The organism is Arthrobacter sp. 7Tela_A1 (assembly GCF_049311065.1).
Lineage (GTDB): Bacteria > Actinomycetota > Actinomycetes > Actinomycetales > Micrococcaceae > Arthrobacter_B.
Window position 1 is genome coordinate 57,318 of the sequence record NZ_JAXIOO010000007.1, and the last position, 55,763, is coordinate 113,080.

The following is a 55,763-nucleotide window of genomic DNA, read 5'->3' on the forward strand; positions in this document are numbered from 1 at the left end:
CAGGTCGCCCGGGCTTTCGGCCGATCCGGCGAGCAGGCCGCCGAGCATCACGGTGTCCGCGCCGGCAACAATGGCCTTGCCGATGTCGCCCGAGTGCTGCAGGCCGCCGTCGGCAATGACGGGAACGCCCGCGGGGATGGCAGCCTTGGCTGCTTCATAAATGGCCGTAATCTGCGGAACGCCGACGCCGGCGACCACGCGGGTGGTGCAGATGGATCCCGGTCCCACGCCGACCTTGATGGCGTCAGCGCCGGCATCAATCAGGGCCTGGGCACCTTCGCGGGTCGCTGCCTGGCCGCCGATGACATCCACATGCGCTGCTGCGGGATCCTTCTTCAGGCGGGCAATCATTTCCAGCACACCGGCGCTGTGGCCGTTGGCGGTGTCCACCACGAGGACGTCGACGCCGGCCTCCACCAGCGCCATGGCGCGCTCGTACCCGTCGCCGAAGAAGCCGACGGCGGCACCGACGCGGAGCCTGCCCTCGTCGTCCTTGGTTGCGAGCGGATACTGTTCGGCCTTGTCGAAGTCCTTGACCGTGATCAGGCCCTGGAGTCGTCCGGCGTCGTCCACCAGCGGCAGCTTCTCGATCCGGTTCTTGCCCAGGAGCTCAACCGTCTCCTCCGGGGTGATGCCCACCCGGCCGGTGATCAGCGGCATCCGGGTCATGACTTCCCCGACCTTGCGGGAGGGATACTCGGACTTCGGGATGAAACGGGTATCACGGTTGGTCACGATGCCCAGGAGCTTGTTGTCCGGGTCCACGACGGGAAGGCCCGACACCCGGAAATGCGCGCAGAGGTCGTCCAGCTCCTGCAGCGTGGCGTCCGGGTCAATGGTGACCGGATTGGTGATCATGCCCGATTCGCTGCGCTTGACCCGGTCCACGTGCTCGGCCTGGTCCGCGATGGAGAGGTTGCGGTGGATGACGCCCAGCCCGCCGTGGCGGGCCATGGCGATCGCCATGCGCGATTCGGTCACGGTATCCATGGCTGCGGAGAGCAGCGGGGTCTGTACCGTGATGCGCTTGGTGAGCCGGGAACTGGTGTCCGCTTCGGACGGGATGACGTCCGTGGGACCGGGCAGCAGGAGGACGTCATCATAGGTCAGGCCGACGAAGCCAAACGGATCGTGTTCTGGGGACTGCTGGCTCAAGTGCGCGCCTCTTTCAGGACCGGGGAGTTGTGGGGGCCGGGCATCGCGGCCGCGTTTATCCAATCGTAGAACGAAACGGACCCGGTTCCGTATTCCGGACGGTACCTGGTGCAGCTAAATCGATGCTGGAACCGTGACGCCTTCCCACCCGGTGGCGTCGAGGATCCGCTGGGCCAGTTCCGGAGAGACGGTCTCCATGTAGGTGCGGTTGAGGTGGTCGTGGTCCTTGTAGACGATCACGTTGCCGATGATGCCCGGGCAGGAGTCCTCGAAACAGAACTGGTCGCTCATATCCAGGACGTGGACGCCTGGAATCCGTTCCTGGAGTCCGTCCAAGGGGGAAACCTCTGCCAGCAGCTGGCTGCGCGGGACGTGGCAGGCCTCGACGGAGAGGTCATTTGCCTCCAGGCACTTGAACATGTCGAATTCGAAGCGCGGATTGTCCCGCATGGCCAGCACGGCGATCCCGGCTTCAGCGAAGGCCCGCACACCGTCGTCGTAGCCTCCGGCCAGATGTTCGGCGGGACTGGATTCCTCCGTGACGGAGGCGACGGTGAACACGGCGTCCGGCATCAGGCCCAGTGTGTATTCGCCTGCCGCCTCGTTGAATGCATTGCATTCCTCGGAGCGTTCCGGGTCTTCCGCTCCGTAGCGGCAGCCCATCTTCAGGACGGTGACCACGTGCCAGTCGTTGGCCAGTGCGACGGGCCGCAGTGCTGCCGTCCACTGCATGGCGTGGGAATCGCCGAGCACGACGATTCTCTTTTGGGCACCGTCCGCGCTGCCGATCTGCTTGCAGGACTTTTCCAGGACGCTTCCTTCGGCCGGAGCGAAGTCCTCGTCGCACGCTTGATCGAGCTTCGCCCATTCCTGGTCCATCTCGGAGGCTGAGGGTTTCACCAGGGCGGTCGTCGAGGCAGCGGTCTGGAAATCAGGGTCAAGTGAGAGGGCACCGGGGTTGTCGGCAATGCTCTGCAGCCGGACGGCCTGCGCATCAGAGGCGACCTTGGCCTGCCACCCGGCCAGCGGCGCTGCGACCAGGGCGAAAGAGGCCGCGAGCACCAGTGCGGATCGCCACGATGCGGCTTCCGGCCAGGACCAGCCGCGCAGCGGGGTTTCCACCAGTTTGGTCGTGAGTACTGCCAGGAGCAGCGAAACGGCAATCACTGCGGCGCCGTCGACGATTCCGGCGTTTTCCTGGCCGGAGGCGATGAGCCAGAAGACCAGGACGGGCCAGTGCCAGAGGTACAGGGCATAGGAGTTGTCTCCCAATGTCACCAGCGGCTTCGCCGCAAGCCAGCGGTCCACTCCCCGCCTGCTGCCGGTGTCGCCCGCAGCAATCACCATGGCGGCTGCCAGGGTGGGCCACAGGGCCAGGTATCCGGGGAACTGCTGCTGCACCTGCAGGATGATGCCGCAGCTGAGCATGGCTGCCACGCCGGTCCAGCCGATCAGGATGCGAATCCTGCGGCCAAGGCGCAGATAGGGCAGCGCCAGTGCCAGGAGGGTTCCCAGCGCGAATTCCCAGAGCCGGGTCCGAGTATCGAAATAGGCATAGGCCTGGTTCGCGCCGGTCTGCCAGATGGAGAACGCGAGCGAGGCAGCGAAGATGATCCCGAAGATCCCGGTCAGCACGGTCCGGTAGCGGATCCGGGCAAGCCGGGCCACCGGAAGCGCGGCAGCGAAAAGGAGCGGCCACAGCAGGAAGACCTGGCCCTGGATGGAGAGGGACCAGAAGTGCTGGAGCGGGCTGGCGCCGCTGTGGTCCGCGGCCAGGTAATCGACGGCGTTGTTCGCCAGGGTCCAATTCTGCACGTAGAAAAGGGAGGACCAGGACTCGGTGATGAGGTCCTGCCGGTAACTGGCGGGCAGCAGGAACGCAGTGGCCGCGAGGACGGCGAGGAGCACGACGACGACGGCCGGCAGCAGCCGCTTGAACAGGTGCAGCCAGTAGCGGCCCAGGGCCAGGGCTTTGCCTGCTTCGGCTTTGCGGACAAAGGAACCGGTGAGCAGGAAGGCGGAGATGAGGAGGAAGACGTCCACGCCGCCGGAGACCCTGCCAAGCCACACGTGGTAGACGACAACCAGTATCACCGCCAGGGCGCGCAGACCCTGGACTTCGGGACGGTAGCGGCGTTCACCTGTTAGGGAGGCGGGGGGAACTGACGGTTTTTCGGAGCGCGAAGCGGCAGCGTGCTGCTCGGTTGCTGACACTTGCGGGTGTCCTTTCAGATGGCAAATACCGCAAGAGTTTACCTGTCCCTGCGCCCGCCCTTTGAATAACCCGCCTCGGCGCGCCCGGGCCGGCACACGCAAAAGGGCCCCTCCGGGGCGGAAGTCCGCGCCTGGAGGGGCCCAATTGATCAGCCCAAATTAGTGCTGGTGACCGTGGTCATCATTTTCTTCGGAGGGCTTCTCCACAACCAGCGCCTCGGTGGTGAGGACCAGTGCGGCGATTGATGCTGCGTTGCGCAGGGCCGAACGCGTGACCTTGACCGGGTCGATAATGCCGGCTTCGATCAGGTTGCCGTATTCGCCGGTTGCAGCGTTGAAGCCGTGGTTGACTTCGAGCTCGCTGACCTTGGAGACAACGACCATGCCTTCGGCACCGGCGTTCTCGGCGATCCAGCGCAGCGGCTGGGCCAGCGCCCGGCGAACCAGGCCAACGGCCGTGGCGGCGTCGCCGTCGAGCTTCGCGACCTCGGAATCGGTATCCAGGGCACGGGCAGCGTGGACCAGCGCGGAACCGCCGCCGGCCACGATGCCTTCTTCCAGGGCAGCACGCGTGGAGGACACAGCGTCCTCGATACGGTGCTTCTTTTCCTTGAGCTCAACCTCGGTGGCTGCGCCAACCTTGATCACGCCGATGCCGCCGGAGAGCTTGGCCAGGCGTTCCTGCAGCTTTTCACGGTCCCAGTCGGAATCGGTGCGCTCGATCTCGGCACGGATCTGTGCCACGCGGTCGGCGACGTCGGCTTCGGAACCGCTGCCGTCGACGATCGTGGTGTTGTCCTTGGTGACGGTGATGCGGCGGGCGGAGCCCAGCACCTCCAGGCCAACCTGGTCCAGCTTCAGGCCGAGGTCCGGGGACACAACCTGGGCGCCGGTGAGCGTGGCGATGTCCTGCATCATGGCCTTGCGGCGGTCACCGAAGCCCGGAGCCTTCACTGCGACGACGTTCAGGGTGCCGCGGATCTTATTGACCACCAGGGTGGACAGCGCTTCGCCGTCAACGTCTTCGGCAATGATGAACAGCGGCTTGGAGGCCTGCAGTGCCTTTTCCAGCAGCGGCAGGAACTCTGCAACCGAGGAGATCTTGCCGGAGTTGATCAGGATGAGGGCGTCTTCGAGGACGGCTTCCTGGCGCTCCGGGTCAGTCACGAAGTACGGCGAGAGGTAGCCCTTGTCGAACTGCATGCCTTCGGTGATGACCAGTTCGGTGGACGTCGAGGAAGATTCCTCGATGGTGATGACGCCGTCCTTGCCGACCTTATCGAAGGCTTCGGCGAGGAGCTGGCCGACTTCTTCGTTCTGCGCGGAGATCGCTGCCACGTGGGCAACCTGGTTGCCTTCAACTTCCTTGGCGTTCTCCAGCAGGCGGGCCGCAACGGCTTCGACTGCGGTTTCGATGCCGTGCTTCAGGGCACCGGGTGCGGCGCCTGCTGCCACGTTGCGCAGGCCTTCCTTGACCAGCGCCTGGGCCAGCACCGTTGCGGTGGTGGTGCCGTCACCGGCGACGTCGTTGGTCTTGGTGGCAACTTCCTTGGCCAGCTGCGCGCCAAGGTTCTCGTACGGATCGTCGAGCTCGACCTCGCGGGCGATGGTGACGCCGTCGTTGGTGATGGTGGGGGCGCCCCAGGTCTTGGCGAGCACCACGTTGCGGCCGCGCGGGCCGAGGGTGACCTTGACGGTGTTGGCGAGCTTGTCGACACCGGCTTCCAGTGAACGACGGGCGGAGTCGTTGAACTCCAACTGCTTTGCCATGTGTGTGTCCTTTCCGACAACAACTACATCTACAAAAGAAGACCCCGGCCGAATCTGGCCGGGGTCTTCAAAGACTTACTTGACGACGATGGCCAGCACGTCGCGTGCGGAGAGCACCAGGTATTCCTGGCCGCCCTGCTTGACCTCGGTTCCGCCGTACTTCGAGTAGATGACGACGTCGCCCTCGGCGACATCGATCGGCACACGGTTGCCGTTGTCGTCAACGCGGCCGGGGCCGACTGCTACGACTTCGCCCTCCTGGGGCTTTTCCTTAGCGGTGTCCGGGATAACCAGGCCGGAAGCCGTGGTCTGCTCAGCTTCGAGCGGGCGAACAACGATGCGATCCTCAAGGGGCTTAATAGAGACCGACACTCGGGCTCTCCTTTGCTTAGTTACTAACGGGTTTGTGGACCGTCGGTAGGCGCTTGCCGTCGTCGCGGGTGCCGGTGAACGCTTCCCTCAGGAATTAGCACCCTCACGTGGGGAGTGCTAAGTCAGACTTTATGCAACGGTTAGCACTCGGTCAAGGTGAGTGCCAACAAAGTTCCACCAGACGCCTTGGCCCCCCGTGGCGCCGGAGTGTCTCTGTTACGGATTCGGTCTTCTCGCCCGGCAGCTCAAGTTGCTTAGCCTTGCCTAACAAGATAACTTTCAAGGGCGCGCAAAAATTAGCCAACAATTTTGTGTCCTAATGGCGGAGGCATCCGGCATGCGGCGCATCCTTCGAGAGAAATACTGGAGCACCACTCGTGAAGACGACCCTGAAGTCCCGGCTGCTGGCCGGAACCGCCCTCGTGTCCCTGCTTGCCGTGAGCGCGTGCGGCCAGGAGACCGAAGCCGCTGCTGATCCTGCCGCCACGGAAGCCGGCACGGTCACCGTCGAGCACACACAGGGGACCACCGACGTTCCGGTCAACCCCGAGACTGTCTACACCTTCGACCTTGGCGCGCTGGACACACTCGATGCCCTGGGCATTGAAGTCGACGGCGTACCGGCCGCGAACTTCCCCGAGTCCCTCTCCAAGTACGGCTCCGATGACTACGCCAAGATCGGCAGCATGAAGGAACCGGACTTCGAAGCCATCAGCGCCGGGGCCCCGGACCTGATCATCATGTCCGGCCGCACCGCAGACTCCTACGAAGAGTTCTCCAAGATCGCCCCCACGATCAACCTCAGCACCGACGCTGCGGATCCGTGGAACTCCTTCGTCTCCAACACCGAAATCATCGGCGAAATCTTCGGCAAGGAAGCCGAGGTCGAGGAGAAGCTCGCCGCACTCGATGCCAAGGTCGACGAAACCAAGGCAACCGCTGCCGACGCCGGCAACGGCCTGATCATCATGACCAGCGGCGGCGAAATGACCGCTTACGGCGAGGGCTCGCGCTTCGGCCTGATCCACGACGTCCTCGGTGTTGCCACTGCTGCTGACATCAAGTCCGAGGCCCAGCACGGCGAATCCGTCTCCTTCGAATATGTCGCCGAGATCAACCCGGACAACCTGTTCGTCATCGACCGCGACGTCGCAGTCGGCAACGCCGGCGAAGTTGCCTCCGCTGTGCTGGACAACGAGCTTGTCATGGGCACCAAGGCTGCCCAGAACGACCGCATCACCATGCTCGACTCCTCGAGCTGGTACCTGGTGGGCTACGGCCTGAACAACGTTGATGCCATGGTCAGCGCTGTCCAGGACGGCATCTCCTAACCGTCCCCTTACCTGCTAGATCCTCACTGGCCGGGACCGCCTTCGGGCGGCCCCGGCCAGTGAGGGAGACGGAACCTTCATGACAACACAGATCAGCTCCGACGCTCCGGCAGCCGCCGGAGCCGCTGCCGTATCCGGACCACGACGCCGGGTCCCCGGTCCGGCAGCCATGCTGGTCCTTGGCGGCGCCGCCGTCCTGGTGCTCGCCGTCGTCAGCATGTTCGTGGGAGTCAGCGATGTCTCCCTGTCCTCGCTGCTCGCCGGCGACGAACACGCCTGGAATATCTTCTGGGTCAGCCGGGTGCCGCGGACCCTGAGCATCATCCTCGCCGGCATGGCGCTCAGCGTGGCCGGTCTGATCATGCAGCTGATGGCTCGGAACAAGTTCGTGGAGCCGTCCACCGTCGGCACCATCGAATCTGCGTCCCTGGGCATCCTGGTGGTAACCGTCCTCATCCCCGGCGCCTCGCTGTTCATGAAGATGTCCACTGCAACACTCTTCGCCGTGGCCGGAACAGCCCTGTTCCTGCTCATCCTGCGCCGCATCCCGCTGCGCAACACCCTGATCGTTCCCCTTGTGGGCATCATGCTCGGCGGTGTGATTGCCGCCGTCACTACTTTCTTCGCCTACCGGTTCGACCTGCTGCAGACCCTGAATTCGTGGATGACCGGAGACTTCTCCGGGGTGCTGCGCGGACGCTATGAACTGCTGTGGATCGTCGGCGCGCTGACCTTGATCGGGTTTCTGGCCGCAGACCGGTTCACCGTTGCCGGCATGGGCCAGGAGTTCACCACCAACCTCGGCCTGAACTACAACCGCGTCATGACCCTTGGCCTGATCATCGTGTCCCTGATCAGCGCCGTCGTAGTGGTCAGTGTCGGTTCCGTGCCGTTCCTGGGACTCATCGTCCCGAACCTTGTGTCGCTCCTGGTCGGCGACAACGTCCGCCGCGCCATCCCCTGGGTGGCGATCTTCGGTGCCGGCTTTGTGCTGGCCTGCGACATCATCGGCCGAACGATCCGCTACCCCTATGAAATCCCGGTGGGCGTGATTGTCGCTGCCGTGGGCAGCGTCCTGTTCCTCTACCTGCTCCTTCGAAAGCGCTCCGCCCGTGCCTAGCTCCCCCACCAGCGTCCTGCCCTCGGCAATGACAGTGCAGCGCCGCCGTCCGGTGCGAAACCTCTCCCCCACGTTCTGGATCATCGCCCTCTCTGTTGTGGCCGCAGCTCTCGTTGCCATTTTCATGACCATCGAGCTGCGTGGAAACATCGGCTATGTCCTGCCGCGCCGCGCCATCAAGGTGGGCTCCATGATCCTGGTTGCCTACGCCGTCGGGGTTTCCACTGTGCTGTTCCAGACCGTGACCGCCAACCGGATCCTCACTCCGTCGATCATGGGCTTCGATGCCCTGTACGTGCTGATCCAGACCGTCCTGGTCTTCACCTTCGGCGGCGGACTGGTGCTCTCCATGTCCGAGCCGCTGCGCTACGGAATGGAAGTCGCCCTGATGGTGGGCTTCTCCTTCCTGCTCTACCGCTGGCTCTTTACCGGCGGGGGCAAGTCCCTGCATCTGATGCTGCTGGTGGGAATCGTGCTCGGCACCATGTTCCGTGGCATGTCCTCGCTGCTGCAGCGGCTGATCGAGCCGAGCGAGTTCATCATCCTGCAGGACCTGTTCTTCGCGTCCTTTAACAATGTCGACGGCGCACTGCTCGGCTATTCGCTGATTGCCGTGGCCATCGTCAGCGTTCCGGCCTGGCGGATGCGGCACTCCCTCGATGTGATGTCCCTGGGCCGGGATACCTCCATCAACCTGGGCGTGAACCACAAGCGGTCGGTAACCGGCGTCCTGGTGATCTGCTCGGTCCTGGTTGCCGTCTCCACCGCACTGGTTGGCCCGGTTACCTTCTTCGGGCTGCTGGTGGCATCACTCGCCTACCAGTTGTGCTCCCACTTCTCCCACAAAGCCGTGGTTCCCATCGCCGTCCTGCTGGGCATTATTGCCCTGGTGGGCGGCCAGCTGGTCCTCGAACGCATCTTTGCCTTCGACACCGCGCTGAGCATCGTCATTGAATTCGTTGGCGGAATCGTCTTCCTGATTCTGCTCCTGAAAGGCTCCCTCAAATGATCCAGGTAACCGGCGTCACCAAGACCTACGGTTCCACTGCAGTAGTGGACGGGGTGAGCTGCCACATCAAGGAAGGCGGCGTCACCTCAATCATCGGCCCCAACGGAGCCGGCAAGTCTACGCTGCTCTCCATCATCAGCCGCCTGCTGAAGGCCGACGCCGGTTCGGTCACGGTGGACGGGCTGGACGTCTCTGCCGCGCCGGGCAAGTCTCTGGCCCGCAAGATGGCGATCCTTCGGCAGGACAACCACCTGACCGTCCGGCTCACCGTCCGCGACCTGGTCGGCTTCGGCCGCTACCCGCACAACGGCGGGCGTCCGACGGCGGTGTGCCGGGACAAGATCGAGCAGGCCATGGCGTTCCTCGATCTCACCGAGCTGTCCGACCGCTTCGTTGACGAGCTTTCCGGCGGCCAGCGCCAGCGTGCGTTCATCGCCATGGTGCTGGCACAGGACACTGATTACCTGCTGCTGGATGAGCCGCTCAACAACCTTGATATGAAGCACTCCGTGGAGATGATGCGGCTGCTCCGCCGGCTCACCGATGAGCTGGGCAAGACCGTCGTCCTGGTCATCCACGACATCAACTTCGCGTCCTGCTACTCGGACGACATCATTGCCATGGCGGAAGGCAAGCTGCTCCATCAGGGGCCGCCGTCAGCGATCATGCAGCCTGAGGTCCTGAAGGACATCTACGAGATCGATATCCGGATCGAGGAGATCGAGGGCAACCGGATCGGCGTGTACTTCGCCTAGCCCGGCCTAGGGGTACGCGGCCCAGACTTTTCCGTCCGGAGCCTTGCCGTCTGCCGGCCGATGGTCGAAGCCAGGCAGTTCCGGGATCCAGAGCAGAGTCCCTTCAACCGTCGCATGGATGAACCGCACGAGTGTGTCCCAGACAACGGCTGAAGAGACCGGCTCCAGCATCACCGAGTCGTTCCCTTCAGCCGGTCCCAGACGGTACTGGCCGGCAGATCCCGCGTTCACGAAACCGAACCAGCCACCCGTCTCCTCATCGAGGATCTCCCAGTCAGTCCAGGGTTGTTCCCACATGCGCCGGGCAGCCTCACCCAGGCCATCCGGAGCGCTTGCCTGCGCGGATTTCGTTCTGGCCACGTACTGGTCCTTCGTCAGGACCACGGGCTCGTGCGGAACGCTCCATGCCGGTGAGAAGCCCAGCCAGTCCGCTATGGCCTTAGGGACGGCATTTGCCTGGAGCAGCTGAACGGACAGGTCATCCGGACCCGGTACCCGGGCGGATGGAGTGGAGAAGCGTGAAGGTCCCGCTGTCAGCCTGCCGATGCCGCCGCCTATCCATACCTGGAGAACGGCGCCGCCGTGCGCGTCGCCCGCTGTGACGCTGAAGGCTGCGTCCGGGCTGCGCAGCGGTGCAACGAACGCAGTGCCTGCCGGTGTCAGGGAGCCACCTGCGGCGAGGAAACCTGCGTCCCGAAGCGCGGCGAACTCCGGGCCTTTGCGCTGGAACATTCCCAGCCGGTTCCGCTTTGCCATGCTGTCCATCAGTTCCAGGGCGGGGATGGGCAGGAGGAGTGCCGGTTCCTGGTAGGGCTGGGCTGCAGCCAGCCTGGCCAGATCCTCGCGGTCCTCTCCCGCCAACCGGCTTGCTGCTTCATCCAGGCGCGGTTCCGTGGGCGCGATGGTGTCCATCAGGCTGCGTTCCTGATCTTCCGCAGCGTTGGCTCCGGGATCGATCCGAAGATCCATAACCATCTGCTCGAACAGCAGCTTCATTCCAGCGAGCTGGTCAACGCTGTAGCTTGCCGTTGCCTCGACTACCCGGTTACCTGCGATCCACAGCCAGCGGTCCACGCAGACCGGATGCTGCTCCACCTGATGAACGAAGCGCTGCCTGCGGCCGGTTACCGGGCCGTCGGGGGCGTTCATTGTCCACATCTCGTGGGCAATGATGCGGACCTGCTGTGCCGTCTGCATGGTCGAAGCCAGTGCCGCGGTTGCGTACCGGACCAGCGAGATCCCGTTTGCAGGTGCCCAGCGCAGTACCATGTTGGGCCGAAAGATCCCGGAGGGGACCGGCGGATGTGCGACGACGATCGTGTCTGCTGTTCGCTGTTCCAGTTCCCATCCATCCGGGCAGGGAACCCGGAAACCGTGCAGCCCTTCGTAGCTGAAGCCGGCCGCCTTGGTCACTTTTTCAGCCTCCCGTTCGAGTCGTAAAAGTCCTTTACAAACCGGTCTTCTCCGCGGGCCTCGAGTTTGTCTCCCTCTTTCATCCACTTGGGCTGGAGGAACTTGGGCATCCAGAACCAGCCCATGAGCCCGAGGCCGAGGCATCCGAGAAGAAGAGCACTGTAGGGCATGATCAGTGCATCGATGCCGGTTTCGTTCACGAAATGCTGCGGGGCCATGAGGAGGAGCCAGGCCCCTAAAAAGGTGGTGGCCAGTGACGGTTTCCCCGGCATGAAACTATCCAGGATCAGCAGGCCGACAAACTTCTTTGTATAAAGCAATACGCCGCCCACGAACGGGACGATCCCCAGAAGAAACAGGATCGCGGAGAGCGCCCACTGGTTGGTTCCAGATTCCATATTGGGCATCGCTGCTCATCCCCACTGCGCTGTCTGCATGGTCGAAGCCAGTGTCGCGGTTGCATATGGCCCGGCGATATCCCGTTCGCAGGTGCCCAGCGCAGGACCATGTTGGGCCGAAAGATCCCGGGGGATACGGGCGGATGCGCGACGGCGGGCATCTTCCCCGGAGCTCTCGACGATCGCCCAGCCATCCGGGCGGGGGAACTGGATACCGGGTGCGCGTTCGTAGCTGAAGCCGGCAGCATTAGTCATTGCTTCTTTTCCCCGTTCGAATTGTAAAAGTCCTTCACAAACCGGTCTTCCCCGCGGGCCTCCAGTTTGTCTCCCTCTTTCATCCACCGCGGCTGAAGGAACTTCGGCATCCAGAAACATCCCAAAAGGCCGATGGCGAGGCACCCGAGAAGAAGAGCGCTATAAGGCATGATCAGGGCGTCAATCCCGGTTTGATTCACGAAGTGCTGCGGGGCCATGAAGAGGAGCCATGCCCCAAGATATGTGCATGCCACTGACGGCTTGCCAGGCATAAACCTGTCCAGGATCAGGAGACCCACAAACTTTTTTGTGTAAAGGAGGAGGCCTCCAGTAAACAGAATGAGCCCAAAGGGCAACATGAACGCAAAGAACACCCAATAGTTAGTTTCAGATTCCATGCTGCGCCTCGCCTTGCTTTTTATTGCCGATGCCAGGGGGCTTCGTTATGCACTCAAGCTTTCTCATACTCCGCATTCGTATTCCATTCCAGTAAGTGGTCAACCGCCAAAGAGTTTGTCCCACCCCTTCGCGAAACTGTCTACGGCATCCATGACACCGTCAGCTGCTACGTCTTTCAACGTGCGGCCGCCCAAGGAATCAAATTCTATTGAGGTAACCGCTGAAATGCCGATACCGATGAAGGCCCCAACTACGGTGCCAACCGGACCCCCGATTGCGGTACCGATGAGAGCACCGGCGCCAGCTGCACCGATGTCAATACCCGCCTTGGTGCCACCCTTTACCCCGCCCTCGAGGTTTGCCCGTCCGTTGAGTTCATCCCGGCTCCATCCCGGGTTCGCGTGCAGCAGTTCGTTGTAGGCGTCCTCCCGCTCACCGGCAATCGTGAATCCCGCTGTAACAACTGTGAATACACCGCCACCGATCTTGATCCCTTTCGCTGCCGTGCCAAGGTCTTTAAACCTGTCCGGCGGGACCCAGTTCGATGGATTCGCATTTACCCGGTTGCGGTACCAGCCAGAGTGGTTATAGAGGCCCCTGAATACATCAGGCCGAAGATCGAAACCGAAGACGGTAGTGAGTTTCCATTCCCCGTCAGTGATCCACCGTCCCCTGGCCATATGCCGTATACGCTCCTCCACCGTTAGGTATCGGCGGTACACCGGGACGGGTGTCGGTACTTTGGTAACAGTTTGGCGAGCAGTGGTGGCGCTTATCGTTGTCGCTGCTGTTCCGTAGAGAACCGCCGCGGGGATACTCGTGGCGGCGTCCAGGAACCAACCGTCACCTCGAAAAGCGGACCGCAGTTTTGCATCGGTTTCCTCTTCCAGGGCACGGTATTGGGCGGCCAGTGCCGATATCTCGGCAGGCAGGAGAAGATCCGCCGTGGCTGCCGGAGGCGGAGTGTAAGCCTGGTCAGCAGTGCACTTCGCCACCAGGTCGACGGCAGCGCGAATCTCCGCCGCTTTGACCCGCGCGATGAGTGAGCTCCGTCTGGATTCCAGGGCGCGAATGCTGTTGGCAAATTCTGTCAAAGCACTGCACACTGCGCCGGCTGAGTCCTCCAGCATCCGGGCATTAGGCATAACGTTCTCCAATGCGGCCAGAATCTCGGCGGCACCGTCTCCGGAGTAGTGCGACCGGAGTTGCTGCCAGGTGTTTTGAGCCTGCTCGACACTTTGGAGGTATGCCTCCCCGGCCTTTTTCACAACAGGTGCGGCATTCCCGACTGCATCGGGCGAACACCAGCCGAAGAGTATGGATGTGTCGATGGACATCAGAGGCGCCCGTCCAATTCAGGTTCCGCCAGGATCCCGGCCTGCACTTCAGCGAGACGGTTCCTCGCTGAATCAGCCATCTCCCGGTCTGCTGACGCAATGATGGACACTGCCTCCCGGACGCCTTCGACTGCGTTGAGAATTCGGGTTTCCGCTGCCTGTATCTGCCGGCTCATTGTGCCCTGCCACAGCTCTGCGAGCGCTTGGCCGACGATCCCGGATCCACCGATGCAGGCCAGTTCAGCTTCCTCCGTACCTTCGCGGAGGGCCATGAGGGCCTCGGATCGACCCTCCGCCTCCTCTATTTGGGCAAGGACGTTTGCGCACCCTTCCGGATTGACGTCGTAGCCGTACAGTGGCATGCGCATCACCTCCCCCTTGCAGCTAGTCACAGCGCGTATGTCTATACGCTCGCCCTCATCCGGCGACCGCGCTGTTCTCCTTTCGGGCGAGTGTACGTGCTACCGGGCCGCTAGGATTTGGCTGCGCTCAGCCTGTGGATAGCCTCCTCGAGTACCTCGGGCGCACAGCCAAAATTCAATCGGGCACAGCCTGCCCCGTCCGTCCCGAACTTGAGGCCTGGTTCAAGTGCCACACGTGCCTTTTCGAGGGCGGTTGCCGCTGGGTCGTCTCCCCAGCCCAGCGCGCGCAGGTCAAGCCAAGCCAGATAGCTGGCATCGGGGAAGCGGTACCCCACTCCGGGCAGCTCCGCGGACAGCAGTTCTCCGAGCAGTTCCCGGTTGGCTGCCAGGACGGCCAGCACGCCGTCGAGCCACTCCTCGCCCTCGGCATACGCGGCGGCCGTGCCGTGCAGGCCAAGGATTGAGGTCCGGAAGCCTACTTCCTCCGGCATTTCATCCAGCAGCAGCCGGGTCTCGGGGGCCGAAGCAATCATCAGGGCGCACTTTGACCCGGCGATGTTCCACCCCTTACTGGCCGCCGTGACGCACACACCGTGGGCGCGGGCATCGTCGGAGACGGACAGGAAGGGGGTGAAGGTCTCCGGGGAATAGACCAGCGGCGCATGGATTTCGTCGCTGACCACCGTAACGCCGTACCTGGCTGCCAGACGGGCGACGGCGCCGAGCGTTTCCTTCGGGTGCACCAGGCCCAGCGGGTTGTGCGGGTTGCACAGCAGCAGCGCCCGGGCACCAGCGGCGAACGCCGCCTCAAGCCCGTTCAGGTCCAAGAACCACCCGGCGTCGTCCTGGAGCAGCGGCACCTCGCGGACCTTGCCGCCCGCCTCCACGGGAAGATCGAAGAACGGCGGATAAACCGGCGGGGTTATGACCACCTCATCCCCCGCGGTTATGACCTGCCGGAGGGTTTCCACGATGGCCACGCTGACGTCGGTGGTGGTCCGTACGTCCTCCGGGTCCACTTCCCAGTTCCAGCGGCGCTCCGCGAAGCCGGCGAACGCCGGCCCCACCGGACCGGGTCCGGCTACGTAGCCAACGTCGGACGCTTCGATCCGTTTGATCATCGCGCGGGCTACGGGCGGGGCCAGCGGGAAGTCCATTTCCGCTACGAACATCGGCAGCACGTCACCGGGGTAGGTGCGCCATTTGGCACTGGTACGCCGGCGCAGAACATCGAGGGAATCAACAGCCATCTCAGTCATTGCCCCAAGATACCCGGTATCCGTGCCTTGGCCTCCGCACCCTCGGCGGGTCCGCCGTTCACCGGGGCCGCCGCTTACCGCGGGTCGAATGCTCCCTGGGCTGCGGCAAGGATGAAATTGACCAGGGTGTCCCAAACCGCCGACACCGGCTCAGGTTCAAGGGCCACGCCGCCGCTCCGCGGATCTGCGGTTGCGAGGAATGGGCCGGCGTCCCCTGCCGTGACCCAGCCCAGCTTCCTGCCGCTGTGCACGTGCTCAATGTTCCAGCCCACCCAGGGCTGGGCCCACATCCGTGCTTCGGCTTCGCCCAGTCCCTCGGGAGCCTCGACGGCGGAGCCGGCATTGAGCCGGCGCTCGAACAGTTCACCGGACAGTCGCAGCGGGTACTGACCCACGGTCCAGGACGGAACCAGGGGAAGCCATTTTGCAAGAAAGACGGGCAGCGCTGCAGCGTCGATATTCAGCAGCTCGCAGCTCCCCTGCGGAATGGCCGTGGACTTCAGTGCAGAAGCAGCGGGGCCGGCGGCGACCAGTGCCGAGCCGCCTCCCAACCAGGCATCCATCCCGGTGGAGCCGTCGGGGCCGACGGCGCTGGCCGTGAACTGTGCCTGCAGCCCGCGCAGCGGCTGCACCAGTTCCCGTCCCGCCGGGGTCAGCCGGCGGCCGTCCAGGATCCCCTGTGCCTGCAATTCGGCCACGGGTTCCCTGGCGCCGGCTGCGTCGAACCTTCCCAGCGCATCCCGGTTTGCCATTGACAGCAGCAGGCTGAGGCTTTCCGGGCCGCTGATCTGTCCGCTCACCCGGTGGAGCTGTTCGGCCCGCAGCGGCGCCAGATCCTCAGCCGGTGTCTGCAGCAGCCGGGAAGCTGCCTGGTCGAGCCTCGGCTCGGCACCGGCCGGACCGGCAGGGATTCCTGCTGCCGCCGGGGCTGCGCGGCGCATCTGGAAGACCATGTCTTCGAACAGCGGGCGCATTCCGGTGTGCTGTTCGAGCGCATAGCTTGCTGTGGCTTCCAGCGAACCGCCGGTATCGCTGAAAAGCCAGCGGTCCACACACACAACCTGTCCCTCTGCCACCCTCACGAAGCGCTGCTGGCGGCCTTCAACCATGGGACCCTGGGGGTCAAGCTGCTGATGCCACAGCTCACTGGAGATGATGTGGGTTCCTGGAAGGACCAGTGTGCCCGCGAGCGCAGCCGTGGAGAGCCGGGGCAGCGAAACAGAGTCTGATTCGCTTCTCCTCAGGACAAGGTTGGGACGGAAGTGTCCTTCCGGGACGGGCGGATGGGCCAGCACAACGCTGTCCGCCGGAGCGTCCAGCTGTTCCCAGTCAGGAGGCCGGGATACCAGGAGCCCGGCGGCTACTTCGGATGTGAGTCCCCCGTTCACGGCTGCTGTCCGTCTGACGGACGCTGGCCCTGCCCTTGAAGGAAACGTTTGGCGAAAAGGTCTTCGCCCCTGGCCTGCAGTTCTGCGTCACGGCGCATCCAGCGGGGCCGGAGGAACATTGGATACCAGAACGTGCCAACCAGGCCAGCGGCCAGCAAGGCAAAACTCAAGATTCCCAGAAGGCCCTTCGCAGTGCTGTCAGGGACGAACGCCGCGAACGGAATCGTCATCATCCACGCGCCCAGCCATGTCATTGCAAGCGCAAGCTGGCCGGAAAACAGATCGTTGAGGGCCAGGAGCCGAAGCCACCGCTTCAAATGCACCATGAGGCCGCAGAGGAACAAAAACAGCCCCAGCCCCCACAGGAGTCCGAAGAACACCCAATCGTTCACCCTGGAACACCCTTCTTTGCGTCCTTCGTCTGTGAGGCGGAATCAGCCCGCAGCTGACCCACATTAGCGCGGGACGTCACTTTCCCCACAACTTGTCCCATACCTCACCGGCAGCTTCAAAGCCTCCGGAAACGGCGTCTTTGGCAGAGTCATACAAGTCAACCGTGAATTCGGAGGCCTTGTCTTTGAAACTGTTGCCGTCGCTGCCTGCGTCAGTAAGCCATGAAATCCCCATGCCAACACCGAACCCGATCACGGTGCCAACGGGACCGCCAATGACGGTACCGATGGCTGCACCGGCCGCGCCGGCTCCGAGGTCGATACCGACGGATGTGGCGGTTTGTACAGCCGCCATCTCATTGGCTCGGAATTCCCGGTCGGCGTCACTCATTTCCGGGTTTTCGCGCAGCAGTTGGTTGTGGTTCTCAGCCCTGTTGTCCGCGAACGTAAGGCCGGCCATCGCCGTCGTAAGGACAGCGCCGCCAACCTTGATCCCTTTCAGGGAGCCGGGGGTCTCCGTCCAGCTGGGCTTCTGCGCGTCCGGAACGTGCCAGCGGTCAGGCCGGGCGTCCACCCGTGTCCGGTACCACTCGGAGCGGTTATACATGTTCCGGCTCACCTCTGGGCGCCATTCACGCACCGTCCGGTAAACCTCCTGGGTAAACCACTGGCGCCGGGTGATGCCGGCATCCGGGTGCAGGGGAGAATGAACAGAAATCCACTGGTCGCCTTCCCGCAGCCAGCGGTAACCCAGTTGTTCCGGACCGGTGAGCTGGTCATAGGAGCCAAGTAGCGGAGTGAAGCGCCGTTCCAGGACCGGCATCGGCACCTCGCGTGCGTTGACAACCGTGACGCGCTGGAAGGTGTGCACTCCCATGACGTTGTCGGCCGCAGCGGCAACGAGACCCACGTTGGGTCCGGCCAAGGCTCCAACCAAGCCGGGATTATGCCCCGTGACGTTGTTCAGCGCGGCGGCACACGTTTCTTCCGCCTCTTGATAGCTGCGGGCAAGCCTGTCGATTTCCGTCTGGAGCAACAGCCTCTGGATGTCCTGGATACTGCCGTCCGGATCTTCCGGGGTACAGGCTGGAGGCCCAAATGCGGCAACCCGTGCCAGCAGGTCCTTGCGCAGGATGTTCAGCGCGGCAACTTGGTCCGCGAAGTCGGTGAGGGCAGACGCAGCCTGTGTACTTGCTGATTCCACCAGCTCCGAGTGCGGAGTGATGTTCCTGAAGACAGCGAGGATGTCCTCCCGTTCAGGTGCCTCATAGCAGCCTGAGATCCCGGCCCACGCCGTTTCCTGGTTTTCGACGGCCTCCCGGAATGCCCCGCCGGCAGTTCGGAGGGCATCCGCGCCCGTTCGGGTAGCCTCGGCATCCACCCAGTTCTGCAGCCCTGAGACGTCCAGCATCAGAAGCTCTTCACATCGTCGAGTTCAATGGAGGGCGCTTCCACCGCAGCGCGGCGGGCGTCCTCTGCCATCTCCAAGTCGCCGGCGACATAGGCGCTGACTGCTTGTCCCACGCCGCTCACCGCGTTGCTGGTCCGGGTTTGGGCGGCTTCACAGTGGAGATGGAGGGTATCGTTCCAAAGATCCATCAGCGCAGCCGCGATGGCGGGGCTCGACATGGTCCCCAGAACCTGGTCGATTGCCCCGCTGAGCTGGGTGTGCGCGGTTTCAGGGCCGGGATCTGTCCCGACTCGGTTCAGGATTCCACGGCACGCTTCTACTGATATGTCATAACCGGGCAGAGCCAATTTTCCCCCATAGTTCAACGCGGACCCTCAAACTGTAGAGGAAACGGCTGCGGACGCGCGATGGGGAGAACTCCCCACGCTCCGGGCCCGCGGTGGCCGCCTAACCCGCACTGCGCGCGAAGAACTAGGCTTGTATCCATGCCCGACACTTCCCTTGCCCACGTCCTGACCCCCGAAGGCTGGGCCCTGCTCAACTCCCTCGGCCCGTATCTGGAGTCCGAGTCCCTGAAGCTGAACACCGACCTGCGCAAGGCCGGGCACTCCCCCGAGCTCGTTGCCGCCGTCCTCACCCAGGCAAAGCTGCGGATGAAGGCCCGGGCCAAGTTCGGTCCCTTTGCCGAGCACATGCTGTTCACCCCCGCGGGCCTGGAGCAGGCCACCCGCCTCAACGTGGCTGCCCTCCATGCCCAGCGCTACCAGGAAGCGGGCCTGGAAAAGGTCGCCGACCTGGGCTGCGGAATCGGCGCAGATTCCCTGGCCCTGGCTACGCTGGACCGCCGGGTCACCGCCGTCGAGCTCGATGAGATCACTGCCGCCGTGGCCACCATCAACCTCATGCCCTGGCCGGAAGCCACGGTGGTCCAGGGCGACGCTGAGAGCTTCGATCTGGCCGGGTTCGACGGCGTCTGGCTGGATCCCGCGCGGCGGACGACGTCGTCGTCGGGCACCTCCCGCATCTTCGACCCGGAAGCCTTCTCCCCTCCGCTGTCCTTCGTGGAGTCGCTGGCCGACGCCGGGATGCCGGTCGGCGTGAAACTCGGCCCGGGGATTCCGCATGAGTCGGTTCCGGCCGGCTGCGAGGTCCAGTGGGTGTCCGTGGGCGGCGACGTCATCGAGGCAACGCTCTGGTTCAACGAGCTGCGCCGTCCCGGGATCCGCCGTGCGGCGCTGGTGATTGGCCCGGCCGGTGCCGCAGAGCTGACCTCGCACGAGGACTATGTTCCCGGTGCCCAGGATGTGCGCACCGGTCCGGCTGAAGGCTACCTGTATGAGCCCGACGGCGCGGTCATCCGCGCGGGTCTGGTGGCCGACGTCGCGCGTTCCCTGGGCGGACACCTGCTGGATCCGCAGATCGCCTACATCGCGGCTCCGGAGCTGCTGGAGACTCCGTTCGCCCGTGCCTATCGGATCCTGGAAGTCCGCCCCTATAACGTCAAGGCGCTCAAGGCCTGGGTCCGCGCCAACGGTATCGGAGTGCTGGACATCAAGAAGCGCGGCATGTCCGTGACGCCGGAGGAACTGCGCAAGCAACTGCTCACCGGCTCGGGCAAAGGCCCGAACAAAGCCACCCTGGTCCTCACCCGGATCGGCGAGGACCGTGTGGCGATCGTCGTCGAGCCTGTTGCGTCCGCCGTGGAAAGCTAGCGGCTGAGCCTAGCTGCGGGAGAACTCGCTGGCTTCGCGGACCTGCTCGGGCGTGGGACGCACTCCGGTGTAGAGCACGAACTGCTCCTCGGCCTGGATGGCGATGACTTCGGCTCCCGTGATGACCTTTTTGCCGGCTGCCCGTGCTGCGCGGATGAGCGGAGTCTCGGAGGGAAGCGCGACGACGTCGAACACCGTCTGTGCGGCCGCGATGGTTTCGTCCGCGAAGGACTGCACGTCCTCTTCGGTTCCCGCCATGCCGAGAGGTGTGACGTTGATGAGCAGGTCCGCGGTGGCCGTTCCCGGTTCGGCCCGCCAGTCGAAGTCGTACAGGTCGGCCAGGGCGCGGCCGGTGCCCTCGTTGCGGGCCACAATGCACACGTCGCTGAATCCTGCATCACGGAGGGCTGCAGCCACTGCCTTCGCCATCCCGCCGGAACCGCGCAGCAGCACTGAGCTGGTCGAGGGGACCTCGTGGTCTGCCAGCAGCCGGGCGATCGCCAGGTAATCGGTGTTGTAGGCGGTGAGGACGCCGTCGTCGTTCACGATGGTGTTCACGGAATCGATGGCCGCCGCGGAGGGGTCCATTCGGTCCACCAGGGCAATGACGTCCTCTTTGTAGGGCATGGACACTGCAGCGCCGCGGATCGGCAGGCCCCGCACCCCGGCAATGGCCTGGGCCAGGTCCGCGGGCGCGAAGGCCTTGTAGACGTAGTTCAGGCCCAGCTGCTCATAGAGGTAGTTGTGGAAGCGGGTGCCAATATTACTGGGACGGGCCGCCAGCGAGATGCAGAGGGTCATGTCTTTGTTCAGGATGGGCATTGTCCCATTATCGCCGGGCTGCTCCCTGGGTGGGCTTTTGCACCGTGACTCACCAGCGATGACGCCGGGCTACGATTGAACTGGCTCTTATAACGCAAAGGCGCGCAGATGGAGGCAACATTTCGACATACAGCAGGAGACATATTGGACATTGAGTTTGCAGCTTCCCCGCAGTCGACCCTTGGGGTCGAGTGGGAACTGGCCCTGGTCGACCGGGAAACCGGTGAGCTGCTCTCTGTGGCCGACGAGGTCCTTCGGGCGGTCAACGCCGCGGACCCGGAGCTTAGTGCGGATGAGGAACACCCGCATATCAAGCAGGAGCTCCTGGAAAACACGGTGGAGCTCGTCACCGGCATCTGCGCCACCGTGGCCGAGGCAAAGGCGGATCTGGCGCGTTCCATGGCCGCCGTGCGGCGGGTCACCGATGAGATGGGCGTTGAGCTGTTCTGTGCCGGCACCCATCCGTTTGCTGTTCCGCGTTCCCAGCCCGTGACGGATAAGGAACGGTACGCCAAGCTGATCGACCGCACGCAGTGGTGGGGCCAGCAGATGCTGATCTACGGCGTCCACGTCCATGTGGGCCTGGATTCCCGGGACAAGGTCCTGCCGGTTCTGGACGGACTGGTCAACTACTTCCCGCACTTCCAGGCGCTCTCCGCCTCCTCACCGTTCTGGTGCGGGGATGACACCGGCTACGCCTCGCAGCGTGCGCTGATGTTCCAGCAGCTGCCCACGGCCGGTCTGCCGTTCCAGTTCCGTTCGTGGAGTGAGTACGAGTCCTATGTGCAGGACATGTTCACCACAGGGGTGATCGATTCGATCAGCGAAATCCGCTGGGACATCCGCCCGGTCCCCGCGCTCGGGACTATTGAGCTGCGGGTCTGCGACGGGCTTGCTACCGCTACCGACATTGGTGCCATTGCTGCCCTGACCCAGTGCCTGGTGGATGAGTTTTCCACCATCCTGGACAACGGCGGGACGATCCCCACCATGCCGCCGTGGCATGTGCAGGAGAACAAATGGCGTGCTGCCCGGTACGGGCTCGATGCCATCATCATCCTCGACGCTGCCGGAAACGAGAAGCTGGTCACCGAGCATCTCCTCGAGGACGTCCTGCCGCGTCTGGCTCCTGTTGCCGAGAAGCTTGGCTGCGGTGCGGAACTGGCCGACGTCGCCGGCATCATCGAACGCGGTGCCGGATACCAGCGCCAGCGCAGGGTCGCTGAGGCGAACGGCGGGGACCTCCGTGCCGTAGTGCTCGACGGCGTCCGGCAGCTCCGCGGCGAAGCGTAAGCTTCCGCGCTCCGGCGCTCCGGCGCTCCGGGCAGGAACCTACGCAGCCAGGTGGATGCTCGTCACCGGCTGTGAGGGATCCGGCGTGAAATCGACGCCTGACGGTTCCCCGCCTGCCATCACCACCTGCGCTCCCAGCGCGGCGACCATGGCCCCGTTGTCAGTGCACAGGCTGATTGGCGGAACGCGCAGGCTGATGCCCGCGGCAGCGCAGCGTTCGGCTGTCAGTTCGCGCAGCCGTGAGTTGGCGGCTACTCCCCCGCCGAGCAGCAGGTTCGTGATGCCGTGCTCAGTGCACGCGAGCACCGCCTTGGACGTGATCACATCCACCACGGCCTCCTGGAAGGACGCCGCAATGTCCGCCACCGGGGGCTCCTGGCCGAGTGACTCGTACTGCTCCACGCTGCGGGCCACGGCGGTCTTCAGCCCGGAGAACGACCAGTCGTAGCGGTGCGGTCCGGGTGCCTCCGGCGAACCCATGTATTTGGCCTGACTGAGTCCACGCGGGAACCTGATGGCCTGGGGGTTGCCTTCGCGGGCCAGCCGGTCGATGGCCGGGCCGCCGGGATAACCAAGGCCCAGGATCCGGGCCACCTTGTCGTAGGCCTCTCCGGCGGCGTCGTCGATGGTGGAGCCCAGCAGTTCAACGTCCGTGGTCAGCGAGCCGACCCGCAGGATTTCGGTGTGCCCGCCGGAGACCAGCAAAGCTCCGAGGTTCTGCGGGAGTGCGCCGCCGTCGAGCACGCCAACGCCTACATGCGCCACCAAGTGGTTGATCGCGTACAGCGGCTTGCCGGTGGCAACCGCCAGTGCCTTCGCCGCACAGACTCCAACCATCAAGGCGCCGGCCAGCCCGGGGCCGGAGGTCACGGCAATGGCATCGACGTCGTCGAGCGTTACTCCCGCCTCGTCCAGGGCCTGGCGCAGGGTAGGAACAAAAGCGTCCAGATGGGCGCGGGAGGCGATCTCCGGGATCACGCCGCCAAACCGCACGTGCTCCTCCATGGAGGAGGAAACGGCGTTGGTCAGCAGGGTGTTGCCGCGGACGATTCCTACGCCGGTTTCGTCGCAGGAAGACTCGATACCGAGCACCAGGGGGTCGGTGCGGTTCATGTTTATTTGTCCTTCACAGGGTCTTGGCCGCCGTGCGGCGAGCCGTTCCAGGCGGAAAGTTCCAGGCGCATGATCAGCGCATCGGCGCCGTCGCGGTAGTAGCGCGGACGTACATGGATCTGTTCGAAGCCGAACCACCGGTACAGCCGCTGTGCCCGGGGATTATCTGCCCGGACTTCCAGCAGCACGTCGGCCGCGCCGCGGGTTTTCGCTTCGTCCAGGAGCGCGGTCAGCAGCCGGGAACCGATTCCGCTTCCCTCACAGGCTGCATCGACGGCAATGGTCTGCACGTCCGCGATCGGCAGCACGCACATCAGGCCCGCATAGCCAATGACCGTCCCGTCCGGGGCTTCGGCTACGTAGTAGGAACGGGTGTCTTCCTGGCCAAGTTCGTCGTAGAACATCTGGGTAGGCCAGGCATCCACCGGGAACATGGCCTGTTCGAGGGCGTCAACGGCCGGGATATCGGCCTCGGTCATGACGCGGATACTGACGGCCGGGACACTCACAGGGCACGCTTCCGCGGCCCGGGAACCTTGGCATCGGATTCGCGGAGGTAGAGCGGCGAGCTGTCCAGCAGGCCGAGCCCGCGGACCAGGCGCACGACGGCGGTGCGGCCCAGCGCCTGGGCCGTCGGCTGGGCTGCGGCAAAGTCTTGTACACCCTTGAGGCTGTCCGGGTAGAGGCCTGCTCCGGCACCGTAGACCGGCAGCTGCGGAACCTCCCCAGGGGAGGAAACGTGCGGGCCGGCCAGGAGCTCGGGGGTCCCGCCGGTGCTGCGGTAATGCGCCCAGTAGACCTCTTTCCGGCGGGCATCCGTGGCAACGATGAACTCGTCCACGCCGGCCCGCCAGGCGTGGAGGGCAGCATCGACGGCAATGGCATCCAGGCTCATCACTCCGTGCAGCGGTTTGTTCCAGGCGAAGGCAAGGGTTCGCGCAGTCGCAATGCCGGAGCGCAGCCCGGTGAACGGACCGGGACCGGTACCAACCACCAGGGCGTCAATGTCTTCCCCCGTGACGCCGGCCTCCTGCAGGAGCCGCGCGATGCCCGGAGCGAGGACCTCCGCGTGGGAACGGGTGTCTTCGGTGGCGAAGGCTGCGAGAATTCCGCCCTCACCGTTCAGGAGTGCCGCACTGGCGATTGCGGAGGTGTCGATGGCGAGGATAAGCACGATTCCTATTTTACGCAGCCCGGCCGGCGAGCCGGTTCGCGAGGCACCGCGGCCGTCCTGGGCGGACCAGGGCAGCTCCGCTGCGCAGCAGCTGCCATGTCCCGGCCGAGCCTGCCTGGATACCGGTCGGCAGGGTGCCGGTCCCGCCGACCTGCTGCCAGATGAACCAGTCCTGGTCCCACATGTGCCGGACGACTTCGCCGGCCCCTTCCGGAGCAGGCACCTCCGCGGGGGACCCGCCGGCCACCCCCGGATTCGTGGGTGTACTGGATCCAGCGGCCGTCACGCTGCGCCTTCCGTGACCTTTTCCGCCATTTTGACCCAACGCGGAAGCATGAACCTCGGCAGCCAGACCAAGCTCACCAGGAAGGTCCAAATACCGCCGAGTGTGAGCACCAGCAGGACTCCGAGAAGCGGCTTGGCGAGTGAATCGGGGTCGACCTCCCACAGCAGCACCGCAGTCAGGAGCCCGATTCCTCCATACAGCATGCCCAGGGCCGGATAGGCCCGTACCCGGGGCACAAGGCCGGGTTGTCCCAGCCAGGTCCTCCATCGGCCTGTGTACGCACGCCAGCCCATGGCAAGCCCCGCCAGGCCCAAAATCAGCCCCAGAATGAATGCCATAGACCCTTGGCCTTCTTTTCCGATCGTCTCTCCGACTCCGCTGCCGACGGTGCCACCCACGATACCGCCCACCACCGCGCCGGCAGCTGTCCCGACCACTGGCACCCAGCTGCCGACCAGCCCTCCCACAACGGCGCCGGCTTTCGCACCACCCCACGCACCGACGGCGCCCGTAGCCAGGGACGCGCCTCCCACGATCGCCGCGTTCTCCGTGACCGACAGGGCACGCTGCCCGGGTCGAAGGCGGTGTAGGCAAGTTCCGCCTCGGGGCACGGTAGATCCCGCTAAGCCCCTGCCACACCTCACCGCACGCCGAAGCTGTTTCGGAGGCGGCTTTTCCGGCCGCGGCCAGCTGCTCCGCCTGCTGTTCCAGTTCCGCTGCGTCAGCGAAATCCGGCAGCGAGGAAAAATCCACCGCGTTCACTGGGCCCCCGCAGCGTTCCGCTGGGCACGAGCAGCCATCTGCAGGATCTGCCCATCGTGCGGTCCGGCTGGCTTAGCCGAGCTGTTCCGGAGGAGCTGCCCAGCGCGGACCGATGCCGGCTATGCGGACAATTCGTTCCTCGTCGTCGTCTTCCGAGGAGAAGTCCGTCACCAGTTCCGTGTCCGGACTGCCCGTGGCACGGAGCAGCGTCACCTCGAGCCGGCTTTCGGAGAGATGCTCCACCATTCCGGCACCCCACTCCACCACCGTGACGGAAGTGTCCATGGTGTTCTCCAGGTCTATGTCGTCGATCTCCGCCGGCGATGCCAGGCGGTAGGCATCGACGTGCACCAGGTCCGGCCCGGAGCCCTGCGATGGATGAATCCTCACGAGCACGAAGGTAGGAGAAATGATCCCGGGGCGGACGCCGAGCCCCTCGCCCAGGCCCTGGGTAAAGGTGGTCTTTCCCGCCCCGAGCTCTCCGGACAGCAGCAGCAGGTCGCCCGCGCGCAGGGAGGTACCCAGCGCCCGGGCCAGTTCCTGGGTCTGGCCTGCGCCGGCAGTCCGGTACTCGCGCTCCCAGTGCCGGCCGCCGGCGCATTCACGGGTCACGGCAGCACCGCAGCGGAACCGGCTTCGAGCGCATCAGCTGCGGTGCCGGCGTCGGTATCGATGTAACTGCGGGTGACCCTGCCGCTGATCCGGGTGATGATCTCGTAGTTGATTGATCCTGCGGCCTGCGCCCATTCCTCAACTCCCGGAGCGCCTTCGCCGCCAAAGAGGATTGCTTCCTTGCCGATGAACGACGCCGGGGTACCGGCAATGCCGGTGCGGCCCAGGTCGATCACCATCTGGTCCATGGCGATGCGCCCCACAACGGGGAACACTTCGCCGTCCACCATGACCGGACCGCCGGTCGCGATCCGCGGAATACCGTCGGCATAGCCCAGCGGCACCAGGGCCAGGGTGGTGGGCTCCGCCGTCTGGTAATGCAGCCCGTAGGAGACGCCCTGCCCGGCAGGCACGGCCTTGCAGTTGGCAATGGTGGTCTTGAGCGTCATGGCAGGCCGAAGCCCCAGCTCAGCCGCGCTCTGGCCGGCAAACGGAGACAACCCGTACATTCCCAGGCCCACGCGGACCAGGTCGAAATGCGAGTCCGGGCGGGACAGCACAGCGGGAGTATTGGCGATGTGCCGGACTTCGTGGTCCACTCCCGCGTCTTCAGCTACGGCCACGGCGTCGCGGAACTTCTGCAGCTGGACATCAGTTTCCTCGCGATGCGGTTCGTCTGCCACCGCCAGATGGGAGAAGATGCCGACCACGCGGAGCAGGCCGTCTTCCTGGTAGGCCAGCGCCCGTCCTACGAACGTTTCCCAAAGGTCCTCGGGACAGCCGTTCCGTCCGAGTCCGGTATCGATCTTCAGGTGGACCCGCGCGGGGACCTCCAGTTCACGCGCCGCTGCCACTACGGCTTCAAGTTCCCAGCCGGAAACTCCAATGTCGATATTCGCTGCAACTGCAGCGGCGAAGTCGCTGTCCGCTGTGTGCAGCCATGCCAGCAGGGGCGCGGAAACGCCGCCGGTCCGCAGCGCCAGCGCTTCGGAAATATGTGCGACGCCGAGCCAGCCCGCACCTGCTTCCAAGGCAGCCCGCGCGATGTCCAGGGCACCGTGTCCGTAGGCATCCGCTTTCACGACGGCCATGAGGCGGGCAGGCCTGGCGATCTCGGCGAGATGACGGACGTTGTGCCTGATTGCGGCAAGATCAACGACGGCGCTGCGCTCCGCCGGAGGTACTGCTTCGAGGTAATTCACGGATCCATTGTTTCATTGACGGCACCGGTGCGGATCACTGGGTGCCTTCTGTGAGGTCCTTATGCATGATGTGCAGGCCCGTCAGGCCCTGCACCGGGTGCTTGAACGCGCGCGGGACCGTGCCCAGGATCCGGAAGCCGAGGGACTGCCAGAGGGCCACGGCCCGGACGTTGGTTTCCACCACGGCATTGAACTGCATGGCCAGGTACCCTTGCGCAGCCGCCTCGGCCAGGACATGGGCAGCCAGCATCCGGGCGATGCCGCGCCCGGATGCTTCCTGAGCCGTCATGAACGAAGCGTTGGCAACGTGGTTTCCCCCGCCGCCGCGGTTCGGATGCAGCTGCGCGGTCCCCAAAACCCGGTCCCCGTCCACCGCCACGCAGACGCGGGCCGGGACAGGCTCGAACCAGAGTTCCCGCGCACCCCCGCTGTCCATCTGCCTGTCCCAGCAGTAGGTCTCCCCGGCACGCACAATCGGTTCCATCAGTGCCCAGATGCCGGGCCAGTCGCTTTCCACCGCCTCGCGGATGGACACACGTCCTGCCGGCGAAGATGCTCCGGTCCCGCTCCGCTCCGTTGGCGGTCCAGTCGGTACAGCCTCAGCCATGATGTCTCAGGCGTCCAGTGCTGCGGCCCAGAGATTGATGCCGGCGTCCTGCGCGTATGTGTCGATCTCCGCCAGTTCCCCGTCCGTGAAGGACAGGTTCTGTACCGCGGCGAGGCTGTCTTCGAGCTGCCGCACGCTGGAGGCCCCCACCAGTGCGGAGGTGACGGCACTTCCGTTCTTCTGCGGGCGCAGCACCCAGGCGATCGCCATCTGTGCCAGCGTCTGGTTCCGGGATTCGGCAATGCTGTTCAGCCCGCGGATCCGTTCCAGGTTTTCTTCCGACAGCTGGGAGGGGTCCAGGGACTTGCCCGCTGCGGCACGCGACTGCTCGGGAACGCCGTTCAGGTACTTGTTCGTGAGCAATCCCTGCGCCAGCGGCGAGAAGGCGATGGAACCTGCGCCGGCTTCCGCCAGTGCCTGGAACAAGTTGGGATCGCCCTGCTCCACCCAGCGGTTGAGCATGGAATATGAAGGCTGATGGATCAGCAGCGGGGTGCCCAGGTCCTGCAGGATGCGTGCCGCTTCCAGGGTCTTCTCGGGCGAGTAGGACGAAATGCCGGCATACAGTGCCCGCCCGGACCGGACCGCCGTGTCCAGGGCGCCCATCGTCTCTTCCAGCGGCGTGTGCGGATCGGGACGATGGCTGTAGAAAATGTCCACGTAGTCCAGGCCCATCCGGTTCAGCGACTGGTCCAGGCTGGAGAGCAGATACTTTCGGGAGCCCCAGTTTCCGTAGGGACCGGGCCACATGTCGTAGCCCGCCTTGCTGGAGATCACCAGTTCATCGCGGAAGGGACGGAAATCGTCCCGAAGGTGGCGGCCGAAGTTGGTTTCCGCTGAACCATATGGCGGCCCGTAGTTGTTGGCGAGGTCAAAATGCGTAACGCCCAGGTCGAAGGCGCGGCGGAGGATGGCCCGCTGCGTCTCAAAGTCCCTGTCGTCGCCGAAATTGTGCCACAGGCCCAGCGAGACGGCGGGCAGCTGCAGTCCGCTGCGGCCTACTCGCCGATAGGGCATGGAATCGTAGCGGTCATCCGCGGGGGTGTAAGTCATGGGTCCATCCTGTCACCGGTGCCGGGGCTAATCGAAAACACTGCCGGGTGTCCCGGGCCTAGGCGCCCGACACGATGGCTGCCCCGTATCCGGGGAGCTCGATCGCGCCGTCGGCCATGAGCGACGGTGCCGTCTCCAGCACGACTGTTACGGGACCTTCCACGGGAAGCGGCATTTCCCTCGGCGAATCGGCGAAGTTCAACGCCACCACGACGTTCCCCCGCCGAATAGTGAGCCAGCGGGAAACTTCATCGAAATCCACCTCGATTTTGCGGAAATCCGGTTCGCTCAACTCGGGCATGGTTCGCCGAAGATGCAGCAGCTCCCGGTAGAGCTGCAGCAGGAACGGGTGGCGGCCGACGGCGATTTCCGACCAGTCCAGCTTGGAGTTCTCGAAGGTCTGCGGATCCTGGGGGTCAGGCACCTGCGCCGGATCCCATCCCATGCGGGCGAACTCCAGCATCCGGCCTTCTGCTGTTGCCTTGCCCAGTTCCTCCTCGGGATGCGATGTGAAGAACTGCCAGGGTGTCGAGGCACCGAATTCCTCGCCCATGAAAATCATCGGGGTACAGGAGGACGCGAGGTTCAGCACGGCGGCGAGCGCCAGCTGCTCATATCCCAGTCCTGCCGTCAGCCGGTCCCCCGCAGCCCGGTTGCCAATCTGGTCGTGGTTCTGTGTTGCCACCACCAGCTGCCGGGCGTTGTGCACCGACTTTTCCAGCGGACGCCCGTGGCGGCGTTCCCGGAAGGAAGAGTAGGACCCGTCGTGGAAAAATCCGTGCTGCAATACCTTCGCCAGCGCACCAAGGGAATCGAAATCTGCGTAATAGCCGTCTGTCTCACCGGTCAGGTTGGTGTGTGCGGCATGGTGGAAATCATCGGACCACTGCGCTGCCAGCCCGTAGCCGTTCAAACTCCGCGGGGTGATGACCCGGGGGTTGTTCATGTCCGATTCGGCAATGAGGAACAGTGATCCGCCAAGTTCCGCAGAGAGGTTGTCAGTCAGGGCAGCCATCTCTTCAAGGATGTGGAGGGCGCGTTCGTCCCGGAGCGCATGCACGGCATCCAGCCGCAACCCGTCCACGTGGTAGTCACGGAACCACATCTCCAGGTTGTCCAGGATGTACTGGCGCACCTGGTCAGACTGCGGCCCGTCCAGGTTGACGGCGTCACCCCACCCCGTGGCGGCGGCCTCGTTCAGGTACGGTCCGAAGAGGTTCAGATAGTTGCCGCTGGGACCGAGGTGGTTGTACACAACATCCTGGATCACCCCCAGGCCGCGGGCATGGGCCTGGTCAACGAACCGCTGATAGGCCTCCGGTCCCCCGTAGGTCTCCTGCACGGCGTACCAGAGCACTCCGTCATAGCCCCAGTTGTGGTGACCGTTGAAGGCGTTGACCGGCATGAGCTCCACATACTGCACTCCGAGCTCGGCCAGGTAGTCAAGCCGCTGCGCCGCTGCATCCAGCGTGCCTTCAGGGGTAAACGTGCCGATGTGGAGCTCATAGATGGCTCCGCCGGTCAGCCCCGGGGATGCCCAGTCCTGGTCTGTCCAGGGAAACACCTCCGGGTCGAAGGTGCGGGAAAGCCCGTGGACCCCGGCGGGCTGCCGGCGGGAACGCGGATCCGGCACGGCGTGGACGGCGTCGTCGATCAGGTACCCGTAGTCCGCTTCGCCCGGCACGGGCTCAGGGGCATGCCACCATCCTTGTTCACCCCGCACCATCTGCTGCTCCAGGCCATTTGCCAGCAACCGCATGTTGTTGGCTTTCGGTGCCCATACGTCAAATGCAGTGCTCATGCGTCCTCCTCGCGGACCAGCAGCGCCACGGGGTACTGCGCGAATAATTCTGCAGCTTCTACGGCCGTCCCTGTGAAGGCAGCGCCGCTCAGTGCATCCCGGTAGGTTCCGGACGGAAGCTGGACCGTGGTGTCCTGCCAGCCCCCGGCGCGTTCGAGTCCGAGGGGAAGCCTGGTCACCGCGGTGAGTACACCCCCGCGGTCGAATCCAAAGAAGTGACCGGCGGCCGCGCCCGTGGCTACCAGTGCCGAATACCCGGTGAAAAGCGCGGGTTTGTCCCGGCGCAGCCGCAGGGCCTCCCTGGTCACCAGGATTTTTGCTGCCCCGGATTCGTCTATTCCGGGAAGCTCTCCTGCCCCGGGCTGGTCCGATGCCGCCGCCTGATCGGAAACAGCGGACAGGAGGGCCCTGCGTGCCTCGAAATCAACGGGCCGCCGGTTATCCGGGTCCACGAGGGAGTGGTCCCACAGCTCGGTCCCCTGATACACGTCGGGGACACCGGGCATCGTGAGCTGGACCAGTTTCGCACCCAGCGCATTGGAGTAACCGGCACGGCGGATCCGGTCAACGACCGATTCCAGGACCGCGTTGGCCCTCGGATGGTCATAGGCTCCGTCAACCAGGGCATGGAGCTGCTTCTCGAAAGCCTCATCGGGCGCCGTCCAGGTGGTGCTGTCTCCCGCTTCGCGCGCTGCCTTTTCAGCGTAGGCATGGGCCCGGCTGCGCTCCAGCGGCCAGGTTCCGACGAGCGCCTGCCACACCAGTTCGGCCAGGGGGCGGTCCTCAAGCGGCAGCAGCTCCGCCAGTTCGGCGACGGCTTCGGTCCACTCCTGAGGCATCTCCGTCAGTACGCTGATCCGGGCCCGGGTATCCTCGCTGCGCTTCGTGTCATGGGTGCTCAGCGTCGTCATGGCAGCGGAGGCCTCCTGCTGGCGGAGCATCATTCCCAAATGCAGGTCGTGCGGTTCCATCGCGAACACCGAGGGATCCGCTCCCACTTCATTGAGTGAGGTTAAACGGGTGTAGCGGTAGAACGCGGTGTCCTCTACGCCCTTGGCCATCACCATCCCGGAGGTTTGCTGGAACCGCACCGCCAGCTCACCGAGACCGTCCTGGCTGTCACCGGCCTGTCCCCGCAGCAGTGGCAGCAGGACCTCAATGGCGGGTTCCAGGTCGGGGCGTCGCACCCGTGCATTCAGCGCCGCTTCGTCCAGATAGCCAGCGCCCTCGGGAAGGTAGCTGCGGTAGACCGGGAAACAGGCCAGCAGCTCCGCGATGGCGTCCGTTGCGGTTTCCGCGTCCAGGCCGGAGCCGGGCGGGAGCAACCGTACGAGCCGCTGCACTTCAGAATGCAGGAGCCCGTCCGCGACTGCACGCTTGGTGTCGTGGATCATGTGCCGGTAGGGCTCGGCGTCGGACGCGTCCGTCAGCGCAGCAGCGGCCTCCGGATCGACGAACAACCGATCCACCTCGGCGAGCGCGTCGTACCCGGTGGTTCCTGCCGTGTACCAGGAGGCGGGCAGCTTTTCTCCCGGTTCCAGGATTTTCTCCACGAGCACGTAGGCTCCGCCGGTGAGTTCCCGGAGCTGTTCCAGGTAACCGGCCGGGTCAGCAAGCCCGTCGGGATGGTCGATGCGCAGGCCGTCGGCCAGTCCTTCCTGGAACCAGCGGCGGATTTCGGCGTGCGATTCCTCGAACACCCACGGAACCTCGACCCTTACCCCGGCCAGGGTATTAACCCCGAAGAACCGCCGGTAATTGAGCTCGTTATCCGCCCGGCGCCAATTCACCAGCTCGTAGTGCTGTCGGGAGTGCACTTCCCGTGCGGAGTCGCCCGGTGTGAACGTTCCCTCCGCCAGAGGGAAAGCCTGCTCGTGGTAGCGCAGCTCGCCGTCCTCAATCCGCAGCTCGTCCAGGACATCATTGTTGTCCCCGAGCACCGGCAGCCTGAGTTTTCCGTTCCCGGCGGCCCAGTCAATGTCGAAGGCCTCGGCGTACCGGGAGTCCGGGCCGTCCCGCAGCACCGACCACCACCACTGGTTCGCCCGCGGGGTGGCCACGCCCATGTGGTTCGGCACGATGTCCACGAGCACACCCATGCCGGCGCCGTGAGCAGCGTCGGCGAGAACCCGGAATCCCTCAGGCCCGCCCCTGGCCGGGTCGATGCGTGACGGATCGGTAACGTCATAACCGTGTGTTGAACCGTCCTCCGCTTTCAACAGCGGCGAGAGGTAGACCCAATCCACTCCGAGGTCCCGCAGGTACGGGACCAGCGCCGCAGCGTCCAAGAGGGTGAATCCCTCATGGAGCTGCAGCCGGTACGTCGAGCGGGGCGCCCTCATACGGTGCTCTCCCGCGTCTTGGCGCCGGCCAGCACAGCCAGGGAAGCCGCAACGGAATGGTCGCGGACTTCTTCTTCCTGCGGGTGGGCGCGCAGCACGACCATGGACTTCGCTGCGACTTCCAGCTTGCCGTCACTGCGGACGGGGTCCGCATCCGCTCCCTCGCCCGCAGTGTCAATGACCTCGTCCCACAGGTCGCCGTACTCCTGCGGCGGCAACGTGACCGTAACGGTGTCGTCGTCAGCATTGAAGTAGAGCAGGAAGCTCGCGTCCGTGATGGGCTGGCCGCGGCGGTCGTTTCCGCGGATACCCTGCCCGTTCAGGAACACTCCCAGGGACCGCCCCAGCTGGCTGTCCCAATCTTCGGGCTTCATGGGCGTGCCGTCATCATTGAGCCAGACGATGTCCGGCAGGACGTCTTCCTCCCCGCGCTCCACCGGGCGGCCGTCGAAGAATCTGCGCCGGCGGAACGTGGGGTGCTCGGCGCGCAGCTTGTTCACCGCGGCGGTGAACTCCATCAGCGGAGCGTCCATGTTCTCCCAGTTGATCCAGGTCAGTTCGGAGTCCTGCGCGTAGCCGTTGTTATTGCCGTTCTGGGTCCGGCCGAGCTCGTCGCCGTGGGAAATCATCGGAACGCCCTGGGACAGCAGCAGCGTGGCCAGGAAGTTGCGCTGCTGGCGGGCGCGCAGGGAAAGGACGTCGGGGTCATCCGTGGGGCCCTCGGCGCCGCAGTTCCACGAACGGTTGTGGGACTCGCCGTCGTTGTTGTCTTCGCCGTTGGCCTCGTTGTGCTTCTCGTTGTAGGAGACCAGGTCGCGCAGGGTAAATCCGTCGTGCGCGGTGACGAAGTTGATGGATGCAACCGGACGGCGTCCCGAGGACTCATAGAGGTCTGCGGAACCGGTGATGCGGGAGGCGAATTCGCCCAGCGTCGAGGGCTCTCCGCGCCAGAAATCCCGGACCGTGTCACGGTACTTGCCGTTCCATTCCGTCCACTGCGGCGGGAAGTTGCCCACCTGGTAGCCGCCGGGTCCGATGTCCCACGGTTCGGCGATCAGTTTGACCTGGGAGACTACCGGGTCCTGCTGCACCAGCTCGAAGAACGTGGCCAGCTTGTCCACATCGTAGAACTCGCGGGCCAGAGTGGAGGCGAGGTCGAAGCGGAAACCGTCAACGTGCATTTCGGTCACCCAGTAACGCAGCGAATCCATGATCAGCTGCAGGGAGTGCGGGTTGCCGACATTCAGCGAGTTACCGGTGCCCGTGTAGTCCATGTAGTAGCGCTTGTCGTCCTCCACCAGCCGGTAGTAGGCAGCGTTGTCGATTCCGCGGAAAGAGAGCGTGGGGCCCAGATGGTTGCCTTCGGCGGTGTGGTTGTAGACCACGTCCAGGATCACTTCGATGCCGGCCGTGTGCAGGGCCTTGACCATCGCCTTGAACTCCTGGACCTGCTGACCCTCGTCCCCGGCGGACCCGTAGGTGTTCTGCGGGGCGAAGAAGCCAATGGTGTTGTAGCCCCAGTAATTGGAGAGGCCCTTGTCCTGCAGCGTCGAATCGTTGACGAACTGGTGCACCGGCATCAGCTCCAGGGCCGTCACGCCCAGCTTCTGCAGGTGGGCGATCACGGCAGGGTGCGCGATGCCGGCGTAGGTGCCGCGCTGCTCCTCGGGAACCTCGGGGTGCTGCTGGGTCAGGCCCTTGACGTGCGCTTCGTAGATGACGGACTGGTGGTACTCGGTGCGTGGAAGCCGGTCTCCGTCCCAGTCAAAGAACGGGTTAACAACCACGGCCTTCATCATGTGGGGCGCGGAGTCCTCGTCATTGCGGGAGTCTTCGTCACCGAAGTTGTAGCCGAACAGGGACTGGTTCCAGTCGATCTGGCCGGAGACGGCCTTGGCATAAGGATCCAGGAGCAGCTTGCTCGGGTTGCAGCGGTTGCCCTGTTCGGGGTTGTTGGGCCCGTCCACCCGGTAGCCGTACTTTTGTCCGGGCACCACGTGCGGGAGGTAGCAGTGCCAGACATAGCCGTCTACTTCCGTGAGCGGAACGCACGATTCCGTGCCGTCGTCGTCAAACAGGCAGAGCGTGACCGAATCCGCTACCTCACTGTAGAGGGCGAAATTTGTGCCGTTGCCGTCGTACGTGGCTCCCAGCGGGTATGCATCTCCGGGCCAGACTTCCATTCACAAGCTCCTGACTGCTGTAGCTGGTGCAGGCATTACTACGCCTACTTACTTTTACAGTATGTCAGCACGCTGAGCATCCGGGCGCCAGCCGTGCAGCAGGCCTCCCATGACCGATCGGACGCTCTCGGGCAGTTTAGACACTTCCACCGGACCGCTTTCGGCAGCGAGCTTCCCGGCTTGTCCGTGGATGCTGGCGGCGGCAGCCGCCACACGGGCATAGTGTCCCGGGCCGCGGGTCCCGGACCGATCGGTGGACAGCAGAGCTCCAAGGATGCCGGAAAGCGTATCCCCGCTGCCGGCGGCCGCCAGCCAGGGCGTCGCTTCCGCCTGGCTGTAGACGGGTCCGCCGGGAGCGGCGACCAGTGTTGCCCAGCCCTTCAGCAGGACGGTCGCCCCGGTGAGGTCAGCGGCCCGGCGCACCCAGGCCAGCGGATCAGCCTCGACACCGGGCCGGTCGACACGCTCTCCCAGGGAGTTCAGCAGCCCGGTCATTTCTCCGGCGTGGGGAGTAAGGATGACCTGCGGGCCCAGGCCCGGTTCCACGGCCTGGATCGCATCTGCGTCAATCACGGCGGGGAGCCCGGAAGCCATGGCCTCCACCGCCCTGCGCCTCTGGTCTTCATCGACTCCGGCGCCTGGGCCGGCAACCCACGCCTGCACGTGGGTCAGGGGCACCGTGCTGTCCGCGCAGACTGCTTCGGGATGCGCGGCGTGGATGAGCCTGGAGACCGGCTCCGGTCCGAGATAGCGCACCATCCCCGTTCCCGTGGCAAGTGCCGCACCCGTGGCCAGGACGGCTGCGCCAGGATATGTTTCCGACCCTGCTGCGATGCCAAGGACTCCCCTGCTGTACTTGTGGTCCCCCGGAACCGGTTCCGCCAGCAGGGCAGCAATGTCCCGGTTCTCCAGCCGCTGCACGGCCGGGCCGTCAAGGTACCCGGCGATTCCGATGTCCACGAGTTCGATCTCGCCCGCAGCCTCTGCCCCGGGGCCGGCCATCAATCCGGTTTTGACGGCACCGAAAGTCACCGTGAGGTCCGCACGAAGATGGGGTCCCGGTGCCTGCCCGGTATCGGCGTCGATCCCGCTGGGAAGATCGCAGGCGATGACTGCCGGTGACTCTCCCCGCCGCAGGCGTGCCGGTGTGAGCACTGCCAGCTGCGCGGCCTGGGACCGAAGTCCCCCTTTGCCGCCGGTGCCAAGAATCCCGTCCAGGACGACGTCGGATTCGCGGCACAGTGCCAGTGCGGCAGGCACGGTCTCATCGCGCAGCCGCAGAACCCTGCCGCCGTTGCTGCGGAACGCAGCGAGTGCCTCCGGATGCGACTGCTCCGAGGTCAGTAGCGCGGTGGCGCCGGCACCGCGTGCCAGCAGCCGGGAGGCAGCGTAGAGGGCATCCCCGCCGTTGTTGCCTGCACCCGCCAAGACGACGACGGCGGCTCCGTAGATCCGGCCGCGGCGTTGGGCCAGGAGCGCGGCAGCGCTGCGGTACAGTCCGTGGGCGGCCTTCTGCATCAGGTCCGGACCGGCACCGGCTTCAAGGAGCGGGCGCTCCGCTGCACGGACCGCGGACCCCGGATACGCACTGATCATGCGTACCAGACTAGCCCTCAGCGACCACCATGGCAGTGGCTACATCGCCGTCGTGGCTCAGGGACAGGTGCCAGGTCCGCACACCCTTGGCCTCGGCGGCCGCAGCCACCGTTCCCTCGACACGGATCCTCGGAGCACCGGCTGGGTCCAGTTCCACCTGGCAGTGCTGCCAGTTCATTCCGGCCGGAGCGCCCAGGGCCTTGGCCACGGCTTCCTTGGCCGCGAACCGTGCCGCCAGGGAACGCAGGCTCAGCTCCCGTTCGGCTGGAACGAAGAGCCTCGCGCGGAGGCCGGGTGTGCGTTCAAGCTGGCGTCCAAAGCGCGGGACATCCACTACGTCCACGCCAATCCCCACAATCATGCGTTCCCCCTTGGCTGCCCGTTGCCGGGACTGTTATTCGACAGTGACGGACTTTGCGAGGTTCCGCGGCTGGTCGACGTCGTATCCCTTGGCGGTGGCCAGGGCACAGGCGAAGATCTGGAGCGGGACAGTGGTCAGCAGCGGTGCCAGCAGCGTCGGCGTCTCCGGAACGTAGAATACGTGCTCGGCGTAGGCCTTGACGGCGTCGTCGCCCTCTTCGGCGATGACAATCGTCTTCGCCCCGCGGGCACGGATCTCCTGGATATTGGAGACCACCTTGGCGTGCAGCGAATCCCTGCCCCGCGGGGAGGGGACGACGACGAAGACCGGCTGGCCCTCCTCGATGAGCGCGATCGGGCCGTGCTTCAGTTCACCGGCGGCAAAGCCCTCGGCGTGGATGTAGGCCAGTTCCTTGAGTTTCAGGGCGCCTTCCATGGCCACGGGGAATCCGACGTGCCGTCCGAGGAAGAGCACCGAAGATGTTCCGGCCATCAGGTTGCCAAGTTCCTTGATGGAACCCGAGCTGTCCAGGAGCTGCTGGATCTTGGCCGGGACCTTGGCCAGGTCCGCCAGGATGTCCTTGATCTCGCCCTGGAACTTGTTGCCCCGGATCTGTGCCAGGTAGAGGCCCAGCAGGTAGGTCGCGGTGATCTGTGCCAGGAAGGCCTTGGTCGAGGCGACAGCGATTTCCGGACCGGCGTGCGTGTACAGCACAGCGTCCGCTTCCCGCGGAATCGTTGAACCGTTGGTATTGCAGATCGCCAGGACCTTCGCGCCCTGTTCCTTGGCATACCGGACAGCCATGAGGGTGTCCATGGTTTCACCGGACTGCGAGATGGCAACGATCAAGGTGTTTGAATCAACGATCGGATCCCGGTAACGGAACTCATGGCTGAGTTCCACCTCCACGGGAATACGGCACCAGTGCTCAATCGCGTATTTCGCAACCTGGCCCGCGTACGCCGAGGTACCGCAGGCGAGGACCATGATCTTGTTGATGGACTTGAGTTCCTCCGGGCTGACTCGAAGTTCATCGAGCGTCAGGCGGCCGTCAGCATCGGAGCGGCCCAGCAGGGTGTCCGCCACGGCCTGCGGCTGGTCGTTGATCTCCTTTTCCATGAAGGAGTCATACCCGCCCTTTTCGGCTGCAGCAGCGTCCCAGTTGACTTCGAACTCGGTGCCCTCAGCGGGCTGGCCGTGGAAATCGGTAATGGTGACGGCGTCCGGCGTGATGGTCACAATCTGGTCCTGGCCCAGCTCCACGGCACGGCGGGTGAAGTCAATGAACCCGGATACATCGGACCCGAGGAAGTTTTCGCCGTCGCCCAGCCCTACTACCAGCGGGGAGTTCCGGCGGGCCGCGACGACGGTGTCCGGGGAGTCCGCGTGAACGGCCAGCAGCGTGAAGGCGCCCTCGAGCCGCTGGCACGCGAGCTGCATGCTGCGGGCCAGGTCCTGGCCGCCTTCCGAAGCGTAGATGCGGCCCAGCAGGGCAGCGGCAACTTCGGTGTCAGTCTCGGAGCGGAAAACGGCTCCGGCGGCGAGCAGTTCTTCCTTAAGCTCGGCGAAGTTCTCGATGATGCCGTTGTGGATCACGGCGAGGCGGTCATTGTCCGCGAGGTGCGGGTGGGCGTTGCCGTCCGTGGGGCCGCCGTGGGTGGCCCAGCGGGTGTGGCCAATGCCCGTGGTCGCCACCGGCAGCGGCGCTGCTTCGAGCTCTGCCACGAGGTTGGCGAGCTTGCCTGACTTCTTCCGTGACTCAACACCATTCCCGGTCAGCACAGCCACACCGGCGGAGTCGTACCCGCGGTACTCAAGGCGGCGAAGACCTTCCATGACGACGTCAAGGGCGCTGTGCCCCATTGCAGAGGCAGCTTCGGGCCGGCCAGCGTATCCAACGATTCCACACATAGTGCTAAGCGTACCGGCAGGATAAGGCAGGCGACGAAACGCCCGGCGCAAGGGACCTCTGCCGCCCCACTGCACGTTTGGATTGCCCGGCGAGGCAGTGCACAATTCCTAGGGTGACCGAACCAACTCCGCGGGCCTCGTCCGGCAACGGCCAAGAGACCAACTTCACCCCATTCGTTGAGCTGGACCGGCAGACCTGGTCACGCCTGTCCCACGAAATCGAGTCCCCGCTCAACCAGGAAGACATCACCCGTCTGCGCGGCCTGGGCGACCAGTTGAACCTCGATGAGGTCCGCGAGGTTTATCTGCCGCTCTCCCGCCTGCTGAACCTCTATGTCGCGGCTGCCGGCAAGCTGCACAGCGCCACCACGACCTTCCTCGGAGAGAAGACCACGCGGACGCCTTTCGTGATCGGGGTGGCCGGATCGGTCGCCGTCGGAAAATCCACCACCGCCCGCGTGCTGCGCGAAATGCTGCGCCGGTGGCCGGATACCCCCAATGTGGAATTGATTACCACCGACGGATTCCTCTACCCCAACGCCGAACTCAAGCGGCGCGGCCTGATGCAGCGCAAGGGCTTTCCGGAGAGCTACGACCGGCGCCGGCTGCTGCGCTTCGTCAGCGCAGTGAAAAGCGGAGCCGAAGAAGTCCGGGCTCCGCGCTATTCGCACCTGACGTACGACATTGTTCCCGACTCGGAAATCGTGGTTCGGCGTCCCGACGTACTGATCGTCGAGGGCCTGAATGTCCTGGCACCGGCCAGGACCAGGCCGGACGGCCGCTCCGGATTGGCACTGAGCGATTTCTTCGATTTCTCGATCTACGTGGACGCCCGCACCTCCTATATCGAAGAGTGGTATGTCCAGCGCTTCCAGTCACTCCGCAGCGGGGCCTTCGCCAACCCGGCGTCGTACTTCCACCGCTATGCGGACCTCACCGATGCCGAGGCGCGTGAAACTGCGCTGGACATTTGGAAGCGGATCAACGAGCCCAACCTCGTGACCAACGTCCTGCCTACCCGCGGCCGGGCGCAGCTGGTGCTCACGAAGGACGCCGACCATTCGGTCCGGCGGATGCTGCTGAGGAAGACCTGAGCAGCAGCACGTCATCTCCGGCGCCTGCGCACCGGCAGCCGATAGTCTTGGCCGATGCTTAAAGGTTTCAAAGACTTCATCATGAAGGGCAACGTGCTCGACCTTGCCGTTGCCGTCATCATCGGCACGGCGTTCACCGCGGTGGTCAACGCCATGGTTTCCGCAGTGCTGATGCCGTTCATATCCGGTCTGGTCGGCTCGCCGAATTTCGACAGTTTCGCTGTGGTGAATCTGAACGGAAACGCTATCCAGTTCGGGGTTCTGCTCACGGCAGTGGTCAATTTCCTGCTGGTAGCGGCCACGGTCTACTTCGTGATCGTGCTGCCCATGAACAAGATGATTGAACGGCGTAACCGGCGCATGGGAATTGTGCCGGCACAGTCCGTGGACCCGCAGATTGCCCTGCTTACCGAGATCCGGGACGAACTGGTTTCCCAGCGCCCCTCCGCCTAGACGCTGGCACCCTCGGACGGCGTGAGGGAGAGATTCGCTTCAACCGTGGCGGCGAGTTTCTCAGCTACCGCCTGGGCGGTATCCATGTCTTCCGCTTCGACCATCACCCGCACCAGCGGCTCGGTGCCGGACGGACGCAGCAGGACGCGCCCGGTCTCGCCCAGCTTTTCCTGGGCATCGATTACGGCCTGGCGAACTGTCTCGTGCGTGGACGCGGCAGACTTGTCCACGTCCTTGACGTTGATGAGGACCTGGGGCATTTTCGTCATGATGCTGGCCAGCTGCTTCAGGCTGCGTCCGGTCTTGGCGACCTGGGCGGCCAGCTGCAGGCCAGTCAGGACTCCGTCGCCGGTCGTGGCGTACTGCGAAAAGATCACATGCCCGGACTGCTCGCCGCCGAGGCTGTAGCCGCCTTCACGCATGGCTTCGAGCACATACCGGTCCCCCACCCCGGTCTCCCGGATGCTGATGCCTGCTTCGCGCAGCGCCAGCTTGAGGCCGAGGTTGCTCATGACTGTGGCTACAAGGGCGTCGTCCTTGAGTTCTCCCGACGCCTTCATGGCGACGGCCATGATGGCCATGATCTGGTCGCCGTCGACGACGTTGCCTTCCGCGTCCACTGCCAGGCAGCGGTCCGCATCGCCGTCGTGGGCGATGCCGAGGTCGGCCGCATGTTCCAGCACGGCAGCCTGAAGGGGCTGCAGGTGGGTGGAGCCGTAACCGTCGTTGATGTTGATGCCGTCCGGTTCGGCTCCGATGACGATCACTTCCGCACCTGCGTCGGCAAAGACCTGGGGTGAGCAGCCGCTGGCCGCCCCATGGGCACAGTCAAGGACAACCTTCAGCCCGTCCAGGCGGTGTGGCAGCGTCTGCAGCAGGTGCACGATGTAGCGGTCCTCAGCGTCCGCAAAGCGTTTGATGCGGCCGACAGCGGCACCTGTGGGCCGGGGGCTGGGCGCATCCATCTCAGCTTCGATCGCATCTTCCAGCGCGTCGTCGAGTTTCTGCCCGCCGCGGGCCAGGAATTTGATGCCGTTGTCGGGGGCAGCGTTGTGGGAGGCGGAAATCATGACGCCGAAGTCGGCCTCGAGGTCGGCAACGAGGTACGCGGCTGCCGGGGTGGGCAGGACCCCGGCATCGAAGACATCGATGCCTGAGCTGGCCAGGCCTGCTTCAATGGCTGCCGAAATGAAGTCGCCGCTGATGCGTGGATCCCGCGCGACGACAGCGACTGGCCGCTTGCCTGCAGGAACCTGGCGGTGCCCCAGAACCACTGCCGCTGCCTGCGCCAGCCCCAGTGCCACTTCAGCCGTAATCAGGCCGTTGGCCAGCCCGCGTACCCCGTCAGTGCCAAACAGTCGTGTCATGTTCCAGAATCCTTAAAGCATGTAGTAGCCACCCGTGCGGCTGCCCGGAAAAGGGCGCCGTGCTGCGACCCCGGGGCCTATTCTGCCACTTAGCGAAGTCCGCGGGCGAAATACCCGCAGGCTGCCGGCGAGAAAAAGGTGGCTCAAGGGGATTTTCCGCGCCCAAAACCATGTGTTTTGCGTCCCTTCTACGGGGCAAAAAACAGCGAACCCCCGGCCGGGGGGGGGGGGCGGCGGTAGTGCCCCGTGGGGCAGGCGCTCCAGCGCCTGGTTCCAAGCTGGATTAGCGCTTGTGGAGCCAAGCGCCAATACGGCGCGAGGGCCCCGAAGGGCAGGCGCTCCAGCGCCTGCCCGTTGGGTAGCGCTGGATTAGCGCTTGGAGTACTGAGGTGCCTTGCGGGCCTTCTTCAGACCGGCCTTCTTGCGCTCGATGACGCGGGCGTCACGAGTGAGGAAGCCAGCCTTCTTCAGGGCCGGGCGGTTGTTCTCGCGGTCGATCTCGTTCAGCGAGCGAGCCACGCCGAGACGCAGTGCGCCGGCCTGGCCGGATGCGCCGCCGCCGTGGATGCGGGCGATGACGTCGTAGGCGCCGTCGAGGTCGAGGAGCTTGAACGGCTCGTTGACTTCCTGCTGGTGCAGCTTGTTCGGGAAGTAGTCAGCAAGCTCGCGGCCGTTGACGATCCACTTGCCGGTACCGGGAACAACACGCACGCGGGCGATTGCTTCCTTGCGGCGGCCAACTGCGGAACCGGCGACGGTCAGTGCCGGGCGCTCCTTGACTGCTGCCTCGGCAGCGTCAGGGGATTCCGAGGTGTAGCTGGTGAGCTCCTCGGTGTTTTCATTCAGCTCTTCAGTGTTCTGAGCCACGATTCTCCTTGAATTAATTTCTTAGTTGGCGGGCCAGAACTACTGGGCGACCTGGGTGATTTCGAAGGTCTTGGGCTGCTGTGCGGCGTGGGGGTGCTCGGCACCCTTGTAGACCTTGAGCTTGCCCATCTGCTGTGCAGCGAGGGAGTTCTTGGGCAGCATGCCGCGAATGGCCTTCTCAACTGCACGCACCGGGTTCTTTTCCAGCAGTTCGGCATAGTTGACGGAGGACAGGCCGCCCGGGAAACCGGAGTGGCGGTAGGCACGCTTCTGTTCGAGCTTGGCGCCGGTCAGGGCAACCTTCTCAGCGTTGATGATGATGACGAAATCGCCCATGTCCATGTGGGGAGCAAAGGTCGGCTTGTGCTTTCCGCGCAGCAGTGTTGCGGTCTGGCTGGCAAGACGGCCTAGGACAACGTCGGTGGCGTCAATGACGTGCCACTGGCGGTTGATGTCGCCGGGCTTCGGGGTGTACGTACGCACGGTGTTTGCCTTCGTTTCTTCTTCTTAGGTGGCGCGCCGCGTATGGATGCCATACGCCGCGCAGCTTCTCTATGCGTTACCGGATGGTCAGGTGAGGACTGATGTAACCAGTGGTCCTGAGATCTCGGCTATCTCCCCGGGGCCAGGTGGCTCTGCAACTGAGCCGCTCCCGTGGGCATAGACCTATCGAGGTAGGACACGCACAACGACTATAAACAATAGCCTGCTTGCGGGGTCAGGTCAAAAGCCCTCATGCATGCAAGATGTTCACACCTTGCATTCTATTCCCTCCGCGCCCTGGTAGCTTCCGCCCGGGCCAGCAGCTGGGCCGGTTCCGGGTACCGGACTTCTTCCAGAACCAGCGGGTGCGGCGGGGCCAGCTTGGATTTCGAATCCCGGACACGCGCGAACATGCGCTCAGCCAGCCACTGCGGCCTGCGCTCCCCCGCCCCGACAAGCAGTGCCCCGCCAATCAGCGAACGGACCATGTTGTGGCAGAACGCGTCTGCCTGCAGGTGGGCCCGCAGGATGCCGTCCGGTCCTCGGGTAAAGGAAAACTCCTGGAGTTCCCGGACGGTGGTGGCGCCCTGCCGCGGTTTGCAGAACGAAAGGAAGTCCTGGACCCCCAGCACGCCGGCTGCGGCCTCGTTCATGGCTTCCTCACTGACGGGGACCTTGTTCCAGAGGGTCACGCTGCGCAGGAGCGGGTCCCGGTTTTCCTCACGGTCGGCTATCCGGTAGCTGTACCTCCGCCACAGGGCGCTAAAACGCGCATCAAAGCCTTCCGGCGCCAGGGAAACGCCGCGGACCTCGATGGCGCCGGCACGGGCTTCCACGGCCCGCCGGGCCACGTGCTGTTCTTTGAGCGGGACCGTCAGCTCCCGGTTCAGCACCCCGCGCAGCCTGCGCTGCAGCGCTACGGCGGGCTCCTTGTCCCGGGCAATGGCAAGCCACTCGCTTTCGGTGGCATCGAAATGCACTACCTGCCCCCTGGCATGGACCCCTGCATCGGTGCGGCCGGCTACGGTAACGCGGACCGGACGGCGGAAGAGCACGGCAAGGGCAGCTTCCAGGGTGCCCTGCACGGTGAGGAGCCCGGGCTGGACGGCCCAGCCCGCAAAAGGGGCTCCATCGTAGGAAAGGTCCAGGCGGATACGAAGAAGCCCGCCGTCCGGATACGGAACGGCGGGCCTCTCACTAGTCATAACCCCAATATTAAGGGCACAACGGGTATTTCAGAGAATTACTTCTTCTCTTCGGTTTCCTCAGCGGCTTCGTCAGCGGACTCAGCGGATTCGGCCGACTCAGCAGAGTCAGCAGATTCGGCCGAGTCAGCAGATTCGCCGGACTCAGCGGAGTCAGCGGACTCGGCAACCGGAGCCGGAGCAGCGGCAGCAGCAGCGGTGGATGCCTCTGCTACGACGGACTGCTTGGCGGAAAGCGGTTCCAGCACCAGTTCGATGACGGCCATGGGAGCGTTGTCGCCCTTGCGGTTGCCGATCTTGGTGATGCGGGTGTAGCCGCCGTCGCGCTGTGCAACGGCCGGTGCGATCTCGGTGAAGAGCTCGTGAACGAGGCCCTTGTCAGAGATCAGAGCCAGGACGCGGCGGCGGGAAGACAGGTCTCCACGCTTTGCGAAGGTGATCAGGCGCTCGGCGTACGGGCGCAGGCGCTTGGCCTTGGTCACCGTGGTGGTGATCTGCTTGTGCTCGAACAGCTGGGCTGCCAGGTTCGCCAGCATCAGGCGCTGGTGAGCCGGGCTGCCTCCGAGGCGCTTACCCTTGGTGGGTGTAGGCATTACATTTTCTCCTCAAACGGTGCCGCTGAAGTACCTCATGGCACTTACGGCAAGATTTTGCGTGTTTAGAGCTCGTCGTCCGAGAACTCGGACTCGTCCTCTTCGATGGCTGCGGCGCGGGCGGCCAGATCAAACCCGGGAGGGGAATCCTTCAGGGACAGACCCAGTTCGACCAGCTTTGCCTTCACCTCGTCGATGGACTTCGCACCGAAGTTACGAATGTCCATCAGGTCAGCCTCGGAGCGGGCTACGAGTTCACCCACGGTGTGGATGCCTTCGCGCTTGAGGCAGTTGTAGGAGCGCACGGTCAGCTCAAGGTCCTCAATCGGCAGGGCCATGTCGGCTGCCAAAGCGGCATCCGTCGGGCTCGGGCCAATTTCAATGCCTTCTGCTGCGGTGTTCAGTTCACGGGCCAGGCCGAAAAGCTCAACCAGGGTGGTGCCTGCGGACGCGACAGCGTCGCGGGGTGCAATGGCATCCTTGGTTTCGACGTCGACGATCAGGCGGTCGAAGTCGGTGCGCTGCTCGACACGGGTGGCCTCCACGCGGAAGGTTACCTTCAGGACCGGCGAGTAGATGGAGTCAACCGGGATACGGCCGATCTCCTGGTCACCGGACTTGTTCTGGCTTGCGGAAACGTAGCCACGTCCACGCTCGATGGTCAGTTCGAGTTCGAACTTGCCCTTCGAGTTCAGGGTGGCGATGTGCAGATCCGGGTTGTGGAACTCCACGCCGGCCGGCGGAGCGATGTCCGCTGCGGTGACGACGCCGGGACCCTGCTTGCGCAGGTAAGCCACGACGGGCTCGTCATGCTCGGAGGACACCGAGAGGTTCTTGACGTTAAGGATGATCTCAGTGACATCCTCCTTGACGCCCGGAACGGTGGTGAACTCGTGCAGAACTCCGTCGATCCGGATGCTGGTTACGGCAGCACCGGGGATGGAGGACAGCAGCGTACGGCGGAGGGAGTTGCCGAGGGTGTAGCCAAAGCCCGGCTCCAGCGGTTCGATGATGAACCGGGAGCGGTTGTCGGCTACGACTTCTTCAGTGAGGGTGGGGCGCTGTGCAATGAGCACTTGCATTTCCTTTCAGCGAGCGTCCGCTATATGACGCAACACAAATGGTGGAAACGACGACGACGGGGACACCCCCGCGCGCGTCTTGGACGGCTAGCAGCCTCGCACCCGGGCCGGTGCCGCCGGACTGTCTGCGAAACAAACAGTCAGCGGCGGCACCGGCACCGGCAACGAATGCGAATTAGACGCGGCGGCGCTTCGGGGGACGGCAGCCGTTGTGAGCGCTCGGGGTGACATCCTGGATGGTGCCAACTTCAAGGCCGGTGGCCTGGAGCGAACGGATCGCGGTCTCGCGGCCGGATCCCGGACCCTTCACGAAGACGTCGACCTTGCGGACGCCGTGCTCCTGTGCACGCTTGGCAGCGGCTTCAGCAGCCATCTGCGCAGCGAACGGGGTGGACTTACGGGAGCCCTTGAAGCCAACCTCACCGGCGGAAGCCCATGAGATAACAGCACCGGTCGGGTCCGTGATGGACACGATGGTGTTGTTGAAAGTGCTCTTGATATGCGCCTGGCCCAGCGCGATATTCTTCTTATCCTTGCGACGCGGCTTGCGTACCGCTCCACGAGTCTTGGGGGGCATTACTTCTCCTACAAAGAGTTTGGTTTAGGTGACCTGGCTGTGCAGGTCATGGCCTGGACCGCGTTATTTAGCGGCCGGCCTTCTTCTTACCGGCAACGGTGCGCTTCGGGCCCTTGCGGGTACGAGCGTTGGTCTTGGTGCGCTGGCCATGGACAGGCATGCCGCGGCGGTGGCGGATGCCCTGGTAGGAGCCGATTTCAACCTTGCGGCGGATGTCGGCTGCTACCTCGCGGCGGAGGTCACCCTCAACCTTGAAGTTGCCCTCGATGTAGTCACGCAGCTGAACGAGTTCAGCATCGCTGAGGTCCTTGACGCGAGTGTCCGGGCTGATGCCGGTCTCTGCCAGGGTCTGCTCTGCACGGGTCTTGCCCACGCCGTAGATGTAAGTAAGCGCAATGACAACCCGCTTTTCGCGGGGGATGTCTACGCCGGCGAGACGTGCCATATTGGCGGTTCTCCTTTGGTGTTACCGGAGGTCTGAAGCAGTACGTCCCTGTTACCAGGTCCCCGGCCTCCGTACCGGGGGTATGCGTCACGCGTATCAGACGCTGTACTGCCATATTCAATTACTACGCGTGGGCTTAGCGCGCCCCTGGACCCGAGGATCCCTGGACAGTAACCGCTTATTAGCCCTGGCGCTGCTTGTGGCGCGGGTTCTCGCAGATCACCATGACTCGGCCGTTACGGCGAATCACCTTGCACTTATCGCAGATCTGCTTGACGCTCGGCTGGACCTTCATGGTTTTCCTTTGCGTGGTTGCAGGGTTGAGCTCCAGCCTTCCTTTACGGACTGCCGGAGCCTGTGTTGTTACTTGTAGCGGTAGACGATACGGCCCCGGGTGAGGTCGTACGGGCTAAGTTCCACCACAACGCGGTCTCCGGGGAGGATGCGAATGTAGTGTTGACGCATCTTTCCCGAGATGTGTGCGAGCACAATGTGGCCGTTGGCCAGCTCAACGCGGAACATCGCATTGGGCAGGGCTTCGTTGACCGAGCCCTCAATCTCTATGACGCCGTCTTTCTTGGCCATATCCTCCGCTAACGTCTGTGCTGCCCTTGATTGCCCGGGCAGCGGTTTTTGTGTTTGGCGCCCCTCCCCGTTCCTCTTCCGTCCACTGCAGAGGGATGGAATTGGGCACGAATGTAGAGACAACCAACAGATAACTCTACGGCACGGGGCCGGATAAGTTAAATCCCGGTCCGCCGTCACCGCATGCCTGTTGCGCTTCCATAGTGCAGCCCCGGCTTCGGTTCGTAGGGCCGGGAGCCGGGTCTGCTAAGGTCTCGGCATGAATTCCTCACGCACTGCCCCGTTCAGGCCGCGCCGCAGGAACCTTCTTTCCGGCGTGTTTGTCGGGATTGGAATCGCGGCATTCGTCGACGAAGTCGTGTTCCACCAGCTCCTGCAGTGGCATCACTTCTATGACAAGTCGACCACGGCGGCAGGCTTGTTCTCCGATGGCCTGTTCCATGCCTTCGGCTGGTTCGCCGTCGTCGCCGGCCTGTTCCTTTTCGCCGATCTCCGCCGGCACCGCGCGCTGATACCAGCCCGCTGGGCCGGATCCGTACTGCTGGGCACCGGCGGTTTCCAGCTCTACGACGGAACGGTGCAGCACAAGTTGCTGACCCTCCACCAAATCCGGTACGACGTTGCCCTGCTGCCCTACGATCTCACCTGGAACATTGCCGCCGTGCTGATGCTGGCGGCAGGGGCCTTCCTGGTCTTCCGCACCCGGGATGCCGAGCCCCTCCCGCGGTCCTGATGATGCTGCACACGCATTCGTCCGGCGGCGTACCGGTTGAACTGCTTTTCCTGGTCCCGGCCGGTGCCGCCGCAGCAGCTTATTGGGCTGCGGCCTTGGCCCCGCGTGCCGGTACGTGGCCGATGCTCCGGACATTGTCCTTCACCGCGGGCATCGCAGCTGTCCTGGCTACGGTTGCGGGCCCGTTCGCCGAACGCGCCCATGCGGATTTCACCCTGCTCAGCTTTTCCCATGTCCTGGCAGGCATGCTGGGCCCGGCCCTGCTGGTCCTGGGCCGTCCGGTAACACTGGCCCTGCGGATCATGGATCCCGTCCCGTCGCGCCGTCTGGTGCGGCTCCTGCGCAGCCGCCCGGCACGTTTCCTCGCGTTCCCCGTCACTGCCGCCGTCCTGAACACCGGCGGCATGCTGGTCATGTTCCGGACCCCTGTCTTCGACGCCATGCGAACGCAGGCTCCGGTCCACTGGCTGGTCACGTTCCATCTGCTGGCAGCAGGCTACCTCTGGACTGCTGCCCTCATCGGCCGGGACCCGAATCCGCACCGCGCATCCCTGCCGCTGCGGGCGGGCGTCCTGATCCTGACCATCGCAGCCCACAACGTCCTCGCCAAGTCCCTGGCTGCCGCCCCTCCCCCGGGGATATCGGCCGGCGAGGCCGAATCCGGCGCGATGGCGATGTACTACGCCGGCGGGGCGGTCGAGCTTCTTGTGGTGTTTGTCTTCTGTCTCCAGTGGTACCGGAGCCCGGGTACGCGCAAGGCCCGCCCCGCAGAAAGCGGGACGGGCCTCGAAGCACCAGCGGACGTTAGGGAACCGGCACGGGGGTGACCCCCAGTGGTTCGAGCCGGGAGGCGCCGCCGTCGGGTGCGGTCAGCACCCAGATCCCCTTCTCGTGGATCGCCACGGTGTGTTCCCACTGGCAGGAGCGCGCCCCGTCAGTGGTCACCACTGTCCAGTCGTCCTCGAGCGTTGCCGTCTCTATCCCGCCGCGGACCAGCATCGGTTCGATGGCCAGGCACATTCCGGCCTTCAACTTCGGACCGCGGTGGCTGGTCCTGTAGTTCAGCACATCCGGCGCCTGGTGCATCTCCGAGCCAATGCCGTGGCCGACATAGTCTTCGAGGATACCCAGCGGCTTGCCGGGAACGCTGCTGACATAGTCGTCTATGGCAGCACCAATGTCCCCCACGAAGCGGCCCTTCGCGGCGGCGGCAATCCCGTGCCACATGGCGTTCTCGGTGACGTCTGAGAGCCGCTGGTCCTCCGGATCGGGCGTTCCGACAATCACGGTGCGGGCTGAATCCGAATGCCAGCCGTCAACTATCGCACCGCCGTCGATCGAGATGATGTCGCCGTCGTTCAGTACCCGGTTTCCCGGGATGCCGTGGACGACTTCTTCATTCACCGAAGTACAGATGGTGGCCGGGAAACCGTAGTAGCCCAGGAAGTTCGACGTCGCGCCGGCCTCGGCGAGCACCCCGGCAAAGACTTTGTCGATCTCCGCCGTGGTGACGCCTGGGCGGGCGGCAGCAACGGCCTCGTCCAGCGCCTTGATAAGCACCAGGCCTGCTTCGCGCATGGTGCGCATCTGCGCATTTGTCTTGTACTGGATCCGCGGCTGTGCCAACGTCCCGCCTTCTAACTAGCTGGTTTGCTTGAGTGCCTGCATTACGCGTTCGGTGACCTCGTCGATGTCGCCGAGCCCGTCCACGCGTGCAACGATTCCGCGCTTCTCATAGCTTTCGACGACGTCGGCGGTCTGCTGCCTGTACAGCTCAAGGCGGTGCCGGATGACTTCTTCGTTGTCATCGGCGCGGCCTTCGATTTCGGCACGCTTAAGCAGACGCTGGACAAGTTCCTCGTCATCGGCCGTCAGCAGGAGGACTGCATCCAGGCTGTCGCCGCTGGCGGCGAGGATGTTATCCAGTTCCTCTACCTGCGCTGCTGTGCGCGGGTAGCCGTCCAGCAGGAAGCCGTCCTGGACGTCATCTTCCTGGAGACGGGACCGCACCATGTTGTTGGTGACCTCGTCAGGGACAAAGTTGCCGGCGTCGATGTACTTCTTGGCTTCGATACCCAGCGGGGTCAGGTTCTTCACGTTGGAACGGAAGATGTCTCCGGTGGAAATGGCGGTGACACCGAGGCGCTCGGAGATACGTGTTGCCTGAGTTCCCTTGCCCGCACCGGGGGGCCCAATAATGAGCAGTCGTGTCATCGCAATAACCCTTCGTAGTGACGCTGCTGGAGCTGCGCGTCAATTTGTTTGACCGTCTCGAGGCCCACACCAACCATGATGAGGATCGAGGTTCCGCCGAACGGGAAGTTCTGGTTTGCCCCGACCAGCACCAGGGCAATCAGCGGAATAAGGGCAACAAGGCCCAGGTAAAGGGCGCCGGGCAGGGTAATGCGGGAGAGCACGTACTGCAGGTATTCGGCGGTGGGGCGGCCGGCACGGATTCCGGGAATGAACCCGCCGTACTTCTTCATGTTCTCCGAGACTTCCTCCGGGTTGAACGTGATCGACACGTAGAAGTACGTGAAGAAGACGATCATCAGGAAGTACACGGCCATGTAGAGCGGGTGGTCGCCCGATGTCAGGTAGTTGTTGATCCAGACGACCCATTCCGGCGGAGCAGATCCGTCCGAGGGGGTGTTGAACTGTGCCAGCAGCGACGGCAGGTAGAGCATCGACGATGCAAAGATCACGGGGATCACGCCGGCCATGTTGACCTTGATCGGAATGTACGTGTTGGTACCGCCGACGGTGCGGCGGCCGACCATCCGCTTGGCGTACTGCACGGGAACACGGCGCTGGGACTGCTCGACAAAGATAACGAGGGCGACCGTGAGGATACCGATGCCAATCACGCCGAGGAAGATTGTCCAGCCCTGGGCGGAGAGGATCGCACCTAGTGCGCTGGGGAAGCTGGCGACGATGGAGGTGAAGATCAGCAGGGACATGCCGTTGCCGACGCCCTTCTCCGTGACAAGCTCGCCCATCCACATGATCAGGCCGGTACCGGCTGTCAGGGTGATGATCAGCAGCAGGATGGTGATGATGTTGTCGTCCGGGATGATCGGCACCGAGCACATGTTGTTGAACAGTGCTCCGGAGCGGGCCAGGGACACGACGGTCGTGGCGTTCAGCAGGCCAAGGGCGATCGTCAGGTAACGCGTGTACTGCGTCAGCGTTGACTGGCCCTGCTGGCCTTCCTCATAAAGCGCCTGGAAGTGCGGAATCACTACGCGCAGCAGCTGCACAATGATGCTGGCGGTGATGTACGGCATGATGCCGAGGGCGAAGACTGAGACCTGCAGCAGGGCACCGCCGCTGAAGAGGTTCACGAACTCATACAGGCCACCAGAGGTAGCACCAAGAGCCAAGCACTGCTGCACATTGCCGTAGTCAACACCCGGGGCCGGGATAAAAGCACCCATGCGGAAGATAGTGATGATTCCCAGCGTAAACAACAGCTTGCGTCGCAGGTCTGGCGTCCGGAAAGCCCGGCCAATAGCGCTAAGCAAGCGTCCTCCTGAAGAAAGTGTGGAATGAGTCCCGGCGGGACAGTAACAGAAACTGAGTCTATCCGCTCAGGCCGTGTGTTGCGTCACCGGCACAAACGGCTTCTTGCGGTGTTAAAAACACTAAGCCCCCGGCCGGCCGGTATCTCGGCCTGCCGGGAGCTTAGTGAACAGCGGCAGAGTGCACAGGCCGCTGACGGCGCCTGGAAAACCGGGCCCCGTCAGCGAAACCTGTGCGCTGGTCACGGTGCTTAGAGCGCCGTGGTCGATCCGCCCGCTGCAGCGATCTTGTCCGCGGCACTGGCCGAGAAGGCGTTGGCCTTCACATCAACCTTGACGGTGATGTCGCCGGTGCCCAGCACCTTGACGGGCTGGTTCTTGCGAACGGCACCCTTGGCTACGAGGTCCTCAACAGTGACCTCGCCGCCTTCGGGGAACAGTTCGGAGATCTTGTCCAGGTTGACAACCTGGAACTCGACCTTGAACGGGTTCTTGAAGCCGCGCAGCTTCGGCAGGCGCATGTGCAGCGGAAGCTGCCCGCCTGCGAAACCGGCCTTGACCTGGTAACGGGCAGCCGTTCCCTTGGTACCGCGGCCTGCGGTCTTACCCTTGGAACCTTCACCGCGGCCAACACGGGTCTTAGCCGTCTTGGCACCCGGAGCAGGACGCAGGTGGTGGACCTTCAGAGCTTTGTTATCTTCAGCCATGTTACTTCGCCTCCTCAACCTTCACGAGGTGCGGAACCGTGTTGATCATGCCAACGGTCACGGCATCTGCACTGCGGACGACGGTGTCGCCGATGTGCTTCAGGCCGAGTGAACGCAGCGTGTCGCGCTGATTCTGCTTACCACCGATGGTGGACTTAATCTGGGTAATTTCCAGCTGTGCCGAGCTGACGGCAACGCGCTTAGGAGTACTCATCATGCACCAGCCTTCTGCATGTTGCGGATCATCGCTGCGGGAGCAACTTCGTCCAGCGGCAGACCGCGGCGTGCAGCCACTGCCTGCGGCTCTTCGAGGCGCTTCAGCGCGTCAACCGTGGCGTGCACGATGTTGATCGCGTTGGAGGAACCCAGCGACTTGGAGAGCACGTCGTGGATGCCTGCGCACTCGAGGATGGCTCGGACCGGACCGCCGGCGATAACGCCGGTACCCGGGGAAGCCGGACGCAGCAGGACAACGCCTGCGGCTGCCTCGCCCTGCACCAGGTGCGGGACGGTGCCGGCAATGCGGGGAACGCGGAAGAAGGACTTCTTCGCTTCCTCGACTGCCTTGGCGATAGCCGAGGGAACTTCCTTTGCCTTGCCGTAGCCAACGCCGACCATGCCGTTGCCGTCGCCGACAACTACCAGGGCGGTGAAGCTGAAGCGACGACCACCCTTGACCACCTTGGCGACGCGGTTGATGGTAACGACGCGTTCAATGAACTTGTCCTTGTCATCATTGCGTCCGCCGTCGCGTCCGCCGCGTCCGCCGCGGTCACGGCCTCCACGGTCGGAGCGCTGCTCGCCCCGGCGGCCGCCGCGGCGGTCGTCGTTGCCTGCGGCAGCGGTTTCCTTGGTCTCAGTTGCCTCAGCAGATGTAGCTTCAGTCACCTGATTTTCCTTTTCCTTGTTTACCTCGGTCACAGTGCCAGCCCACCTTCGCGTGCGCCGTCTGCGACAGCCGCAATGCGGCCGTGGTAGCGGTTGCCGCCGCGGTCAAAGACCACGGCTTCGACGCCGGCAGCCTTGGCACGTTCGGCAACGAGCTCGCCGACGCGCTTTGACTTGGCAGTCTTGTCGCCCTCCATGGAACGCAGGTCTGCTTCCATGGTGGACGCGGATGCAACGGTTACGCCGCGGCTGTCATCGACAACCTGGACGAACACGTGGCGCGAAGAGCGGTTGACGACAAGGCGCGGACGGGCCGCGGTGCCGGCAATACGCTTGCGGATCCGCAGCTGGCGGCGGCTCCGGGAAGCGGACTTGCTCTTGGAATTGCGCTTCTTATTGATGCTGATGGCCATGATTACTTACCAGCCTTTCCGACCTTGCGGCGGACAATCTCGCCGGCGTAACGAATGCCCTTGCCCTTGTAGGGGTCAGGCTTGCGCAGCTTGCGGATGTTGGCGGAAACCTCGCCGACCTGCTGCTTGTCAATGCCGGAAACGGTGAGCTTGGTCGGGCCCGTAACGGTGAGCGTGATGCCCTCCGGAGCCTTCACGGATACCGGGTGGCTGTAGCCCAGGGCGAACTCGAGGTCCGAGCCCTTGGCCTGCACACGGTAACCGGTGCCAACGATTTCCAGGTCCTTCTTGTAGCCTTCGGTCACACCGGTGATCATGTTGGAGATCAGGGTGCGGGTCAGGCCGTGGAGGGAACGGGATTCGCGCTCGTCATTGGGGCGGGCGACGGTGATGGTGTTCTCGTCCAGGGAAACAGTGATCGGGCTGGGCACAACGTGGCTCAGCTCGCCCTTGGAACCCTTGACCGAAACGGTGTTGCCGTCAATGGCAACGTCGACTCCGGCGGGGACAGAGATGGGCAGACGTCCAATACGTGACATTATTCTTTCCCTTCCCTGCTACCAGACGTAGGCGAGGACTTCCCCACCCACACCCTTCTTGGCGGCCTGGCGGTCGGTCAGCAGACCTGACGACGTCGACAGGATGGCGATGCCCAGCCCGCCCAGTACGCGCGGCAGGTTGGTGGACTTTGCGTAAACACGCAGGCCCGGCTTCGAGATGCGGCGGATGCCGGCGATGGAACGCTCGCGGTTCGGACCGAACTTGAGGTCCAGGGTCAGCGTCTTGCCGACCGTAGCCTCTTCTTCCTTCCAGCCCGAGATGTAACCCTCGGCCTTCAGGATGTCGGCAACGCGTGCCTTGAGCTTGCTGTACGGCATGGACACGGAATCGTGGTAAGCCGAGTTTGCGTTGCGCAGACGCGTAAGCATGTCTGCGACAGGATCTGTCATTGTCATGTGGGCTCTAGCCCTCCCTCGTAACGGTTTCTGCTGCTCGGCGCGGAGCGTGCCCTGCGTTAAGCAACAGACCTTTTACGTAGTAATTAATCTTCGGATTTGAACGGGAAGCCGAGCGCCTTCAGCAGCGCGCGTCCCTCGTCATCGGTCTTTGCGGTGGTAACCACGGTGATGTCCATGCCGCGTACGCGGTCGATCTTGTCCTGATCGATTTCGTGGAACATCGACTGCTCGGTCAGGCCGAACGTGTAGTTGCCGTTGCCGTCGAACTGCTTGCCGCTCAGGCCGCGGAAGTCGCGGATACGCGGAAGCGCCAGGGTGACCAGGCGGTCCACGAATTCCCACATGCGGTCGCCGCGCAGCGTAGCGTGCGCGCCGATCGGCATGCCTTCGCGCAGCTTGAACTGTGCGATCGACTTGCGGGCCTTGGTGATCTGCGGCTTCTGGCCGGTGATCGCGGTCAGGTCGCGTACAGCGCCGTCAATGAGCTTGGAGTCCTTGGCGGCATCTCCAACACCCATGTTCACGACGACCTTGACGAGGCGCGGAACCTGGTTGACGTTTGCGTAGTTGAACTCGTCCTGCAGAGTCTGCTTGATTTCCGCTGCGTAGCGGTTCTTCAGA

The 55,763-nt window shown here is 64.2% G+C and carries 61 protein-coding genes (2 of these 61 cut by a window edge); 10 read left to right on the plus strand and 51 right to left on the minus strand.

What is annotated here, in order from left to right:
• The 4 genes from guaB to groES form a co-directional block, all read right to left on the minus strand.
• A protein-coding gene (guaB, locus tag TVB01_RS04740) for an IMP dehydrogenase (protein ID WP_422454538.1) crosses the window boundary here: on the minus strand, nt 1-1,155 show its 5' portion. 363 nt of this gene lie to the left of the window's left edge; only the first 1,155 of its 1,518 coding nucleotides appear in the window; it begins with the start codon at nt 1,153-1,155; its stop codon lies beyond the left edge, outside the window.
• Nucleotides 1,156-1,269: 114 nt separating this feature from the next.
• Complete coding sequence (locus tag TVB01_RS04745) at nt 1,270-3,369, minus strand: acyltransferase family protein (protein WP_422454540.1); 2,100 nt, start codon at nt 3,367-3,369, stop codon at nt 1,270-1,272.
• 159 nt (nt 3,370-3,528) lie between these two features.
• Entirely contained in the window at nt 3,529-5,139 is a 1,611-nt protein-coding gene (gene groL, locus TVB01_RS04750; protein ID WP_422454542.1) for a chaperonin GroEL, read from the minus strand.
• Between the two features lie 75 nt (nt 5,140-5,214).
• A complete protein-coding gene (groES, locus tag TVB01_RS04755; RefSeq protein ID WP_055239413.1) occupies nt 5,215-5,511 on the minus strand; it encodes a co-chaperone GroES in 297 nt (98 codons plus the stop codon).
• Nucleotides 5,512-5,888: 377 nt separating this feature from the next.
• On the opposite strand from groES, the gene TVB01_RS04760 reads away from it, so the two are divergent.
• The 4 genes from TVB01_RS04760 (at nt 5,889) to TVB01_RS04775 (ending at nt 9,726) form a co-directional block, all read left to right on the plus strand.
• Complete coding sequence (locus TVB01_RS04760; RefSeq protein ID WP_422454544.1) at nt 5,889-6,842, plus strand: siderophore ABC transporter substrate-binding protein; 954 nt, start codon at nt 5,889-5,891, stop codon at nt 6,840-6,842.
• Between the two features lie 79 nt (nt 6,843-6,921).
• On the plus strand, nt 6,922-7,962 hold the full coding sequence (locus TVB01_RS04765; RefSeq protein ID WP_422454546.1) for an ABC transporter permease: 1,041 nt from the start codon (nt 6,922-6,924) through the stop codon (nt 7,960-7,962).
• Nucleotides 7,955-8,971 (plus strand): iron chelate uptake ABC transporter family permease subunit, encoded by a 1,017-nt coding sequence (locus TVB01_RS04770; protein ID WP_422454548.1) that lies wholly within the window; start codon nt 7,955-7,957, stop codon nt 8,969-8,971. The genes TVB01_RS04765 and TVB01_RS04770 overlap by 8 nt, the downstream gene beginning before the upstream one ends.
• Nucleotides 8,968-9,726 carry an ABC transporter ATP-binding protein gene (locus tag TVB01_RS04775; protein WP_422454549.1) on the plus strand — a complete coding sequence of 253 codons (759 nt, stop codon included), beginning with the start codon at nt 8,968-8,970 and terminating at the stop codon, nt 9,724-9,726. Before TVB01_RS04770 ends, TVB01_RS04775 begins: the two co-directional genes overlap by 4 nt.
• A gap of 6 nt (nt 9,727-9,732) precedes the next feature.
• Here TVB01_RS04775 and TVB01_RS04780 read toward each other — a convergent pair whose 3' ends face one another.
• From TVB01_RS04780 to TVB01_RS04830, 11 genes are all read right to left on the minus strand, one after another.
• Nucleotides 9,733-11,139 carry a hypothetical protein gene (locus TVB01_RS04780; RefSeq protein ID WP_422454550.1) on the minus strand — a complete coding sequence of 469 codons (1,407 nt, stop codon included), beginning with the start codon at nt 11,137-11,139 and terminating at the stop codon, nt 9,733-9,735.
• Complete coding sequence (locus TVB01_RS04785) at nt 11,136-11,546, minus strand: hypothetical protein (protein WP_422454551.1); 411 nt, start codon at nt 11,544-11,546, stop codon at nt 11,136-11,138. The genes TVB01_RS04780 and TVB01_RS04785 overlap by 4 nt, the downstream gene beginning before the upstream one ends.
• Before the next feature lie 6 nt (nt 11,547-11,552).
• Nucleotides 11,553-11,792, minus strand: coding sequence for a hypothetical protein (locus TVB01_RS04790; protein ID WP_422454553.1), 240 nt, complete (start codon nt 11,790-11,792; stop codon nt 11,553-11,555).
• Nucleotides 11,789-12,190, minus strand: a complete 402-nt coding sequence (locus TVB01_RS04795; protein WP_422454554.1) for a hypothetical protein — start codon at nt 12,188-12,190, stop codon at nt 11,789-11,791. The genes TVB01_RS04790 and TVB01_RS04795 overlap by 4 nt, the downstream gene beginning before the upstream one ends.
• A gap of 99 nt (nt 12,191-12,289) precedes the next feature.
• Nucleotides 12,290-13,528 (minus strand): hypothetical protein, encoded by a 1,239-nt coding sequence (locus TVB01_RS04800; RefSeq protein WP_422454555.1) that lies wholly within the window; start codon nt 13,526-13,528, stop codon nt 12,290-12,292.
• Complete coding sequence (locus TVB01_RS04805; RefSeq protein ID WP_422454557.1) at nt 13,528-13,896, minus strand: DUF6507 family protein; 369 nt, start codon at nt 13,894-13,896, stop codon at nt 13,528-13,530. Before TVB01_RS04805 ends, TVB01_RS04800 begins: the two co-directional genes overlap by 1 nt.
• A gap of 104 nt (nt 13,897-14,000) precedes the next feature.
• On the minus strand, nt 14,001-15,149 hold the full coding sequence (locus tag TVB01_RS04810; RefSeq protein ID WP_422454558.1) for a MalY/PatB family protein: 1,149 nt from the start codon (nt 15,147-15,149) through the stop codon (nt 14,001-14,003).
• Nucleotides 15,150-15,223: 74 nt separating this feature from the next.
• On the minus strand, nt 15,224-16,537 hold the full coding sequence (locus tag TVB01_RS04815; protein WP_422454560.1) for a hypothetical protein: 1,314 nt from the start codon (nt 16,535-16,537) through the stop codon (nt 15,224-15,226).
• Entirely contained in the window at nt 16,534-16,929 is a 396-nt protein-coding gene (locus tag TVB01_RS04820) for a hypothetical protein (protein WP_422454561.1), read from the minus strand. The genes TVB01_RS04815 and TVB01_RS04820 overlap by 4 nt, the downstream gene beginning before the upstream one ends.
• Before the next feature lie 76 nt (nt 16,930-17,005).
• Nucleotides 17,006-18,340 (minus strand): hypothetical protein, encoded by a 1,335-nt coding sequence (locus tag TVB01_RS04825; protein ID WP_422454563.1) that lies wholly within the window; start codon nt 18,338-18,340, stop codon nt 17,006-17,008.
• Complete coding sequence (locus TVB01_RS04830; RefSeq protein ID WP_422454564.1) at nt 18,340-18,705, minus strand: DUF6507 family protein; 366 nt, start codon at nt 18,703-18,705, stop codon at nt 18,340-18,342. The genes TVB01_RS04825 and TVB01_RS04830 overlap by 1 nt, the downstream gene beginning before the upstream one ends.
• Before the next feature lie 120 nt (nt 18,706-18,825).
• Here TVB01_RS04830 and TVB01_RS04835 point away from each other — a divergent pair, with 120 nt between their 5' ends.
• Nucleotides 18,826-20,052, plus strand: a complete 1,227-nt coding sequence (locus TVB01_RS04835; protein ID WP_422454565.1) for a class I SAM-dependent methyltransferase — start codon at nt 18,826-18,828, stop codon at nt 20,050-20,052.
• A gap of 9 nt (nt 20,053-20,061) precedes the next feature.
• Here TVB01_RS04835 and TVB01_RS04840 read toward each other — a convergent pair whose 3' ends face one another.
• A complete protein-coding gene (locus TVB01_RS04840; protein WP_422454566.1) occupies nt 20,062-20,874 on the minus strand; it encodes a shikimate 5-dehydrogenase in 813 nt (270 codons plus the stop codon).
• Between the two features lie 144 nt (nt 20,875-21,018).
• On the opposite strand from TVB01_RS04840, the gene TVB01_RS04845 reads away from it, so the two are divergent.
• On the plus strand, nt 21,019-22,167 hold the full coding sequence (locus TVB01_RS04845) for a glutamate--cysteine ligase (RefSeq protein ID WP_422454567.1): 1,149 nt from the start codon (nt 21,019-21,021) through the stop codon (nt 22,165-22,167).
• 39 nt (nt 22,168-22,206) lie between these two features.
• Here the strand turns inward: TVB01_RS04845 and tsaD are convergent, their stop codons facing one another.
• The 15 genes from tsaD to glmS all read right to left on the minus strand — a co-directional run bounded on the left by tsaD (nt 22,207) and on the right by glmS (nt 39,170).
• Nucleotides 22,207-23,280: a tRNA (adenosine(37)-N6)-threonylcarbamoyltransferase complex transferase subunit TsaD gene (gene tsaD / locus TVB01_RS04850; RefSeq protein WP_422454569.1), complete on the minus strand. Its 1,074-nt coding sequence runs from the start codon at nt 23,278-23,280 to the stop codon at nt 22,207-22,209.
• A gap of 2 nt (nt 23,281-23,282) precedes the next feature.
• A complete protein-coding gene (gene rimI, locus TVB01_RS04855; protein WP_422454571.1) occupies nt 23,283-23,759 on the minus strand; it encodes a ribosomal protein S18-alanine N-acetyltransferase in 477 nt (158 codons plus the stop codon).
• A 26-nt stretch (nt 23,760-23,785) separates the two neighbouring features.
• A complete protein-coding gene (gene tsaB, locus TVB01_RS04860) occupies nt 23,786-24,454 on the minus strand; it encodes a tRNA (adenosine(37)-N6)-threonylcarbamoyltransferase complex dimerization subunit type 1 TsaB (RefSeq protein WP_422454573.1) in 669 nt (222 codons plus the stop codon).
• Between the two features lie 10 nt (nt 24,455-24,464).
• Nucleotides 24,465-24,740, minus strand: a complete 276-nt coding sequence (locus TVB01_RS04865; protein ID WP_422454574.1) for a hypothetical protein — start codon at nt 24,738-24,740, stop codon at nt 24,465-24,467.
• Nucleotides 24,737-25,273, minus strand: coding sequence for a hypothetical protein (locus TVB01_RS04870; RefSeq protein ID WP_422454576.1), 537 nt, complete (start codon nt 25,271-25,273; stop codon nt 24,737-24,739). Before TVB01_RS04870 ends, TVB01_RS04865 begins: the two co-directional genes overlap by 4 nt.
• 301 nt (nt 25,274-25,574) lie before the next feature.
• Nucleotides 25,575-26,114: a tRNA (adenosine(37)-N6)-threonylcarbamoyltransferase complex ATPase subunit type 1 TsaE gene (gene tsaE / locus TVB01_RS04875; protein ID WP_422454578.1), complete on the minus strand. Its 540-nt coding sequence runs from the start codon at nt 26,112-26,114 to the stop codon at nt 25,575-25,577.
• The gene (alr, locus tag TVB01_RS04880) at nt 26,111-27,316 is read right to left on the minus strand and encodes an alanine racemase (RefSeq protein ID WP_422454580.1); all 1,206 of its coding nucleotides are present in this window, start codon (nt 27,314-27,316) and stop codon (nt 26,111-26,113) included. The genes tsaE and alr overlap by 4 nt, the downstream gene beginning before the upstream one ends.
• A 34-nt stretch (nt 27,317-27,350) precedes the next feature.
• The gene (locus TVB01_RS04885) at nt 27,351-27,851 is read right to left on the minus strand and encodes a GNAT family N-acetyltransferase (protein WP_422454582.1); all 501 of its coding nucleotides are present in this window, start codon (nt 27,849-27,851) and stop codon (nt 27,351-27,353) included.
• A gap of 78 nt (nt 27,852-27,929) precedes the next feature.
• Nucleotides 27,930-28,976, minus strand: a complete 1,047-nt coding sequence (gene mgrA / locus TVB01_RS04890; RefSeq protein ID WP_422454584.1) for an L-glyceraldehyde 3-phosphate reductase — start codon at nt 28,974-28,976, stop codon at nt 27,930-27,932.
• A gap of 58 nt (nt 28,977-29,034) precedes the next feature.
• Nucleotides 29,035-30,777, minus strand: coding sequence for a malto-oligosyltrehalose trehalohydrolase (treZ, locus tag TVB01_RS04895; protein WP_422454586.1), 1,743 nt, complete (start codon nt 30,775-30,777; stop codon nt 29,035-29,037).
• Nucleotides 30,774-33,119 (minus strand): malto-oligosyltrehalose synthase, encoded by a 2,346-nt coding sequence (gene treY, locus TVB01_RS04900; protein WP_422454587.1) that lies wholly within the window; start codon nt 33,117-33,119, stop codon nt 30,774-30,776. The genes treZ and treY overlap by 4 nt, the downstream gene beginning before the upstream one ends.
• Nucleotides 33,116-35,302: a glycogen debranching protein GlgX gene (glgX, locus tag TVB01_RS04905; RefSeq protein WP_422454588.1), complete on the minus strand. Its 2,187-nt coding sequence runs from the start codon at nt 35,300-35,302 to the stop codon at nt 33,116-33,118. Before glgX ends, treY begins: the two co-directional genes overlap by 4 nt.
• A 54-nt stretch (nt 35,303-35,356) precedes the next feature.
• Nucleotides 35,357-36,898, minus strand: coding sequence for an NAD(P)H-hydrate epimerase (locus tag TVB01_RS04910; RefSeq protein ID WP_422454590.1), 1,542 nt, complete (start codon nt 36,896-36,898; stop codon nt 35,357-35,359).
• A 10-nt stretch (nt 36,899-36,908) separates the two neighbouring features.
• Complete coding sequence (locus TVB01_RS04915) at nt 36,909-37,259, minus strand: holo-ACP synthase (protein WP_422454592.1); 351 nt, start codon at nt 37,257-37,259, stop codon at nt 36,909-36,911.
• Nucleotides 37,260-37,292: 33 nt separating this feature from the next.
• Nucleotides 37,293-39,170 carry a glutamine--fructose-6-phosphate transaminase (isomerizing) gene (gene glmS, locus TVB01_RS04920; protein WP_422454594.1) on the minus strand — a complete coding sequence of 626 codons (1,878 nt, stop codon included), beginning with the start codon at nt 39,168-39,170 and terminating at the stop codon, nt 37,293-37,295.
• A 113-nt stretch (nt 39,171-39,283) separates the two neighbouring features.
• Between glmS and coaA the strand changes: the two genes are divergently transcribed.
• Both coaA and mscL read left to right on the plus strand, forming a co-directional pair.
• A complete protein-coding gene (coaA, locus tag TVB01_RS04925; protein ID WP_422454595.1) occupies nt 39,284-40,264 on the plus strand; it encodes a type I pantothenate kinase in 981 nt (326 codons plus the stop codon).
• A gap of 54 nt (nt 40,265-40,318) precedes the next feature.
• Complete coding sequence (mscL, locus tag TVB01_RS04930) at nt 40,319-40,717, plus strand: large conductance mechanosensitive channel protein MscL (RefSeq protein WP_422454597.1); 399 nt, start codon at nt 40,319-40,321, stop codon at nt 40,715-40,717.
• Here the strand turns inward: mscL and glmM are convergent.
• The 10 genes from glmM to infA form a co-directional block, all read right to left on the minus strand.
• Nucleotides 40,714-42,084 (minus strand): phosphoglucosamine mutase, encoded by a 1,371-nt coding sequence (glmM, locus tag TVB01_RS04935; protein ID WP_422454599.1) that lies wholly within the window; start codon nt 42,082-42,084, stop codon nt 40,714-40,716. The two genes, mscL and glmM, sit on opposite strands and share 4 nt — an antisense overlap.
• A gap of 369 nt (nt 42,085-42,453) precedes the next feature.
• Entirely contained in the window at nt 42,454-42,951 is a 498-nt protein-coding gene (rpsI, locus tag TVB01_RS04940; RefSeq protein ID WP_227894312.1) for a 30S ribosomal protein S9, read from the minus strand.
• A 39-nt stretch (nt 42,952-42,990) separates the two neighbouring features.
• Complete coding sequence (gene rplM, locus TVB01_RS04945; RefSeq protein ID WP_055239378.1) at nt 42,991-43,434, minus strand: 50S ribosomal protein L13; 444 nt, start codon at nt 43,432-43,434, stop codon at nt 42,991-42,993.
• A 281-nt stretch (nt 43,435-43,715) separates the two neighbouring features.
• Nucleotides 43,716-44,639: a tRNA pseudouridine synthase A gene (locus TVB01_RS04950; protein ID WP_422454601.1), complete on the minus strand. Its 924-nt coding sequence runs from the start codon at nt 44,637-44,639 to the stop codon at nt 43,716-43,718.
• Nucleotides 44,640-44,677: 38 nt separating this feature from the next.
• Nucleotides 44,678-45,232, minus strand: a complete 555-nt coding sequence (rplQ, locus tag TVB01_RS04955; protein WP_422454603.1) for a 50S ribosomal protein L17 — start codon at nt 45,230-45,232, stop codon at nt 44,678-44,680.
• Between the two features lie 65 nt (nt 45,233-45,297).
• Entirely contained in the window at nt 45,298-46,308 is a 1,011-nt protein-coding gene (locus tag TVB01_RS04960; RefSeq protein ID WP_055239375.1) for a DNA-directed RNA polymerase subunit alpha, read from the minus strand.
• 181 nt (nt 46,309-46,489) lie between these two features.
• On the minus strand, nt 46,490-46,891 hold the full coding sequence (gene rpsK / locus TVB01_RS04965; protein WP_055239374.1) for a 30S ribosomal protein S11: 402 nt from the start codon (nt 46,889-46,891) through the stop codon (nt 46,490-46,492).
• A gap of 67 nt (nt 46,892-46,958) precedes the next feature.
• Entirely contained in the window at nt 46,959-47,336 is a 378-nt protein-coding gene (rpsM, locus tag TVB01_RS04970) for a 30S ribosomal protein S13 (RefSeq protein WP_227894305.1), read from the minus strand.
• Nucleotides 47,337-47,517: 181 nt separating this feature from the next.
• Nucleotides 47,518-47,631 carry a 50S ribosomal protein L36 gene (rpmJ, locus tag TVB01_RS04975; RefSeq protein ID WP_012397712.1) on the minus strand — a complete coding sequence of 38 codons (114 nt, stop codon included), beginning with the start codon at nt 47,629-47,631 and terminating at the stop codon, nt 47,518-47,520.
• A 68-nt stretch (nt 47,632-47,699) separates the two neighbouring features.
• On the minus strand, nt 47,700-47,921 hold the full coding sequence (infA, locus tag TVB01_RS04980) for a translation initiation factor IF-1 (RefSeq protein ID WP_055239372.1): 222 nt from the start codon (nt 47,919-47,921) through the stop codon (nt 47,700-47,702).
• A 259-nt stretch (nt 47,922-48,180) separates the two neighbouring features.
• Between infA and TVB01_RS04985 the strand changes: the two genes are divergently transcribed.
• Entirely contained in the window at nt 48,181-48,654 is a 474-nt protein-coding gene (locus tag TVB01_RS04985) for a DUF2243 domain-containing protein (protein WP_422454605.1), read from the plus strand.
• Nucleotides 48,654-49,481, plus strand: a complete 828-nt coding sequence (locus TVB01_RS04990) for a cytochrome c oxidase assembly protein (protein ID WP_422454607.1) — start codon at nt 48,654-48,656, stop codon at nt 49,479-49,481. The genes TVB01_RS04985 and TVB01_RS04990 overlap by 1 nt, the downstream gene beginning before the upstream one ends.
• Here the strand turns inward: TVB01_RS04990 and map are convergent.
• The 10 genes from map to rplE all read right to left on the minus strand — a co-directional run.
• On the minus strand, nt 49,459-50,280 hold the full coding sequence (map, locus tag TVB01_RS04995; RefSeq protein ID WP_422454609.1) for a type I methionyl aminopeptidase: 822 nt from the start codon (nt 50,278-50,280) through the stop codon (nt 49,459-49,461). The two genes, TVB01_RS04990 and map, sit on opposite strands and share 23 nt — an antisense overlap.
• Nucleotides 50,281-50,295: 15 nt before the next feature.
• Nucleotides 50,296-50,868 (minus strand): adenylate kinase, encoded by a 573-nt coding sequence (locus TVB01_RS05000; RefSeq protein ID WP_422454611.1) that lies wholly within the window; start codon nt 50,866-50,868, stop codon nt 50,296-50,298.
• Nucleotides 50,865-52,178 carry a preprotein translocase subunit SecY gene (secY, locus tag TVB01_RS05005; RefSeq protein WP_422454612.1) on the minus strand — a complete coding sequence of 438 codons (1,314 nt, stop codon included), beginning with the start codon at nt 52,176-52,178 and terminating at the stop codon, nt 50,865-50,867. Before secY ends, TVB01_RS05000 begins: the two co-directional genes overlap by 4 nt.
• A 248-nt stretch (nt 52,179-52,426) precedes the next feature.
• Entirely contained in the window at nt 52,427-52,882 is a 456-nt protein-coding gene (rplO, locus tag TVB01_RS05010; RefSeq protein ID WP_422454613.1) for a 50S ribosomal protein L15, read from the minus strand.
• Nucleotide 52,883: 1 nt separating this feature from the next.
• Entirely contained in the window at nt 52,884-53,096 is a 213-nt protein-coding gene (rpmD, locus tag TVB01_RS05015) for a 50S ribosomal protein L30 (protein ID WP_227894583.1), read from the minus strand.
• Nucleotides 53,096-53,770 carry a 30S ribosomal protein S5 gene (gene rpsE, locus TVB01_RS05020; protein ID WP_176697540.1) on the minus strand — a complete coding sequence of 225 codons (675 nt, stop codon included), beginning with the start codon at nt 53,768-53,770 and terminating at the stop codon, nt 53,096-53,098. The genes rpmD and rpsE overlap by 1 nt, the downstream gene beginning before the upstream one ends.
• A 29-nt stretch (nt 53,771-53,799) precedes the next feature.
• Complete coding sequence (gene rplR / locus TVB01_RS05025; protein WP_227894286.1) at nt 53,800-54,183, minus strand: 50S ribosomal protein L18; 384 nt, start codon at nt 54,181-54,183, stop codon at nt 53,800-53,802.
• A 2-nt stretch (nt 54,184-54,185) separates the two neighbouring features.
• Nucleotides 54,186-54,722, minus strand: a complete 537-nt coding sequence (gene rplF / locus TVB01_RS05030) for a 50S ribosomal protein L6 (RefSeq protein ID WP_227894285.1) — start codon at nt 54,720-54,722, stop codon at nt 54,186-54,188.
• Nucleotides 54,723-54,740: 18 nt separating this feature from the next.
• Entirely contained in the window at nt 54,741-55,139 is a 399-nt protein-coding gene (gene rpsH, locus TVB01_RS05035) for a 30S ribosomal protein S8 (RefSeq protein WP_227894284.1), read from the minus strand.
• 86 nt (nt 55,140-55,225) lie between these two features.
• On the minus strand, nt 55,226-55,763 hold the 3' portion of the coding sequence (rplE, locus tag TVB01_RS05040) for a 50S ribosomal protein L5 (protein WP_422454615.1). 32 nt of this gene lie beyond the right edge of the window; only the last 538 of its 570 coding nucleotides appear in the window; the start codon falls outside the window, past its right edge — the gene reads right to left on this strand; its stop codon occupies nt 55,226-55,228.

Bases quoted from the DNA above. Each gene is read 5' to 3' on its own strand.
- TVB01_RS04775 (WP_422454549.1), top strand. From the start codon at position 8,968: ATGATCCAGGTAACCGGCGTCACCAAGACCTACGGTTCCACTGCAGTA.
- TVB01_RS04805 (WP_422454557.1), bottom strand. From the start codon at position 13,896: ATGCGCATGCCACTGTACGGCTACGACGTCAATCCGGAAGGGTGCGCA.
- TVB01_RS04910 (WP_422454590.1), bottom strand. From the start codon at position 36,898: ATGATCAGTGCGTATCCGGGGTCCGCGGTCCGTGCAGCGGAGCGCCCG.
- TVB01_RS04915 (WP_422454592.1), bottom strand. From the start codon at position 37,259: ATGATTGTGGGGATTGGCGTGGACGTAGTGGATGTCCCGCGCTTTGGA.
- rplR (WP_227894286.1), bottom strand. From the start codon at position 54,183: ATGGCCATCAGCATCAATAAGAAGCGCAATTCCAAGAGCAAGTCCGCT.
- groL (WP_422454542.1), bottom strand. From the start codon at position 5,139: ATGGCAAAGCAGTTGGAGTTCAACGACTCCGCCCGTCGTTCACTGGAA.
- treY (WP_422454587.1), bottom strand. From the start codon at position 33,119: ATGAGGGCGCCCCGCTCGACGTACCGGCTGCAGCTCCATGAGGGATTC.
- TVB01_RS04810 (WP_422454558.1), bottom strand. From the start codon at position 15,149: ATGACTGAGATGGCTGTTGATTCCCTCGATGTTCTGCGCCGGCGTACC.
- TVB01_RS04825 (WP_422454563.1), bottom strand. From the start codon at position 18,340: ATGCTGGACGTCTCAGGGCTGCAGAACTGGGTGGATGCCGAGGCTACC.
- rpsH (WP_227894284.1), bottom strand. From the start codon at position 55,139: ATGACAATGACAGATCCTGTCGCAGACATGCTTACGCGTCTGCGCAAC.
- TVB01_RS04950 (WP_422454601.1), bottom strand. From the start codon at position 44,639: ATGACTAGTGAGAGGCCCGCCGTTCCGTATCCGGACGGCGGGCTTCTT.
- TVB01_RS04785 (WP_422454551.1), bottom strand. From the start codon at position 11,546: ATGCCCAATATGGAATCTGGAACCAACCAGTGGGCGCTCTCCGCGATC.
- infA (WP_055239372.1), bottom strand. From the start codon at position 47,921: ATGGCCAAGAAAGACGGCGTCATAGAGATTGAGGGCTCGGTCAACGAA.
- TVB01_RS04765 (WP_422454546.1), top strand. From the start codon at position 6,922: ATGACAACACAGATCAGCTCCGACGCTCCGGCAGCCGCCGGAGCCGCT.
- rpmJ (WP_012397712.1), bottom strand. From the start codon at position 47,631: ATGAAGGTCCAGCCGAGCGTCAAGCAGATCTGCGATAAGTGCAAGGTG.
- rplO (WP_422454613.1), bottom strand. From the start codon at position 52,882: ATGGCTGAAGATAACAAAGCTCTGAAGGTCCACCACCTGCGTCCTGCT.
- rpsK (WP_055239374.1), bottom strand. From the start codon at position 46,891: ATGCCCCCCAAGACTCGTGGAGCGGTACGCAAGCCGCGTCGCAAGGAT.
- glmM (WP_422454599.1), bottom strand. From the start codon at position 42,084: ATGACACGACTGTTTGGCACTGACGGGGTACGCGGGCTGGCCAACGGC.
- TVB01_RS04985 (WP_422454605.1), top strand. From the start codon at position 48,181: ATGAATTCCTCACGCACTGCCCCGTTCAGGCCGCGCCGCAGGAACCTT.
- TVB01_RS04790 (WP_422454553.1), bottom strand. From the start codon at position 11,792: ATGACTAATGCTGCCGGCTTCAGCTACGAACGCGCACCCGGTATCCAG.
- mscL (WP_422454597.1), top strand. From the start codon at position 40,319: ATGCTTAAAGGTTTCAAAGACTTCATCATGAAGGGCAACGTGCTCGAC.
- mgrA (WP_422454584.1), bottom strand. From the start codon at position 28,976: ATGACTTACACCCCCGCGGATGACCGCTACGATTCCATGCCCTATCGG.
- TVB01_RS04800 (WP_422454555.1), bottom strand. From the start codon at position 13,528: ATGTCCATCGACACATCCATACTCTTCGGCTGGTGTTCGCCCGATGCA.
- TVB01_RS04990 (WP_422454607.1), top strand. From the start codon at position 48,654: ATGATGCTGCACACGCATTCGTCCGGCGGCGTACCGGTTGAACTGCTT.
- rpmD (WP_227894583.1), bottom strand. From the start codon at position 53,096: ATGAGTACTCCTAAGCGCGTTGCCGTCAGCTCGGCACAGCTGGAAATT.
- TVB01_RS04835 (WP_422454565.1), top strand. From the start codon at position 18,826: ATGCCCGACACTTCCCTTGCCCACGTCCTGACCCCCGAAGGCTGGGCC.
- glmS (WP_422454594.1), bottom strand. From the start codon at position 39,170: ATGTGTGGAATCGTTGGATACGCTGGCCGGCCCGAAGCTGCCTCTGCA.
- rpsM (WP_227894305.1), bottom strand. From the start codon at position 47,336: ATGGCACGTCTCGCCGGCGTAGACATCCCCCGCGAAAAGCGGGTTGTC.
- rplF (WP_227894285.1), bottom strand. From the start codon at position 54,722: ATGTCACGTATTGGACGTCTGCCCATCTCTGTCCCCGCCGGAGTCGAC.
- rplQ (WP_422454603.1), bottom strand. From the start codon at position 45,232: ATGCCTACACCCACCAAGGGTAAGCGCCTCGGAGGCAGCCCGGCTCAC.
- rimI (WP_422454571.1), bottom strand. From the start codon at position 23,759: ATGACCGAGGCCGATATCCCGGCCGTTGACGCCCTCGAACAGGCCATG.
- treZ (WP_422454586.1), bottom strand. From the start codon at position 30,777: ATGAGCACTGCATTTGACGTATGGGCACCGAAAGCCAACAACATGCGG.
- tsaD (WP_422454569.1), bottom strand. From the start codon at position 23,280: ATGAACCGCACCGACCCCCTGGTGCTCGGTATCGAGTCTTCCTGCGAC.
- TVB01_RS04795 (WP_422454554.1), bottom strand. From the start codon at position 12,190: ATGGAATCTGAAACTAACTATTGGGTGTTCTTTGCGTTCATGTTGCCC.
- TVB01_RS05000 (WP_422454611.1), bottom strand. From the start codon at position 50,868: ATGACACGACTGCTCATTATTGGGCCCCCCGGTGCGGGCAAGGGAACT.
- TVB01_RS04840 (WP_422454566.1), bottom strand. From the start codon at position 20,874: ATGCCCATCCTGAACAAAGACATGACCCTCTGCATCTCGCTGGCGGCC.
- glgX (WP_422454588.1), bottom strand. From the start codon at position 35,302: ATGGAAGTCTGGCCCGGAGATGCATACCCGCTGGGAGCCACGTACGAC.